Below are 57,671 nucleotides of genomic sequence, written 5' to 3' on the forward strand. Positions count from 1 at the left end.
GCACAAGTTCCGGCTCGACAACAGCAACGCCGTGGAACTCTTCGAGCAGTACGACCTGATCCTCGACGGCACCGACAACTTCGCCACCCGCTACCTCGTCAACGACGCCGCGGTGCTCGCGCACAAGCCGTACGTGTGGGGCTCGATCTATCGCTTCGAGGGTCAGGCGTCGGTCTTCTGGGAGGATGCGCCGGACGGGCTCGGTCTCAACTACCGCGACCTGTACCCGGAGCCGCCGCCCCCGGGCATGGTGCCGTCCTGCGCCGAAGGTGGCGTGCTGGGCATCCTGTGCGCCTCGATCGGGTCGATCATGGGTACCGAGGCGATCAAGCTGATCACCGGTATCGGCGAGACCCTGCTCGGCAGGCTGATGGTGTACGACGCCCTCGACATGCGCTACCGGACCATCAACCTGCGCAAGGACCCCGAGGCGCCGAAGATCACCGAGCTGATCGACTACGACGCCTTCTGCGGCGTGGTCTCCGATGAGGGTGTCTCGGCGGCGAAGGACTCGACCCTGACCGCAGTCGAACTCAAGCAGCGGCTGGATTCCGGCGAGAAGATCGCCCTGATCGACGTCCGGGAGCCGGTGGAGTGGGAGATCGTCAAGATCGAGGGCGCCACCCTTATCCCCAAGGGCGACATCGAATCGGGCGAGGGCCTGGCGAAGCTCCCACAGGACCGGCCCGCGGTCCTGTACTGCAAGACCGGCATCCGGTCCGCCGAGGCGCTGGCCGCGGTCAAGAAAGCGGGTTTCGCCGACGCCACCCATCTGCAGGGCGGTATCACCGCCTGGGCCAAACAGGTGGACACGGCCCTGCCCGTCTACTGATTTCCGGGCTCCCCGAGGGGTCGCGGCGTTCCGGCGCCGCGACACCGGGATGTCGTGCAGTGATTCTCGCGGTCACGCCGGTAACCTTGGCCACGTGATCTCTGACTTGACCTCCGTCGAGCCGCCCGAGCATGTCCTCAAGACCTTCGGGTTGACGGAACAGCCCGTGGTGGCATTGGGCGACGGGTGGGAGGGCGGCTGGCGGATCGGTGAAACGGTCCTGTCGCTGGTACCCGATCACGCCAGGGCGGCGTGGTCCGCGAAGGTCCGCGAGACGCTCTATGTCGATGGTGTCCGGGTGGCCCGCCCGATCCGCTCGTCCGACGGCCGGTACGTCGTGTCGGGGTGGCGGGCCGACACCTATATCGCCGGAACCCCCGAACCCCGCTTCGACGAGGTCGTCTCACTGGCCGACCGTCTCCATGAGGCCACCGCCGAATTGGAGCGTCCCCGCTTCCTGATGCAGCCGCCTGCGGCGCCGTTCAGCGATGTCGACGTGTTCACCGCTTCCGATCGCGCTGCCTGGGATGACGTCCCGATGCGATCGGCCCGGGCCGCCGGAATGGGCGACCCGACCTCCCCGGACGGTGTGACCAGCCTGGCAATGCTCCAGACGCTGTCCACACTTCGTAAGACAGTGGAATCACCGTCGCAACTCGTCCACGGTGACCTGTTCGGCACGGTCCTGTTCGCCGGCGCCGCGGCACCTGGGATCACCGACATCACCCCGTACTGGCGTCCGGCCGGGTGGGCCGCGGCGGTGGTCGTGGTCGATGCCCTGGCCTGGGGTGGGGCCGACGACGGTCTGATCGACCGCTGGGCCGATACGCCCGAATGGCCGCAGATGATGTTGCGGGCCGTCATGTTCAGGTTGGCCGTTCACGCGCTGCACCCACGGTCGACGTCGGGCGCACTGCCCGGTCTCAAGCGGGTCTCCGACATGGTCAGATTCCTCGTTTAACGCTACTGATCAGGCCTTTCGGCGCACATGAGTGCGCTGTTCGATCTTGTGGTCGAACACTTCTCACGATCTGGTGGCGTGAGTTGTGAGAACACTGTGATTGTTCGGTCACTGGTTGCAAAACTGCGGCAACACCAATTTTCTACGGTCTCTCCAAGTCATCCGGTAATTGACCCGGACATACGAGGAGGGGCTCGACGTGACTGCCAAGGCCACCAAGCGTAAGCACTACATCACCGACTGGGATCCGGAGGACGTGCAGGCGTGGGACAAGGGCAACGCCGCCATCGCCAAGCGAAACCTTGTCTGGTCCATCATCTGTGAACACGTCGGCTTCTCGATCTGGTCGATGTTCTCCGCCCTCGCCCTGCTGATGGGCCCCGAATACGGCATCTCCCTCGACCAGAAGTTCGTCATCGGCGCCACCGCCACGTTTGTCGGTTCGTGCCTGCGCATCCCGTACACCCAGGCGACCGCCATCTTCGGTGGCCGCAACTGGGCGATCTTCTCGGCGTTCGTCCTGATGATCCCCACCGGACTCACCCTCATGCTGATGATGAACCCCGGCGACTTCGGGTTCGGCTGGTTCCTCTTCGTGGCCGCACTCACCGGTTTCGGTGGCGGTAACTTCGCGTCCTCCATGACCAACATCAATGCCTTCTACCCGCAGCGACTCAAGGGCTGGGCGCTCGGACTCAACGCGGGCGGTGGCAACATCGGTGTCCCGGCGATCCAGCTCATCGGCCTGCTGGTGATCTGGCTCGCCGCCGATCGACCCGAGATCGTCTGTGCGATCTATCTCGTGCTGCTGGCGATCGCCGGCATCGGCGCTGCGATCTACATGGACAACCTCGACCACCAGACCTCCAGTGGCAAGGCGATGCTGGAAACCCTCAAATACCGTGACACCTGGATCATCTCGATCCTGTACGTCGGCACCTTCGGCTCGTTCATCGGCTTCGGATTCGCGTTCAGTCAGGTCCTCAACATCTCCTTCACCTCCTCCGGTGCTGCCAAGCCGGCCCTCGCCGCAGCACAGATCGCCTGGATCGGACCGCTTCTCGGGTCGATCAGCCGGCCGTACGGTGGCAAGCTCGCCGACAAGATCGGTGGCGGCAAGATCACCATGTACTGCTTTGCCGCCATGGTCGCCGCGTCGTCGATCCTGGTCGCCGCGAGTGCGTTGTCGGACGCCAACGACAAGAAGATCACCGGTGGCACCCTGACCGCCTTCGTGATCGGATTCGTGTTGCTGTTCGTCATCTCGGGTATCGCGAACGGTTCTGTCTACAAGATCATCCCGGCCATCTGGGAGCACAAGTCCAAGATCAACCCCGGACTCAACGCGGTGGGTCAGGCCAACTGGTCCCGGTCGATGTCGGGGGCGCTGATCGGTATCGCCGGCGCGTTCGGCGGCCTCGGCGGGGTGGCCATCAACCTGGTGCTGCGGGACAGCTACAAGTCCAATCAGTCTGCTACGCAGGCCTTTGTGATATTCCTGGCGTTCTACATCATCGCCGGAATCATGACGTACTGGTTCTATGTCCGCCGTTCGATCGAGATCCCGGCAACCGTCGCCGCCGCACCGGCCGAATCGGCACCGCAACCCGGACCGGCGCCGGCCGCATCGGCCGCGCCGGTGGTGCAGCCGTGAGTACGCAGACGATCCCGCTGCGCCGCAACGCCGATGGGTCGGTCGGAACCCGGACCCATTGCCCGTACTGCGGACTGCAGTGTGCGATGGCCATCACCGGTGCCGACGCCTCAGATGCCGAGATCACGCCCCGGCAGTTCCCCACCAACAAGGGTGGTCTGTGCCAAAAGGGCTGGACGGCAGCCGAAGTACTCCGCAACCCGAACCGGCTCACCGAGCCACTGGTGCGGGTCGACGGCGAGCTGGTGCCGACGACCTGGGACAACGCTCTGGACATCGTGGCGCGGGGGTTCGCCCGAACCCGGCGTGAGCACGGTGCCGACGCGGTGGGGATCTTCGGTGGTGGCGGGCTGACGAATGAGAAGGCATACCAGCTGGGCAAGTTCGCGCGGGTGGCCCTGCAGACCTCGAACATCGACTACAACGGCCGGTTCTGCATGAGTTCGGCGGCCGCCGCCGGGATCAAGTCCTTCGGACTCGATCGGGGCCTGCCGTTCCCGTTGGCCGACATCGGATCTGCGGAGTGCATCGTGATGCTCGGCGGCAATGTGGCCGAGACGATGCCGCCGATGGTCGCCCACCTGATGACGGCAGCGCGCGCCGGCGGACTCGTCGTCGCCGATCCGCGCCGGACGGCAACGGTGGAACGGGCGGTCGCCGATGGCGGCGTCCATCTGCAGCTCTCGCCCGGAACAGACCTCCCGCTGGTCTTGGGCATGGTTCATATCGCGGTGACCGAGGGGTACGCCGATCTGGACTACATCGCCGACCGCACCAGCGGATTCGACGAGTTCTGGCGGATCGCCGGGCAGTGGTGGCCCGAACGCGCAGAACGGACCAGTGGCGTCCCGGTGAGCGCGATGCGGCGTACGGTCGCGTTGCTGGCCGCGTCCCGCGATCGCGGGTCCGGCGCGTACGTGCTCACCGCCCGTGGTGCCGAACAGCATTCGACCGGCACCGACACCGTCAGTGCCGTGATCGGACTGGCGCTGGTGCTCGGCTTGTGTGGCCGCAAGGGCAGTGGCTACGGCTGCATCACCGGGCAGGGCAACGGTCAGGGCGGTCGCGAGCACGGGCAGAAGGCCGACCAGCTGCCGGGCTACCGGAAGATCACCGACCCGGCGGCCCGTGAGCATGTCGCCGGGGTCTGGGGCATCGACCCCGACGACCTGCCCGGCCCCGGTCGCAGCGCGTACGAACTGCTCGAATCACTGGGCCGGCCCGATGGTCCGAAGATGCTGATGGTCCATGGTGCCAATCTCGCGGTGTCGGCGCCGCGCGCGGGGCACGTCGTCGAGCGGTTGCAGTCGCTGGACATGCTGGTGGTCAACGACTTCCTGCTGTCCGAGACCGCGGCGATGGCCGATGTTGTTCTGCCCGTGCTGCAGTGGGCAGAGGAAGAGGGAACGATGACCTCCCTCGAAGGGCGGTTGCTGCGCAGGCGTCAGGCGGTGTCGATTCCCGATGGACCCCGCAGTGAACTGGAGGTGCTCTCGGAGTTGGCGATCCGCCTCGGTCAGCCCGCCGAGCGTTTCAAGACCGATCCGCGCGAGGTCTTCGACGAGTTGCGCCGGGCCTCTGCCGGAGGTCCCGCCGACTACACCGGGATCACCTACGAACGGCTCGACAACGATGAGGCGATCCATTGGCCCTGCCCGCAGCCCGGTCACCCCGGGACGCCGCGGATGTTCCTGGACCGCTTCGCCACCGACGACGGACGGGCCGAGTTCGTGGCCGTCGATCATCACGGACCCACCGAACCGGTGTCCGCCGATTACCCGCTGATCTGCACCACCGGACGGGTCCTCACGCACTACCAGTCGGGAGCGCAGACCCGCCATGTGGAGGCCTTGTCCGAGGCCGCCGGTCCGATGTTCGTCGAGGTCAACTCCGATACCGCCGAGCGGCTGGGGATTGCGAACGGGGACGAGGTGCGAGTGACCTCGCGCCGCGGCTGCGTGGTTGCCGCGGCCCGGTGCATCGACTCGCTGCGGCCCGACACCGTGTTCCTGCCGTTCCACTATGCCGGCGAGGGACGCGCCAACCTGTTGACCAACCCCGCGCTCGATCCGACCAGCCGCATGCCCGAGTTCAAGATCTGCGCCGTGCGGATGGAACCGACGGAGTCCACATGACCAAGCGTGTGGTGATCATCGGCAACGGTATGGCCGGTGCGCGCCTGCAGGAAGAACTGCACCGGCGCGACCCCGACGGCAGCCGCATCACCAGTGTCGTCATCGGTGAGGAACCGACCTCGGCGTACAACCGGATCCTGATGTCGAATGTGGTCGCCGGCCGGATCAGCCCGGCCGACACCATGATCCGCGGGACGAATTGGTACAGCGAACGGAACCTGCAGACCCACACCGGCGTGCGGGTCGAGCGCGTCGACCGCACCGATCAGACGGTGCACTGCAGCGACGGAACCGTCCACCGCTACGACAAGCTCGTATTCGCCACCGGTAGCCGGGCGTTCATCCCGCCGATCGCCGGCGCCCTCGACGACGAGGGCCGGACACTGCCCGGTGTGGTCGCCTTCCGCAACCTGCGCGACTGCGAGACGATCGTCTCGGCGCTGGGGGAATCGGCGTCCGGCAGGAGTATTCGGGTGGTGGTGGTCGGCGGCGGTCTGCTCGGCCTCGAGGCGGCCCGCGGCGCACTCCTGCAGGGTGCCGCCGTGACGGTTGTGCATCCGCGCTCGCACCCGATGGAAAAGCAGCTCGACAGTGCAGGCGGGGCGGTGCTGACCCGGATCCTGCGTGAGATCGGGATGGACGTGGTGCTCGGCGGACGGGTCAGCGCCATCCGCGATGACCCGCGGACCGGTCGTGAGGTGGTCCTGACCGACGGCTCGACCCTGGGCGCCGACCTGATCATCGTGACCGCCGGGATCGCCCCCAACGTCGACGTCGCCGCCGACGCCGGGCTGGCGGTGGAGCGCGGAATCGTGGTCGACGACGAACTCCGCACCAGCGACCGGTCGGTGTACGCGATCGGCGAATGCGCCCAGCACCGGGACATCGTCTACGGACTGGTGCAGCCGGGTTGGGAGATGGCAGAGACCTTGGCGCAGAACCTGATCGGCGACACCCAGGTCGGATACGAAGGCACTCAACAGATCCTGCGCCTCAAGGCACATGACATCGACCTGGCGTCCATGGGTGAGGTCGACACCGATCCGAATGACCTCGAGGCCGAGGTGCTGACGTTGTCCGATCCCCACCGCGGCCGATACGCGAAGGTGGTCGTCCGCAAGGATCGGGTGGCCGGGGCGGTGCTCCTGGGCAACCCCGAGGTGGTCGGGACCATCTCGCAACTGTTCGACTCGGGGGCGCCGGTGCCGAGCGACCGGATGCGGTTGCTGCTCGGTCATCTCACCGGGGGTGCCACCGAATCGGCGAGTCCGGCGCAGATGCCCGGCGACGCGATCATCTGCCGGTGCAACACGGTGTCGAAGAAGAACCTGACCGACGCCTGGCGTAAAGGTGCCCGCAGCACGGGCGCGATGGCCGAGGCAACGCGCGCGACAACCGGTTGTGGCAGTTGCGAATCCGTGGTCGAAGGCCTGTGTGACTGGCTCAAGACGGCGGACGCATGACAGAGACAACAGATGTGAGAGGGAGGGCCCACGTGTCCGCTAAAACCGTTGTGGTGGTTGGTCATGGGATGGTCGGCCATCGCTTTGTGCAAGAACTGCGTCAGCGCGACGTCACAGATCAGTGGCGGGTCGTGGTGGTCTGTGAGGAACCCACCGCGGCCTACGATCGCGTGGGATTGTCGTCCTACGTGAACAAGTGGGACCCACAGGCGTTGGCACTGGACGGCAACACCTATCCGGGAGACCCGCTGGTGTCCCTGCTCCTGGGCCGATCGGTGAAGCGGATCGATCGGGTCGCCCGCACCGCCGTCCTGGACGACGATTCCAGTGTGGTCTTCGACGCGCTGGTCCTGGCCACGGGTTCGTATCCCTTTGTACCACCGGTCCCCGGCAAGGACTCCGAGAACTGCTTCGTCTATCGAACACTGACCGACCTCGACCGGATCCGGGCCGCCGCCGAGGCCGCCCCGGCCGGAGCGACGGCCGTTGTGGTCGGTGGCGGACTGCTCGGCCTCGAGGCGGCGAACGCGCTCAAACTCCTCGGACTCAGGCCTCATGTCGTCGAGTTCGCGCCGCGGCTGATGCCGCTGCAGGTCGACGTCGGTGGCGGGGCGCTGCTGGCGAACCTGGTCGAAGAACTCGGGGTCACCGTCCACACGGGGGTGGGGACCGCGGCCATCGAACAGGTCGACGGTGGTCGCCTGAACATCACACTCTCCGACGAGAGCACCATCGACGACGCTGCGCTGCTGGTCTTTTCGGCCGGAGTGCGACCACGCGACCAGCTCGCCCGGGACGCCGATCTCGCGGTCGGGGAGCGGGGCGGGGTTCTCGTCGACAGCAGTTGCCGCACCGATGATCCGGACATCTACGCGATCGGTGAGGTCGCGGCGGTGGACGGTCGCTGCTACGGGCTGGTGGCGCCGGGCTACAGCACCGCCGAGGTGGTCGCGGATCGGCTGCTCGGGGGCCGGTCGGAGTTCGCCGGCGCGGACATGTCGACCAAGCTCAAGCTCCTCGGGGTCGACGTCGCGAGTTTCGGTGACGCGATGGGTGCCACGCCGGGCTGCCTGGAGGTCGTCTTCAACGACCCGGTGGCCGGAACCTATTCCAAAGTTGTTGTCAGCGACGACGCGAAGACCCTCCTCGGTGGTGTGCTCGTCGGTGACGCCACGCAGTACGCCTTGCTCAAGCCGATGGTCGGGAGTCCGTTACCCGGCGACCCGGCGGCGCTGATCACCCCGGCGGCCGGTGAGGGCGTGGGCCTGTCCGCCTTGCCCGACAGTGCTGAGATCTGTTCGTGCAACGGGGTCGACAAGGGGACCATCTGCGGCGCGATCGCACATGGTGCGCAAGACGTCGAGGCGGTCAAGGCCTGCACGAAGGCCGGCACCACCTGCGGCGGATGTGTGCCGTCGATCACCCGGTTGCTGGCCGATTCGGGTGTCGCGATCTCGAAGTCGCTGTGCGCGCACTTCTCACATTCGCGGGCCGAGCTCTTCGAGATCGTGCAGGCGACCGGCATCCGCACGTTCAGTGAACTCGTCGCCAAGCACGGGTCCGGGCTGGGTTGTGAGATCTGCAAACCCACCGTCGCATCCATCCTGGCATCGACCTCGAGCGACCACATCCTCTCGGATGAGCAGGTGGCGCTCCAGGATACAAACGACCGATTCCTGGCGAACATGCAGAAGAACGGCACCTACTCGGTCGTCCCGCGGATGCCCGGCGGCGAGGTGACAGCCGATCAGCTGATCGTGATCGGACAGGTCGCCAAGGACTTCGATCTCTACACCAAGGTCACCGGCGGTCAGCGGATCGACCTGTTCGGTGCCCGGGTCGAACAGTTGCCGCTCATCTGGAAACGGCTGGTCGATGCCGGGATGGAATCCGGACATGCCTACGGGAAGAGTCTGCGGACGGTGAAGAGTTGTGTCGGCACCAGTTGGTGCCGGTATGGCGTCCAGAATTCGGTGGGGATGGCCGTCGACCTCGAAAACCGTTATCGCGGACTGCGATCGCCGCACAAGCTGAAGTTCGGCGTCTCCGGTTGCGCCCGGGAGTGTGCCGAGGCCCGCGGCAAGGACGTCGGCATCATCGCCACCGAGCACGGCTGGAACCTCTATGTCGGTGGCAACGGCGGCCAGAGTCCGGTGCACGCGCAATTGCTGGCCTCGGGGATCGATGATCAGACGCTGGTCAAGTACATCGATCGGTACCTGATGTTCTACATCCGTACCGCCGATCGGCTGCAACGCACGGCGCCGTGGCTCGCGTCGCTCGAAGGTGGCCTGGAACATCTCAAAGAGGTTGTGTGTCAAGACAGTCTCGGTATCGCCGCCGAGCTGGAGGCGGCGATGGCAGCACACGTGGCCGGATACAAGGACGAGTGGGCGGGTGTGCTCGAGGACGAGGACAAACTGGCGCGCTTCGTGTCCTTTGTGAACGCGCCCGAACAGCCCGATCCCACCATTGATTTCTCGGAGAGTGGCGGACGCAAGGTGCCGGTACTCTTGGGGACACCGCAGCCCGGCGCAGTCCGCCGGGGAACGGAGGAAGCACACGATGAGTCTCGTCGATGACACCCGCGTTGATGCGCTCGACACAACCTGGACCGCGGCCTGCCCCTTCGACCGGCTCGTCCCGGGCTTCGGGGTCGCGGTCCTGCTTCCGGGCGGCGCGCAGGTGGCGCTGTTCCGGATGGTCGACGGCACGCTCTACGCCGTGGACAACATCGACCCGTTCGGGCATGCGGCAGTGATGTCGCGCGGACTGGTCGGTGACCGCGACGGTGAACCCACCGTCGCTTCACCCCTGCTCAAGCAGGTGTTCTCCCTGGTCGACGGACGCTGCTTGGGTGATGAGAATGTATGGTTGCCCGTCTATGAAGTACGGCAACACGCCGGCCTGGTACAGGTTCGGCCGCGATAGCGTGACACATGGAGGCGTTGTGAGTTCGGGTCGTCGCACGCAGGGTGAAACAGGCCCGTTGACCGGCTTCACCATCGGGATCACGGCGGCGCGCCGGGCCGATGAGTTCGCGGCTCTGCTGGAGCGACGTGGTGCGGTGATCGAGCGGGCGCCGGCCATTCAGATCATTCCACTCGCCGACGACGCGGAATTGCGGGCGGCGACCGAGAATGTTGTTGCCGATCCACCCGAGATCGTCGTCGCCACAACGGGTATCGGGTTCCGGGGGTGGCTGGAGGCAGCAGAGGACTGGGGGATGGCCGAGACGCTCGTCGAGGCATTGGGCCGATCCCGGGTCCTGGCCCGAGGTCCGAAGGCCAAGGGCGCGATCCGGGCCGGTGGCCTGCACGAGGAATGGTCGCCGCCGAGCGAATCTTCGAGCGAGGTACTCGAGCACCTGCTCGCCGAAGGGGTCGACGGCGTTCGCGTCGGTGTCCAGTTGCATGGCGCAACCACCGAGTGGGAACCGTTGCCCGACTTCTGTGAGGTGCTCCGGGAGGCCGGGGCCGAAGTGCTCGCGATTCCGGTGTACCGGTGGTTGCCACCGAACGACACGACGGATCTCGATCAGATGATCTCGCAGATCATCAACTTCGACATCGATGCCGTCTCGTTCACCAGTGCACCTGCGGCGGCCTCGATGCTCGGCCGGGCGCACGACACCGGTCGCCTCGACGATCTACTCGCAGCACTGCGCTCGGATGTCGCGGTGATGTGCGTCGGGCCGGTTACCGCGGGACCGCTTGCCGCACTGAAGGTTCCGACGTCGAGGCCGGGGCGGTTCCGGTTGGGAGCGTTGGCCCGGCACATCGCCGAGGAGATGCCGCGCCGGGTGCCCACCATGCGGGTTGCCGGGCATGACATGAGTATTCGGAGCCGGGCGGTCCTGGTCGACGGTGAGCTGCGGCCGCTGTCGCCTGCCGGGCTGACCTTGCTCAAGGCGCTGGCGCAGAACCCGGGCCGGGTGGTCTCGCGGCAGGCACTGTTGACGCAGTTGCCCGGTGGGGGCGGGGACACCCATGCGGTCGAGACCGCGATGGCCAGGCTGCGGGCCGGGCTGGGCGACTCACGCATGATCCAAACCGTGGTGAAACGCGGATACCGGTTGTCGATCGATCTCGAATACGAGGAGGGCGAGAACGCATGACGATCAATCGTCTTGGTGCGCAGCCCATCCTGGTTGCCCATGGAACACGATCCGAACACGGGGTGGCGATGATCGCGGATCTGGCCGACAAGGTCTCGGCGCAGATCGGCCGGACCCGGGTGGCATTCGTGGACGTGCTCGGACCGTCGCCGTCGGAAGTGTTGTCCGGCGTCGACGGACCGGCGGTGGTCGTCCCGGCATTCCTCGCGGAGGGCTATCACGTCCGGCAGGATCTTCCCGAACACGTCGTGGCCAGCGGCCATCGCGCCACCACGGTGTCCCGGGCATTGGGGCCCGATCCCGAACTCGCCCGGGTGCTGGCCCAGCGCCTGGCCGAATGTGGTTGGAGGCGTGGTGATTCGGTGGTGATCGCGGCTGCGGGATCATCCGATGCCTATGCGCTCGGCCAGGTGCGCCGGGAGGCGAACCTCCTCGGTTCGATGCTCGGCGAGCAGGTGCCGGTGGGTTATGTCGCCACTGCGCAGCCCTCGATCGCCGACGTCGTCGCGCAGACCCGGGCAAAGACCGGCCGCCGGGTCTTCATTGCCTCATATCTGTTGGCGCATGGGCTTTTTCATGATCGACTGGCCGGGGCCGGGGCTGATGGTGTCGGCGCGCCACTGGGCGCCGACCCCCGAGTCGTCGACCTCGTCGTCCGCCGCATGCGCTCGGTCCGGATCCCTGTCGCCCCCCGATGATGTGCCCTTTTGGCGGAGCTGACCTGGGCTTTTGTTCGCCAAAAGGGCACATTATCGGGTTAGGGGAGCGGTTGTCGGGCGGTTTTCATGTCGACTCGGCCATCGAAGACTCGAACGCCTTCGGCCTGAAGGCGTTCGAGTTGACCGGTCCGTAGATGGGGCGCGGGACGACCGCTGACCGCGATGACGCGGTGCCAGGGCAGATCCGCCGAATCGGTGCGCATGATCCATCCGACGATGCGGGCGCTGGACAATCCGGCAGCCGCGGCCACATCGCCATAGGTGGCCACCTTGCCCGCCGGCACCGCGGCCACGATCTCGCGAACCCGTTCGACCTGTTCTTCCGTCACCGCCGCCATGTCAGTCGCGGGCGAGCGCGCGGGCGACCAGGTCGGCGGTCAGCTCGGCTCTGGAAAACGGGACCATGTGGTCGCAGTCCTCTTCGAACACGGTCAGCAGATCACCCTGCTGCTCGGCGAGCGCCGCCCGGAACTCGGCGGTGACATAGGGCGGCTGCACGCGCATCGCCTGCACCAGGTCGACGGGTATGCCCGTGGGAGGAAGCACAAACGGGAGGCTCAGCTCGCCCCAGGTGGCGACGACCATCGCCGGGTTGATGCGCCAGTTCACCCGATCGCCGACCGGGATCAGGTGATCGGCGATCTCTCGATCGAGGATCTCCGGAGCGAGTTCGGACCACGATCCGCCGAGTTTCTCCTCACGGGCCGCGGCCTCGTCGGGGTAGTCGTAGTGCGACAGGTAACTCTCGGCCACCTCCTGCAGCCATTGCGGATCGAGCCCGATGGCCGGATCCAGCAACACCATCGACCGGATCCGGTCTTCGAGCGCCTGTGACAGATGCAACGCCAGCGCCCCGCCGTAGGAATGGGCCACGACCACCATCGGTCCGTCGATGTACTCGTCGGCGACCTCGCGCAGCGCCGAGACCTGGGCCTGGATCGACCACGGCGGGGTCCACGGCGAGAAACCGTGGCCCAGGAGGTCCGGTGCCACGATCCGGGCGTTCGGCAGGGCGTCGGCGAGATCGGCCCAGCGCTTGCCGTGGCCGGTCAGGCCGTGCAGTGCCAGCACGGGCGGGCCGTCGACGGGTCCGAACAGTTCCACATTGAGTGCAGACATGGCCGCAATCTTGCCTGACGGCCCGGTGTTCTGCCTGCGGGCCTTCGCCGGCTGTCGGAGGCACATGACACCATCGACCACAGTCGAGAGAAAGGACGTGTGCGTGCCCGCATTGACCACGCGATTGGTATCCGCGCCGATCGCCGCTGCGCTCCCACGCACCTGGCCTTCTCACGTACAGGCGCTCATCGACGGTGACTTCACCGCCACCGGGCAGTTCCGCCCCTACCGGGTTCATGGTGGTCCGGGCACCGGCAAGACGTCCCTGATCGTCGACATCGCGGTGGCGCGACTGTCCGACCCGGACACCGACCCCGAATCGATCCTGGTACTCGCCTCGAGTCGGCGGGCGGCCACCGAACTGCGTGAGCAGATCACCTCCCGATTGCTGTCGACGGGCACGGGTCCGGCGCGGACGCCGCGGGCCACTCGTGAGCCGATCGTCCGTACCCTGCACTCCTACGCGTTCGCTGTCTTGCGTCTGCAGGCCGCCGCACACGACAACCCGCCGCCGCGGCTGATCACCGGAGCCGAACAGGATGCCGTGCTGCGCGAACTGCTCGCCGGCGACATCGAGGACGGCGCCGAGTACTGGCCTGATCGGTTGCGGCCGGCGTTGGGCACCAACGGTTTTGCCCAGGCCCTGCGCGACATGATGATGCGCGCCGCCGAACGGGGCGTCGGTCCCGAAGATCTGATCGCGCTGGGTCGCACCCATCGCCGCCCGGAATGGCAGGCGGTGGGCAGGGCGTACCGCCAGTACGAGCAGAGTGGTCTGCTGCGCGGCGCGGTCGGGCTGGAGGCCCCGCAGGCCACGGCCCCCGCGGTGGATGCGGCCGAGCTGGTCGGGTCGGCGTTGACCGCGTTCGCCACCGACCCGGAACTGCTGCGCAGCGAGCGCGCCCGGGTGCGGTACCTGTTGATCGACGACGCCCAGCACCTCGACCCGCAGGCGGCCACCCTGATCAAGCTGGTGGGCGCCGGGACCCGGCAGGCCGTGGTCGCCGGCGACGGCGACCAGTCGATCTACGGTTTCCGCGGTGCCAGCGCGCGGTTTCTCGACGAACTCGACGACCCCGAGCGGGACATCCTGCTGGACAACAACTTCCGGTCGACCGCGCCGATCAGCTATCTGGGCGGTTCCATCGCGGCCCGGCTGCCGGGCCGCCGCCGGCGTAAGTCGGAAGCCGATCATCCCGACGCCCCGCCCCCGGTGGTCCGCATCTACGGCTCGGCCGCGAAGGAAGCCACCGCGATCGCCGACATGATGCGCCGCGCCCACCTCTACGACGACGTGCCGTGGTCGCAGATGGCGGTGATCGTGCGGTCGGTTCCCCGGGCGATGGCACCGCTGCGCCGGGCCCTGCGGTCGGCCGGTGTGCCGGTGATGACCCCGGCCAGTGAGATACCGCTGGCCCTGGCCCGTTCGGTGTCGGCCATGTTGCTGGCGCTGCGTGCGGTGGAGACGCCCCTGGACCCCGACGCGGCACTGGAGTTGCTGTCCGGTCCGATCGGCGGTGCCGATCCGGCGGCGTTGCGGCGCCTGCGACGCGGCGTGCGACGGGTCGAGACCGAGTCCTCCCGGGACCGCGATTCGGCCACCGTGATCGCCGAACTGGTCAGCGCCCGCCCCGCAGCCCCGGGTTCGGATTCCGATGGCGACCAGCCCGCCATCGACGTCGAGCACTACCTCGGCGGATTGACCGACGCCGAAAAGCAGCCGCTGGTGCGGGTGCTGACGGTCATCCGGGCGGCGCGTACGGCGGCGGCGAGCCGTCGCAGCATCGAGGAGATCCTGTGGGAGGCCTGGCAGGCAAGCGGATTGGGGCCGCGCTGGGCCAATCAGGTGATGCGCCGCGACCACGGTCCCGGCGGTGCACAGGCGGACCGGGACCTCGATGCGATGGTGGCGCTGTTCGACGCCGCCGCCAACTTCGCCGACAGCCTGCCCGCGGCCACCCTCGGCGGATTCATCGACTACCTCAGCGCCCTGCAGATCCCCACCGAATCGCGGATGGCCCAGACCTCGTCCGATTCGGTGACGGTGCTCTCGGCGCATGCCGCCGCCGGTCGTGAATGGGATGTGGTCGCGGTGGCCGGCGTGCAGGACGGCCTGTGGCCCAGTCTGCGCAGCCGCGGCAGCATCCTCGGTACCGGTCAGCTCGTCGACCTGCTCGACGGAGTGTCGGCCGATGCGATCGACACCATCTCGCGTACCGCGGTCGCGTTGGCCGAGGAGCGGCGGCTGTTGCTGGTCGCCTGCAGCCGGGCCCGTCGCCGGTTGATGGTCAGCGCGGTCGACGACGGCAGTGGTGACGCGGCGCCGTCCCGGTTCATCGGTGAACTGGCGGCGGTCGTGGCCGGCGCCGACGAGGACGAACCCGAACTGGAGCTTCCCGTCGAACCGGGTCTGCGACGGGTGCTTTCGTTGTCGTCGCTGGTCGCCGAACTGCGGGCCCAGGTCTGCGACAGCAGCGACCAGGACGATCCGCGGACGCAGGCCGCCGCCGAGATGCTGGCCGAACTGGCCGACGCGGGTGTGCCCGGCGCGCATCCCGACCAGTGGTACGGGCTGGCCGGACCGAGCACCACCGAGCCGCTCTGGTCGGAGTCGTCGGGTCCGCTGACCCTGTCACCCTCGAGCGTCGAATCACTGGGGACCTGTTCGCTGCGCTGGATGCTCGAGCGCTACGGCGGTCGCGACGGGGACTCGCGTCCGGCGGTCGCCGGAACGCTGGTGCACACCCTCGTGCAGGCCGTGGCAGGCAAGATCCCGCCGGAAGACGTCACCGCGTCCCTGCGGCGGGTCTGGGATCAGGTCGACGTCGGCGCGCCCTGGTTCTCGCGCCGTGAACTCGAGCGCACCGAGGAGATGCTGACCAACTTCCGGCAGTGGCTGAAGATGTCCCGAGAGGGATTGACCGAGGTGGCCGTGGAGATAGACGTCGATGCCCGGGTGGAACCGGCGAAGGTGACCGGTGCCGACGGTGAGGTGATCGACGTCCCGGAAGTGCGCCTGCGTGGGCGCATCGACCGGCTCGAGGCCGACAGCAAGGGCCGCCCGGTGGTCGTCGACGTCAAGACCGGCAAGAACACGATCTCGGTGGCAGCCGGACAGGACCATGCGCAGCTGGCCACCTACCAACTGGCGCTGGCACTGGGCGGGGTCCCCGAGCTCGGCAACGTCGAACCGGGCGGCGGGACACTGGTCTACGTCAACAACGCCAACGGCAAGACCGGTGCGGCCCAACGCAATCAGGACCCGCTGACCGAGGAGCAGATCGATCAGTGGCTGGCCGTGGTCCGGTCGGCGGCCTACCGCAGCATCGGGCCCAGCTTCGAGGCGACGATCAACGACGGCTGCGGGCACTGTCCGCTGACCGCGAGCTGTCCCGCCCAACTCGACGGACGAATGGTGACCGATGGCTGAAACAGCCGTGCACACAAGGATTTCCGCGCGGGTGCTGGCCGGTGCGCTGGATCAGCCGCCCCCGACCGATGAGCAGGTCGAGGTCATCGAGGCACCGCTGGAACCGGTGCTGGTGGTGGCCGGTGCCGGGGCGGGCAAGACCGAGACGATGGCCTCCCGCGTGGTCTGGCTGGTCGCCAACCGCCTGGTCGAGCCCGACGCGGTCCTGGGCCTGACCTTCACCCGAAAGGCCGCACAGGAGCTGGCCGCGCGGATCCGGCGCCGGTTGTCGATGCTGGCCGGTTCGTCGGCGATGTCACGCTGGGATCCCGACGGTGAGCTGCGCGTCAAATTGCGCTCGGCCGATCCGCAGGTCAGCACCTATCACGCGTATGCGGGCCGGTTGATCGCCGACTACGGTCTGCTCCTGCCGGTGGAACCGTCCGCGAGATTGCTCAGCGAAACGGAGCTGTGGCAACTCGCGTTCTCGGTGGTCGGCGGCTGGTCCGAGGATCTCGACACCCCCAAAACGCCGGGCGGAGTGACGGAATCGGTACTCAAGCTGTACGGAGAGCTGGCCGAGCACCTGGTCGACCTCGAACAACTCGCGGCCGCAGGCGACGACCTCTACCGGTTGATCGACACACTGCCACCGGTCGGGCGGCAGAAACCGACACCGCCGGCGAAGTTGCGCGACATCCAGGCCGCGATCGATGAACGCCGGCAGTTGGTGCCACTGGTGGCGGCGCTCGGTCAGGCGATGATGGACGCGAACGTGCTCGACTTCGGCAGTCAGATGTCGCTGGCGGCCAAGCTTGTCACCGCGCATCCGGAAGTCGCCCCGGCGGAACGGGCCGCGATCGGGGCCGTGCTCCTCGACGAGTACCAGGACACCGGGCATTCGCAGCGGGTGTTGCTCTCGCAACTGTTCGGAACGCCGCGCGGGGTTCTCGCCGGCGCCGGGATCGCGGTCACCGCAGTCGGTGACCCGATCCAGTCCATCTACGGGTGGCGTGGTGCCTCGGCCGCCAATCTGCCCCGGTTCACCACGGACTTCCGGTGCAGTGACGGCACCCAGGCGCCGCGCCTGGAACTGCTCACCAGCTGGCGCAACGCGCGCCACGCCCTCGACATGGCCAACGCCGCCTCCGAAGAACTGCGTCGACGGGGTGTTCCGGTGAGCATCCTGCGGCCCCGCGTCGACGCCCCGCGCGGAACCATCGACATGGCGCTCACCGACACCGTTGCCGATGAACGCACCTGGATCGTCGATCAGATCGAGCGCGAGTACAACCAGGCCGACGGCAAACCGCCGACCGTGGCGATCCTGGTGCGGCGCAACCAGGATTCGGCACCGTTGGCCGCGCAGCTCGCCGATCGAGGGATCGCCGCCGAGGTCGTCGGCATCGGCGGGTTGCTCGGCGTGCCCGAGGTCCAGGACGTCGTCGCGATGCTCCGGCTGATGTCCGACCCGATGGCGGGTACCGCCGCGGTCCGGTTGCTCACCGGACCCCGCTGGCGCATCGGCGCCCGGGATCTCGCCGCGCTCTGGGCGCGGGCGCGGGATCTGGCCGCCGGCGCAAATGCCGTGTCGGGCACCATGACCAGTCTCGAAGAGCTCGACCGCGCGCTCGACTCGGCGGTCCCCTCGGAGACGGTGGATCAGGCGGGGTTGGGCGATGCCCTCGCCGATCCCGGTCCGGCGGCGCGCTATTCGCCGGACGGCTACCGCCGGATCAAACTGCTCGGACACCAATTGTCGGTGCTGCGGGCACGGATGGGCGGGCCACTGCCCGAACTGGTCGCCGAGGTCGAGCGGGTCACCGGCGTCGATGTCGAGGCGCAGATCCGGGCACGGGGACTGCGCGGCAACATCACCGGGCGCGAACATCTCGACGCCTTCGCCGAATATGTCGCGAACTATGCGGAGCGTTCCGCGGCCACCCTGCCCGGGCTGCTGGCGTTCCTGGCATCGGCGGCCGACATCGAGAAGGGGCTCGAGCCCGGCAAGGTCGAGATCGCCGAGGACCGGGTGCAGATCCTGACCGTGCATGCGGCCAAGGGGCTCGAGTGGGACGTCGTGGTGATCGCACACCTGTGTACCAACATCTTCCCCGGCGGCAAGGCCGAGGGCACCTGGCTCAAGAGCGCCCGGGAACTGCCCGCCGAATTGCGCGGTGACCTCGCGGATTCGTCTGAAGGTGAAGGCTTTCCGCCGCTGGTGCTCGACGGGCTGGAGAACCGCAAGGAACTCGAGGAGTTGATCGAAGCGCACCAAGAAGCGTTGCGCGGACGCAAGCTCGAAGAGGACCGCCGGCTCCTGTACGTGGCACTGACCAGAACCAAACGGGCGCTGATCATCAGCGGGCACCACTGGTCGGCCGCCGGTGACAAACCCAAGGGTCCGTCGGTGTTCCTGACCGAACTCCATGACATCGCGCAGCAATTGATCGAGACGTCGCCGGACGGTGCACCGGGACTGACCATCGCGCAGTGGGCCGCCGAGCCCGAAGAGGGGGCCGAGAATCCGCTGGCGATGCTGGCGGCCGGGGCGCCCTGGCCCGCTGATCCGCTGGGGCCGCGGCGACCGGGCACCGAGCGCGGAGCCGACCTGGTCCGGGCGGCGTTGCGTGCGCGCGGCGAACCCGCGCTGTTCGACATGGGGGAGGAGATCGACACCGAATCGGGCTCCGAGGTCGACGAGGGTGATCCGCAGATCCGGGAATGGGCCAACGATCTGGCGGTGCTGTTGACCGAACGGTCCGAAGGCCTGGGTTCCGACATCGAAGTGACCATGCCGCAGCACCTTTCGGTGAGCCAGTTGGTCGAGCTCGACAAGGACGAAGATGCGTTCGCCCGACGCCTTCGCCGACCACTGCCGTTCAAACCGAACCCGCTGGCGCGCCGGGGTACGGCCTTCCATGCGTGGGTGGAACGTCGATACGGTGCCACCCGGCTTCTCGACATCGACGAGTTGCCGGGCGCAGCCGACGCCGAGGGCGGGTCCGATGCCGACCTCGAGGTCTTGCGAGAGGCGTTCCTGCGATCGGATTGGGCGGCCCGTAACCCGATCGAGGTCGAAGTGCCGTTCGAGACGGTCATCGCCGACACCATCATCCGCGGACGCATCGACGCGGTCTTCGCCGAACCCGACGGCGGGTACACGGTGGTCGACTGGAAGACCGGTGCGAAGCCGACACCGGCGCAGGAGCATTCGGTCTTCGTGCAGCTGGCCGCGTATCGGGTGGCATGGGCGGAGCTGACCGGCACCGACCTCGAGAAGGTCCGGGCCGCATTCCACTATGTCCGGTCGAACTCGACCCTGCGCCCGCGCGACCTACCGGACCGGGCCCGGCTCGCCGCGCTGATCCGCCGGGAGAAGGGTGCGTCCTGAGGAACTCATCGCTTCGGCGCGGACTTCCAGACCCGCCACCCGGCCCAGATCATCGGAAGCTGAAGCGGCAACCGGCCCCACGCGACGGCGCGCTGCGGCAACGGCTTGTTCTTGTACAGCCGGACCATGTTGATGTTGCCCGGATACACACCGACGAACAACGCCACGGCTGCCAGGCCGCCGTACCGGCGCGTCTTGGGAGCGAGCAGCGCCGCGCCCACCGCGAGCTCGACCACCCCGGAGCCATACGTGTAAGCGCGTGCGCTGCCCGGCAACTCAGCGGGAATCAGCTGGTCGAAGGGTTTCGGGGCGACGAAATGCAGAGTCCCCATACCCAGCAGTCCGAGGCCCATGCGGGTGGCCAGCTTCTGCGAGTCCGGAAACGCCAACTGCGGCAAGCTCTGTCTGGTTGCTGTCATCCCTCCACCATGCCTGATGATGTCCCGTCCTGTCCGTCGTTATGACCGCCGGCGGCTGATAGGACTACAGTCCCACTTTGTGCGTACGCAAACTCTGCAACCGGTAGGTCGCGGCGAGAGGTGGGTCGGATAGATGGCTGCGGGTCGGCTACGCCGGCGGTTCAAAGACGATGAGCTGACAGATATGCCCGACCACGCCCTGGTCGGTGTGGTCCGCATCCCGGAGATGCAGTCGAGCCCGGGCCGGGCGATCAGTCGCCGCGTCGTCTTTGCTCTGGCCGCGTTGTTTGCCGCGGTGTTCATCGTCTATCTCGACCGGGACGGCTACCGCGATGTGCAGGACAGCCCACTGTCGTTCCTGGACTGCCTCTACTACGCGACGGTGTCCCTGTCCACGACGGGATACGGTGACATCACGCCGTACACGCCATCGGCCAGGCTGATCAACGTGCTCGTCATCACGCCGTTGCGGGTGATGTTCCTGATCGTGTTGGTCGGTACCACCCTCGAGGTCTTGACCGAACGGTCGCGGCAGGCGCTCAAGATCCAGCGATGGAGGAACAAGGTGCGGAACCATACCGTGGTCATCGGCTACGGAACCAAAGGCAAGACCGCTGTGAAGGCGATGATCGCGGACGGACAGAAGCCCGCCGAGATCGTCGTTGTCGACGGTGATCAGGCCGTACTCGACAACGCCGCGGCCAAGGGGCTGGTCACCGTGCGCGGCGATGCCACCCGCTCGGATGTCCTCCGGCTGGCCGGTACCCAGCATGCGTCGGCGATCATCGTGGCGACGAACCGCGACGACACCGCGGTGTTGGCGACCTTGACGGCACGGGAACTGGCCCCCAAGGCGAAGATCGTCGCCTCGATCAGGGAGGCGGAGAACACCCACCTGATGAAGCAGTCGGGCGCCGATTCGGTGGTGGTCAGTTCGGAGACCGCGGGCCGTCTGCTCGGGCTGGCGACGATCACCCCGACGGTGGTCGAGGTGATCGAGGATCTCCTCACGCCCGACCAGGGATTCGCCATCGCCGAACGGGATGTCGAACCCGATGAATACGGCGGGTCACCGCGGCACCTGCCGCAGATCGTGCTCGGTGTGGTGCGGGACGGCAAGCTGCACCGCGTCGACGACAGCAAGGTCGATGCGATCGAGCAGGGCGACAGATTGCTGTACGTCCGGCAGGGCAGCGCGGACTAGCTGTTCGACGCCAACGGGGTGGGCGGCATGGATTCGGTGGCCTGTTCGACGAGGCGCAGTGGCAGGCTGAAGCGTTGTCCGCCCGCCAGTGGCTGCACCTCGGCAAACGAAACCGGATGGTGCCGTACGGCGATGACTTGCATGAGGACCGACAGCCCCGATGGTGAGGGCCAATGAAAGTGTTGTCCTGCGGTGACGGCCATATCGGATTCCCCTTGAACGTCAAGCACTGCTGTGGGGCCAGGTTTCTGCGGCGTTCGGCTGGATTAACCCAAGCTTTGGCATATTAAACCTCTGGGCAACATTTTTGGTGTCCACGCGGTTCGTCAACCCTCGGCGGTATTCGACATCGACTGGAAGACTTGGGACATCCGAGTGCACTGTGATCTCCTCTGGCGAACCCGGGTCGAGCCCAGCGGCCCACCGGTGTCGGTACGCAACCCTCCGCTCGGCCTCTGACGCCGGCGTTCAACGGAGACGTGGTCCGCATCGTAGGGAGATTGCGCATGCCGGCAAATGTTGCTCAGAAGTTGATCGAGTCGCATCTGGTGTCGGGGTCCACGAAGCCCGGTGAAGAGGTCGCCCTGCGCATCGACCAGACCCTGACCCAGGACGCCACCGGGACCCTGGTGATGCAAGAACTCGAGGCGCTCGGTCTCGATCGTGCCCGCACCGAGGTCAGCGTGCAGTACGTCGATCACAATCTGCTGCAGACCGATGAGAAGAACGCCGAGGACCACGAATACCTGCGGACGGCGTGCGAACGGTTCGGTCTGTGGTTTTCCAAGCCGGGCAACGGCGTTTCCCACCCGACGCACATGCAACGGTTCGGGGCACCGGGCAAGTCGATGGTGGGATCTGATTCGCACACACCGGCCGCGGGGTCGCTGGGAATGCTCGCCATCGGTGTCGGCGGTCTGGAGGTCGCGTTGGCGATTGCCGGTCATCCCCTCAACATTCGGATGCCGCAGATCTGGGGCGTGCGGCTCGACGGTGAGCTGCCACCCTGGTGCTCGGCGAAAGACGTCATCCTGGAGATCCTTCGACGCCACGACGTCAATGGCGGCGTGAACAAGATCATCGAGTACCACGGTCCGGGGCTGGCGGGCCTGACCGCGATGGATCGCCACGTCATCGCGAACATGGGTGCCGAACTCGGCGCCACCACCAGTGTTTTCCCGAGCGACGACGTGGTTCGGGAGTTCTTGCGGGCTGAGGGCAGAGCCGATGACTGGGTTGAACTGGTCGCCGACGGCAACGCCGGGTACGACGTGGAGGAGACCGTAGATCTCTCGCAGATCGTGCCGCTGATCGCGAAGCCGTCCTCCCCGGGAAACGTGGTGCCGGTCCGTGAGGTCGCGGGTGAGGATGTCTCGCAGGTGGTGATCGGGTCGAGCGCGAACCCGGGGCTTCGGGATTTCGCGATCGCCGCCGCGATGGTCGCCGGCCGGCAGACCGGGCCCCAGGTCAGCTTCGACATCAACCCGACATCGCGCGAGATCCTCACCGATCTGACGAAGATGGGTGCGACCACCGAACTCATCGTCGCCGGTGCCCGCATCCATCAGGCCGGCTGTATGGGCTGCATCGGGATGGGACAGGCGCCGGCGACCGGACGCAACTCCCTGCGGACGATGCCGCGTAACTTTCCCGGACGCTCGGGCACCACGGAAGATGCGGTGTGGTTGTGTTCGCCCGAAACGGCGGCTGCCTCCGCGTTGACCGGCACCATCACCGACCCGCGTGACTGGGCCGCCGATGTCGGGATGGACCATCCGGCACTGGATCTGCCCCGGCAACATTCGATCAACACCGACATGCTGGTGCCGCCGCTCGACGCCGATGAGGCGGCACAGGTCGAACCCGTGAAGGGGCCGAACATCTCGAGCCTGCCCGAACTCGATGATCTTCCCGACGAACTCGAGGCCCCGGTCCTGTTGAAGGTCGGCGACAACATATCGACGGACGAGATCTCGCCGGCCGGCGCAAAAGCCCTCCCGTACCGCTCCAATATCCCCAAGCTGGCGATGTTCACCTTCACCCGCATCGACGAGACCTACCCCGAGCGCGCGCAGCAGGCCGGCGAGGCCGGGCACATCATCGTCGGTGGCGAGAACTACGGGCAGGGGTCATCCCGCGAACATGCCGCCATCGCCCCTCGATACCTGGGGGTGCGCATGGTCATCGCGAAGTCCTTTGCCCGTATCCATTGGCAGAACCTCGCCAATTTTGGTGTCCTGGCAGTCGAATTCGACGATCCGGCCGACTACGAGAAGGTCGAACAGACCGATGTCCTGCGGGTCGACGAACTGCGGAGGACGCTCGAAACCGGCGACACCTTCACCATCGACAACGTCACCAAGGGAGCCCCGATCACGGTGCGCCACCGGTTGTCCGAGCGGCAGGTCGCCGATGTCCTGGCCGGCGGCCTGATCCCACGTCTGGCGCGGGACGGGGAATCGGATGTGCAGGAGGCGAAGGAGACCGTCCTGCAGGACAGCGGCGAGATCAGCTAGCCCGGACAGTGCCGGCGCGGAGGCGGTCAGCCGTCGACACCGTCCGGCGACGGCGGATGAGGCCTTATGGTGGGGTGTGGTCCTCACGGTGGGCCGGTGCCGAACGGTCTGCCACGTCCCTCGTCACCGAGGTCGGCGGGGTGATGGCCGAACAGTGGGATTCGAGAAGGGAAACCAGTGCGGCGCTTTGAATTCGAACAGCCCCCGATGCTGTCGCAGGCGGTCTACGACCGTGCCGACGAGATCCGCGAGGACCATCAGCGACTCAAGGACGGCTGGGCGCGGGCACTTCTGCTGCAGATCGACCCCTCCGGACGTTATCCGGTGGGGGAGGACGGCCTCGGCTGGATCATGGCGGTCGACGTCGACGACGAACCTCCGCCGGAAGCGGTGTTCCTCGGACTGCATCCCGATGAGGGCCACGACATGTGGGCGATGCGGTTCGATGTCATCGACGGACCGAAGGACGATCCGCGGCGCGGTGCCCAGTTGCTCGGACCGAATGAGGCCGGGATCCTCTCGACCGCGCTCGGGGTACTGAATTGGCATGACACGGCCCGGTTCTCGCCGGTCGACGGTGCCCACACCGAGCCGGTCAAAGGTGGCTGGGCCCGCCGCAACGTCATCAGCGGTCGCGAGGAGTTCCCCCGCACCGATCCGGCGATCATCACCGTGGTCCATGATGGCGGCGATCAGATCCTGCTCGGCAGGCAGAAGCAATGGCCGGAGCGGTGGTTCTCGACGCTGGCCGGATTCGTCGAACCCGGGGAGTCGCTCGAACAGTGTGTGCTTCGCGAGGTCCACGAAGAAGTCGGTCTGGACTCCTGGAATCCGCAGTACATCGGGTCACAGCCGTGGCCGTTCCCACGGTCGCTGATGGTGGGTTTCGAGGTCACCGCAGACCCGGACCAACCACTCGACTTCATCGATGGTGAGATCGCGGCAGCCGAGTGGTTCGGCCGGGCGGAGGTGATCGAAGCGGTTGAGGCCCAGCAGGACTGGATGAGTCCGGACGGCGATCCGATCGTCGACAACGCGCGGTTGCGGTTGCCCGGATCGATCTCGATCGCCAGCGCGCTGATCCGGGCCTGGGCCTACACGCCGGCGACCGGGGTGCGCTGACTCACCGCGGGTGGGCGGTGGTCAGACGCCCAGCTTCTTGCGGACGTCGGCCACCGTCGGGTTGGTGGCGGTGCTGCCGTCGGCGAACTTGACGGTCGGAACCACGTGGTTGCCACCGTTGACACTGCCGACGAACTCGGCGGCCGACGGGTCCTGCTCGATATCGATCTCCACCCACTCGATTCCGGCGGACTTCAGGCCCATCTTGAGGCGTTTGCAGTATCCACACCAGTTGGTGGTGTACATGGTCAGAGCAGCGTTGTCGGTAGTCACGCTTACATAACATCACGGGGGCCGACGGTGTTCCCGTCGTGCCTCGATGTCCCGCGCCGGCGGGGCGGGGTCCGGTGCGGGACCGTCCGGCCGCACGTCTGTCGGTGGACGTTGGGATACTGATCGCCATGGATGCCTCACTTGACCCGCAGCAGCAGGCCGCTGTGCTCGCACCCCGTGGGCCCGTCTGTGTCCTGGCCGGCGCAGGCACCGGCAAGACCCGCACCATCACGCGTCGCATCGCGCATCTGGTGGGTGACGGCCATGTCCGGGCAAGTCAGGTCCTGGCCGTGACGTTCACCTCCCGCGCTGCCGGTGAGATGCGCACCCGACTCCGTTCGCTGGGTATCTCCGGGCAGGGAAATGCGGTGCAGGCGTTGACGTTCCACGCCGCAGCGATGCGTCAGCTGCGGTACTTCTGGCCACAGGCGATCGGTGAGAACCAGTGGGAGTTGCTCGACAACAAGTTTCCGGTGGTCTCCCGCGCGGCCCGCGCTGCCGGAGCGCCGACCACCACCGAGTCGTTGCGTGACCTCATCTCGGAGATCGAGTGGGCCAAGGGCTCGTTGATCGGGCCCGCGGACTACCCGGCCGCGGTGGCCAAGAGCCGTCGCGAGTCACCCATCCCGCCCGAGCAGGTGGCGCTGGTCTACGAACGTTACGAGCAGGCCAAGGTGTCGCCGGCGGGCGATCAGCTCCTGGACTTCGACGACCTGCTGCTGATGACGCGCGCCATCCTCGACGATCATCCGCTGATCGCCGAGGAGTTCCGGGATCGCTATCGCTGCTTCGTCGTCGACGAATACCAGGACGTCACCCCGGCGCAGCAGGCACTGCTCAACGCCTGGGTGGGGCCGCGCGACGACCTGACCGTCGTCGGTGACGCCAACCAGACCATCTATTCGTTCACCGGGGCCACACCCCGCTATCTCCTGGATTTCTCGCGGCGGTTCCCCGACGCGACGGTGGTCCGTCTCGAGCGGGACTACCGGTCGACACCCCAGGTGGTGCAGCTGGCGAACAGCGTCATCGGGGCCGCTCGCGGGCGTATCGCCGGCACGCGCCTGCAGTTGATCGGGCAGCGAGATCCCGGCCCCGAGCCCGACTTCGCCGAGTACGACGACGAACCGGCCGAGGCGAAGGCCGTCGCCCGTTCGATCAAGCGACTGATGAACTCCGGTGTGCCCGGGTCGGAGATCGCGATCCTCTACCGGATCAACGCCCAGTCCGAAGCCCATGAGCAGGCGCTGACCGCGGCCGGGATCCCGTATCAGGTGCGCGGTGGGGAGGCGTTCTTCTCGCGGTCCGAGATCAGGCAGGCGATGCGAGCGGTCAGCCAGACCGCCCAGCGCGACGATCTGCCCGCCGAGGCGCAGACGCTGACGCTCCTGCGCGCGATCCTGGTCCCGCTGGGCCTGACCGACGAGCCGCCGGCCGGTGCACAGGCCCGCGAGCGGTGGGAGTCCCTGCGGGCGCTGGTGACGATGACCGAGGACATGCTGGCCGAGAATGCCGACCTGACCCTGACCGAACTGTCCCGTGAGCTCGCGGCGCGCGCCGAGGCCAGGCACCCACCGACGGTGCAGGGCGTGACGTTGTCGTCCCTGCACGCGGCCAAGGGCCTGGAGTGGGATGCGGTTTTCCTGGTCGGGCTCGTCGACGGCTCGATGCCGATCAGCCAGGCCATCAAAGCCGGCGAAGACGCCATCGAAGAAGAACGCCGGCTGCTCTACGTCGGCGTCACCCGCGCGCGCGAACACCTGCAGCTGTCGTGGGCGCTGTCGCGGAACGAGGGTGGCCGGGCCTCGCGGCGCCGGTCGCGTTTCGTGATCAACCTGGTACCCGACGACTCGCCGGCATCCAAGATCGCCGAGCCCAAACGAACCCGCTCCGGACCGAAGTGTCGCGTCTGCGGAAAGCCGTTGCTGGGCAAGACCGCAGTGCTGCTGGGTCGTTGCGAGCGGTGTCCATCCGACCTCGACGAGGGATTGCTGCTCGCGCTCAAGGAGTGGCGCAGCGGGCGCGCGAAGGAACAAAAGGTCCCCGCCTACGTGGTGTTCACCGACAACACGCTGATCGCGATCGCCGAACAGCAGCCCGGGGATGTCTCGGCGTTGGTCGGCATCCAGGGGATCGGTCAGAAGAAGCTCGATCAGTACGGCGAGGACATACTCACACTCGTCCGAGGCGGGAAAACCGCAGGTCAAAAATAGCTTGTGCGTTTTCTGGGCAGCCCCTACTGTGGACAACAACATTGTGTGGCACGGAGAACAAAACGGTGTCACAACCAGGTGCACGAGCCAACCGAGCGGGAGAGGAGAGGTCCGATGATTGATTTGTGCAGCGCCGAGCGCGCAGTCGACCATGCCGTCACGGCATGTGCCTCATGGCATCACGAACAGCCCCTCGCCCCTCGCCCCAAGGCCGTTCACACTGCGCACACCGCCGCCATCAAGCCGGGATTCCTGGCTATGACAGCAGCGATTCCGGCGTTCCTGCCGCCGACGGTGGTATCCGTCCGTCGCCGAACCCGCCAGGCGTTTCCCGTGTTCTCTCCACGAATAGAGATCTGACACAGTTCAGACTCCATGTGAGGCCACGGCGAATCGCGACAGCGAAACCGTGGCCTCTTTTGTGATCTGAGAACAATTTTTGTTCCACCACAGTCGAGGCCCGGTCCCAAATCAATCCGAGCAGCACATTCGACAGTGGAGGAAGACCCAATGACCGAGTTACTCGAGTCGTACCGCGACAGCAGGTCCGGCGACAACGGTTTCGGGGTCGGCGGACTCGCACTGGATGCATCCAAAACGGAGCTCCCGTGCCAGATGGTGGACAGCGACCTGTGGTTCTCCGAGAACCCCGGTCAACTCGAGCAGGCCAAGGCGCTGTGTAGCGATTGCCCACTGCGGCGCGAATGCCTGGCCGAAGCGCTCGAACGCGCTGAGCCATGGGGCGTCTGGGGCGGTGAGATCTTCGATCAGGGGGTCGTCATCGCACGCAAGCGTCCTCGCGGCCGGCCACGCAAGAACCCGACCGCGGCATGATGTTCCACCGATCCCCAGCGAAAAGCGGGCGGACACAAGAACTTCTGTGTCCGCCCGCTCTTTGTTGTCCGAACCCTACTCGGCCAGGCCCGGGACCCACTTCTCCATGATGGCGCGGTAGGGCGCTTCGGCATCGAGTTGTGCTGCGATACCGACACATCCACCGAGCACCCGGAACACCATCACATACTCCTTGGGGCAATTGAGGTTTCGCGAGGTCCGGTAGACATCTCCACGCGGGTCGGAGGCGGCACCCGCGGCGCGCTGCAGCCATTTCCTGGTGAAGTGGAACGACTCGCTGTAGAGCGGGTCGACGTAGGGACGCAGATACGCCTCGAGGTCGGCCGGGGTGACCTTGTCCTGGTGTGAACGCTGAATGAAGTTGGCCCGCACCATTTCTTCTTTGAGCTCGTCGTACTTCCGGTCCCGGCACAGACGCAGGATCGGACCGGTGGCCGCCGGCAGACCGTTCGGGTAATGGCCGACGGCGCCGAAGTCGAGGATGGCCATCCGGCCGTCCGCGAGGAATTGGAAGTTACCCGGATGCGGATCGCCGTGGACCAAACCGACCCGGGTGGGCGAGCTGACCTCGAACTCGGTCATCTTGGCGGCGGCGTCATTGCGTTCGTCGACCGTGCCGTTCTTGATCACCTTCGACATCGGAATGCCGTCGATCCACTCGGACACAACAACTTTGGGTGCAGATGCGACGATGCGCGGAACCACGAAGTTCGGGTCGCCGGCGAATGCCTTGGCAAAGGCGCGCTGGTTGTTCGCCTCGAGGGTGTAGTTCAGTTCGTCCTCGGTGCGCTCGATCAGCTCGTCCATCATCGACTTCACGTCGGTGCCGGGGGACAGGCGCTTGAGCAGGCCGGTCATCCGGGACAGCGTTTTCAGGTCGGCTTTGAGCGCGTGATCGGCGCCCGGGTACTGGACCTTGACGGCCACTTCGCGTCCGTCATGCCAGACCGCCTTGTGTACCTGGCCGATCGACGCCGAAGCCGCCGGCTCGTCGGAGAACTCCTTGAACCGTTCACGCCACTTGGTACCGAGCTGATTGTCGAGCACCGCGTGCACCTTGGCGGTCGGCAACGGCGGTGCCTCGGCCTGCAGCTTGGTCAGCGCATCCCGGAAGGGCTCGCCGAACTCCTCGGGAATGGCGGCCTCCATGATGGAGAGCGCCTGCCCGACCTTCATCGCCCCGCCCTTGAGCTCACCGAGAACCGCGAACAGCTGCTGCGCTGCCTTCTCCATCATGTCCGCGGTGATCTCGTCCTTGTCCCCACCTGCGAGCCGCTTACCGAAGCCCGATGCGGCCCGCCCCGCCACCCCTAGCGGAAGCGCGGCGAGCTTGGCGTTTCGCCGTGCCCCGCCGCGTGTGATCTCAGCCATTGAGTTTCCCCTTTCCGATGGACCCGAGCTTAGTGGACGACGCCTGGTTCATTGCGGTAGACGACAGCCGCACAACGGATGTGGTGACCAGCCCCGGATGAGCAGCGATGACGGGTCCGCGCGAAACTCGATCGTGGCATCGAGGCTGGTCGGCGCCGCAGGCGTGCCGGTGCGGCGGTCGGGCCGGGTCGCCGCTGCCACGTGCTCGACTTCCGCCTGCACGATCGCGGCCGTTCCGGCAATGGTCGCCGACCCGGCCCAGCCACTGAGCCCCAGCAGCTGGGCACTGACGATCGGCCAGTCCCGGTCCCGGTCCCGGCGGTGATGGTCGGCGCAGTGCAGACAACTCGACAGCCCGGGCAACACCATCGGGCCGATCACACCGGTGCCGTCACGGAGACGGACCATCAGATGCGGAATCCGGTGCCGCATGAGGCTCGACACCAACCAGGGATCGTGCGCCAGGAAGTCGGTGAGGATCACCAGATCCGTGGCCCAGGTGACCATCCGGTCCTCGTGGGTGATCGGATCGACCTCGCCGTCGAACAGTCGTGGCCGCCGGACCGACTGTAGGACCGAGAACTCCGGCCGGGAAAGCGCCGAGGCCGTTGCGTCGGCGAGCGGCCCGGCACCATGGATCCGGATCTGCATCGGTGTGATCGCAGATCTGCCGTGGTGGGCGGTGCCGGCCTCGACCAGCGCGTCGAGCAACTCGCGGACCTCGTCGGTCGTCAGGCCCGCCGCCGCTGCCCGGGCGGCGGTGTCCTGCAGAGGCTGCGGCCCGGTCAGTGACCGCAGCAGTGCGGCGAGCCGATCGGGGACGACATGGGCGGGCGGTTCGATGATCACCGCCCGGTCAGGGTCATGTCCGACCTGGATCCGGCCGCCGGGCCGGAGCAGGATCACTGCTCCGGCACGGAGCATCGGCAAAGGCGCGAGTGTCATGGCAACACCGAACCAGAACCGGTCACGCCCCAGGTGCCCTCAGCCGCCGGTTATCCACAGGTCGTCGTGACTGTGACCAGCGAGAACGCGGCGAGACGGCGTTGGTGCGAGGGATGGCTGATCAGACGGTCGGGGTGTCGCCGCCGGCGGGTCCCTTGCCCTCTTCTTCGCGCTTGCGGGCCTCGTCGGCCAGGGTCTTCTCGAGTTGCGCCATCGGATCGTCGAAAGCGTCGCTGCCGCCACCGATCACCCGGTCGATGAACGCGGCCGGATGATCGAGGTCGTCGGCGTCGGGCATCAGATCGGGATGTGCCCAGACTCCGTCGCGGGCCTCGATGTCGGAGGACTCGGCGAGCTTCCGCCACAGGTCGGCGGCTTCGCGTAGCTTGCGCGGACGCAACTCCAGTCCGATCAGCGTGGCAAAGGTCTCCTCGGCCGGTCCGCCGGTGGCGCGCCGGCGGCGCATGGTCTCGGTCAATGCGGCGACCGACGGGATCCGGTCGGACAGTGCTTGTGTGACAACGGTTTCGACCCAGCCCTCGATCAGTGCGAGGAGCGTCTCGAGGCGGGTGAGCGCATGTTGCTGCTGCGGCGTGGTCTTCGGTTCGAATGCCGCGCCTCCTGACATCAGCTCTTCGAGCTTGCTCGGATCCGACAGCAGAGTGGCCGGATCGATGCCGGCGGCCGCGTCCTGGATACCGGAGAAATCGATGCTGATCCCGCGGGCGTATTCCTCGACAGTTGCGAGTAGTCGCTGACGCAGCCACGGAACGTGGGCGAACAGCCGGATGTGCGCGGCCTCCCGGGCAGCGAGGAAGACGAGGATCTCCTGGCTCGGCTGTTCGAGTCCCTCGCTGAAGGTGCTGATCGCCTCCGGCAGCAGGACCGCAGTTCCGGTGGGCGCCAACGGCAGACCGATGTCGGTGGAGGTGAGCACCTCCTGGGCGAGCTGGCCCAGGCCCTGGCCCAGCTGGGTACCGAAAGCCATGCTGCCCATCTGGCTGACCATGCCCATCATCGGACCGGCGAACTGCCGGGCCTCCTCAGGAAGGTTGGTCGACCAGCTGCCCGCGATCTGCTCGGCCACCGGGTTGCACAGCTGCTTCCACATCGGCAGCGTCTTCTCGAGCCAATCTACCGACGTCCACGCCTCGGTCGTGGTGACACCGGCGGGCAGCGTCGTCACGGTGTCGAGCCACACCTCGGCCAGGCGGACGGAATCGGTGATCGCCGACAGCTCACCCTGGCTGACCGGGGAGTGCTTGCCGATCTGCTGGCGGGCCAGGCTTGTGGCGACCTGGTAGTTGACCGGTTCGCCGGTGCCGCCCGAACCCATGCCTGCGCCCATGCCCGAGAGCATCTGGCCGAGCTGCGAGAGCATCTGGCCGAGCTGGTTGGGATCGAAGTCTCCGGGCTTCTTGCCAGGATCACCATCCCCGTCGTCGCCGGACGAAGCGGAGAAACCAAAGGGCAAGTCATTCATGCCTCCACGGTACCGGCGAATGGGGCAGTACCCCGAACGTCACAGATCCGCTCTGCGCGAAACCCGGGGCGCCGCCGGTCAACGCGCGGTTCGAGTGCATGGCGGGCACCGTGATGCCGACCCTCTACGCTGGGCCTGGTGAAACTGCAGTCCCTCAGAATCGGTCCGGGATACCGGCGGATTGTCACCCTCCTGGTCGCGCTCGCGTTCCTGATCGTGTTCGTGTTGATCGGAACCCTCGTGAAGGTGCCCTTCGTGGCACTCGGCCCGGGACCGACCGTCAACACCCTGGGGTCCGTGGATGGTCGCGAGGTGGTCTCGATCACCGGTGCCGATGTGGACCGGACCAACGGCAACCTCAACCTCACGACGGTGTCGGTGACCGACGGCCTGACCCTTTTCCAGGCGATCGGGCTGTGGGTGTCGGGCGATGACCAACTCGAGCCGCGGGATCGGGTCTATCCGCCCGGGAAATCCAACGATGAGGTCGACCAGGAGAACCGCCAGCAGATGACGGGTTCGGAGAATTCGGCCACCATCGCCGCGCTGGATTATCTCGACCGCCCCGTCGATCTCGAGGTCGCCGCAGTCGACGACGAGGGCCCGTCCACCGGCAAGCTGCAGGACGGCGACGAGATCGTCGCGCTGAACGGCACAGCGGTCGCGACGTCCGTCGCGCTTCGTGAGGCTCTCGCCGAGATCCCGCCGGGAACGCCGGTCACCCTCGACCTCATCCGCGACGGTCAGCCCGTGACCGAGACGGTGACGCTGGGGGCAGATCCCGACGACCAGACCAGAGGGATCCTGGGGATCGCGCTGTCGGAACAGAACGGCGACCCCAACCTGGACATCAACTTCGATGTCGGTGACATCGGGGGACCGTCGGCAGGACTGATGCTGGCGCTGGCCATCATCGACAAGCTCAGTCCCGGTGAGCTCAACGGTGGGGAGTTCATCGCCGGGACCGGAACGATCGACTCATCGGGCGACGTCGGTGAGATCGGCGGCATCCTTCACAAGATGCGCGCGGCCCGGGAGGCCGGCGCCACCGCATTCCTGGTCCCGGCCGGAAACTGCGCCGAGGCCAAGACCGACGCCCCGGATGGATTGACCCTGGTCAAGGTCGACACACTGCCCGACGCGATCAACGCGATGGCCGACATCGAGGCCGGCCGGACGCCGCCGACCTGCTGATCGCCGGTGCGCGGTCGCTCAGTCGTCGAACGGGACGTTCTCGAGCGTCGCGGCCAGTGCGGCCACCAGGTTCGGGGCCAGGTCCGGATGTTGCAGCAGCTCTATCGGACCATCTGATTCCTCGTCGTCGTCCGGTGCCAGTTGCAGCAGGCACAGCGACCGGCCATCACGGAGGACCGCGGCAGCCAGTCGGGCGGTCCGGCTGTCCGGGAGTGCTTCGGCGGCGCTCCGCGCGACGTGGTCGGCGGAATCGGGGTCGGATACCAGCGGCCCGACGGCTTCGTCGAGGTCGTGTTGTGCCTCGGGCGGCAGCACGATGATCTCCTGGACCAGCGCGCAACCTTCCACCTCGGACGGCCAGCTGGTGGTGGCCAGGACGTGTTCGAGCTCGGCCATCCCGCTTTCGGGGGAGACCGGCAGCGGCTCCTGCTCGATGAGCGTCAACTCGGAGGTGTCGTGGTCATCGACCCAGTCGGGCTGGGTGTCGGCGAGCAGCGCGGTGGGCACGAGGGCGAACAGCTGTGGGGGTTGCCCCCACCCGGCGGCGTCGACGAACTCGATCACTTCGCGGATCGCGCTGCCCAGGGCATCGGGGGAGAGTAGGGGTGGCTGCGGGTCGGTCACGTGTCCATAGTCGCATTGCCGACCGGGCTTTTATGCAACGCCCGGGAACCGGTGTCGCCGATCGACCGTTGGCAGTGACAAGCGGCACAGAAGCCCTCGCGAGTTCGCAGTCGAGGTCGGTCTGCTCGGGGATGGGTAGTGTTCTAAGCGAATGCACAGTACTTGCGCGCCGCCCGCCAGCTCCCCGGCTCTCACCACCTGCCGACTGCGGCTTTTCGCAAAGTAAAGTGTTCGTCAAGGACCGGCCGCGGTGCGTCCGGCATGAAACTGGGAGTAGTTCACGTGGGAATCCGGGGTCCGGCATCGATGCCAACGCTGTCGCGACGTAGCAAGGCGCTCATTGGAGTCGCTGTCGCAGTCTTGCTGATCTTGCTGGTGGGCCCGAGGTTCATCTCGATCTACACCGACTGGCTGTGGTTCGACGACATCGGCTATCGGTCGGTCTTCTCCAAGATCATCTGGACGCGGGTGGCCGTGTTCGGGATCAGTGCCGTCATCGCCGGCCTGATCGTCTTCGGAGCGCTCTGGCTCGCGTACCGCAGTCGGCCGGTGTTCGTGCCGACCAGCGGTCCGGGTGATCCGATCGCCCGTTACCGCACGGTCGTGATGAGCCGGATCCGCTGGTTCGCGATCATCCCGTCGGTGCTCGTCGGTCTTCTCGCCGGCCTGGTGGCACAGGGTTCGTGGGCGACGATCCAGGTGTTCCTGCACGGTGAGTCGTTCGGGATCAAGGACCCGGAGTTCGGACTCGACGTCGGCTTCTACGCCTTCGATCTGCCGTTCTACCGCTTTGTGCTGAACTTCCTGTTCGTCGTCGTGGTGATCGCATTCATCGTGAACCTGGTGACCCACTACATCTTCGGTGGGATCCGTCTGGCCGGACGTGGGGGATCGCTGACGAACGCGGCCCGCATCCAGCTCGCGGTCATCGCCGGAACCTTCCTGCTGCTCAAGGCGGTGGCCTACTGGCTCGATCGCTACACCCTGCTCAGCAGCACCCGAAAGCAAGAGATCTTCACCGGCGCCAGCTTCACCGACATCAATGCGGTGTTGCCGTCCAAGCTGATCCTGATGGCCATCGCCATCATCTGTGCGTTGGCCTTCTTCGCCGGCGTGGTGTTGCGGGATCTGCGTATCCCGGCACTGGCGACCGCGATGATGCTGCTCTCGGCGCTGGTCATCGGCGTCGGCTGGCCGGCTGCGATGGAACAGTTCTCGGTCAAGCCGAACGCGGCGGAGAAAGAAGCCGAGTTCATCAGCCGGAACATCACGGCCACCGAGCAGGCATACGGCATCGGTGCGGACAAGATCAATTACCAACAGAATTGGACCGGCCAGCCGGTCAACCAGGCCCAGGTCGATGCGGACGAACCAACCCTGTCCAACATTCGAATCCTTGATCCGAATATCGTCTCGCCGGCATTCACCCAGCTCAAGCGCCAGCAGAACTTTTACGGATTCCCCAGCCAACTGGCCCTGGACCGGTACACCGTCGACGGGCAGCTGCGCGATTTCGTGGTCGCGGCGCGCGAGCTCGATCCCAGCAAGTTCGAGGCCAACCAGCAGAACTGGCTCAACAAGCACACCGTGTACACGCACGGCAACGGATTCATCGCGGCACCGGCAAACACTGTCAATGAAGCCGTCTCGAACGAGAACGACGTCACCAGCGGTGGTGGCGAGCCGGTGTTCTACGTCAGCGACCTGAGCAACTACCAGACCGAGGAATACAAGGAGACCGCTCCGATCAAGGTCGCGCAGCCGCGGATCTACTTCGGTGAGCTGATCGCCAAGGTCAATCCCGACTACGCGATCGTCGGTTCGGACAACGGCCAGTCCCGGGAGTTCGACACGGCTGATTCGACTTACACCTATCAGGGCGCTGCCGGTGTGCCGCTGTCGAATTGGTTCAATCGGATGGCGTATTCGATCAAGTACACCGAGCGCAACATCTTGCTGTCCGGTGCGATCAACAAGAACTCGAAGATCATCTACAACCGTGACCCCCGCGACCGCGTGAAGAAGGCGGCGCCGTGGCTCACCGTCGATTCCAAGACCTATCCCGCGGTGATGGACGACGGATCGGTCAAGTGGATCGTGGACGGCTACACCACCCTCGACGCGTACCCGTACGCCCAGAAGATGTCGCTGGACGATGCGACTTCTGATGCGCAGGAACTGAATCAGGGCCAGACCGGCCGATCCCAGGTCAACAAGCAGGTCTCCTACGTACGCAACTCCGTCAAGGCGACGGTGGACGCGTACTCCGGCGAGGTCAAGCTCTACCAATTCGACGAACAGGATCCGGTCCTCAAGACCTGGATGAAGGTCTTCCCCGACTCGGTCGAGTCGCGGGCGGAGTTCGACAAGAACGTGAGCTTGAGCGAGCACGTGCGGTACCCGGAGGATCTGTTCAAGATCCAGCGGTCGCTGCTGACCAAGTACCACGTGGACAATCCGCAGACCTTCTTCCAGGGTGACGCATTCTGGTCGGTCCCGGCGGATCCCACCGACAGTGCTGCCGTCACGCAGGGCCTCGATCAGCCGCCGTACTACTTCGTCGCCGCCGATCCGGAGTCGAAGGAGCCGTCGTTCCAGTTGACCTCGGTGTTCAACGTGCTCAAGCAGGAGTTCCTGTCGGCCTATCTGACCGTGTCGTCCGATCCCAAGAACTACGGGCAGATGACGATAAAGACGTTGCCGGCGAATACCCAGCGCGAGGGTCCGAAACAGGTGTTCAGCGCGATGGAGACCGACGGCCGCGTTGCCGAGAGTCGAAAGAACCTCGAGAACACCGCGAATGTCACGTTCGGCAACCTGCTGACGTTGCCGGTGGGCGACAACGGGATCCTGAGCGTGGTCCCGATGTACGCACAGGCCAAGAGCACCGCGGGTACCTTCCCGCGATTGTTCCGGGTGATCGTCCGGTACAACAACAAGATCGGGTACGCACCGACGGTCGCCGGTGCCCTGCGGGGTGTCGGGATCGATCCGTCGTCGGTGGCCGATATATCCGAGGCCGACGTCGAACCGACCACGCCTGCACCGGACGGCCAGACGCCGACACCCGAGCAGGCGCAGGCGCAGACGCCGGAGAGCACACAGGGCGCTGTCCCGGCCTCGCCGGAGCGCGACGCGGTCATCGATCGGATGAACACGGCCATCGAGGCGATGGAGCAGGCCATGCGGTCGGGCGATTTCACCGCCTACGGCAAGGCGCAGTCTGATCTGCAGACGGCCATCGCGGAATACGAGGCATTGCCCACGAGTTAGCGTCCGCGCAGCTCAGGGCAGGTGATGCGCGTTACAGGCCGGCGATTTGGAACTGAATGGGTCGGCCTGTAACGTTGTATTCACACCGCGGGGTGGAGCAGCTCGGTAGCTCGCTGGGCTCATAACCCAGAGGTCGCAGGTTCAAATCCTGTCCCCGCTACGAAGGTCAAGAGGCCCTCGAGACAATGTCTCGGGGGCCTCTTGCGTTGTCCGGTGACCAGGTAGCAAATCCCCGGCGTGCGGTCCGGGCGGGTGATGGTTTCTGTCCCGACGATGACTGTCTCCGGCGGCGGCCGGAAGCCGTTTTACGTTGTCAGATAAGGCGATTTGGTTTCAGATGCCCTGCCCTGTAACGTTGTATTCACACCGCGGGGTGGAGCAGCTCGGTAGCTCGCTGGGCTCATAACCCAGAGGTCGCAGGTTCAAATCCTGTCCCCGCTACGAAGGTCAAGAGGCCCTCGAGACAATGTCTCGGGGGCCTTTTGCGTTGCTCTGCCGGTTGTTCTGTTTCGCAGCTGCGGGGTGTCTGCAGAATCCGCATCGGCAAGAGGGGTGCGCGGGGCCGGTCCTGGTGGCATCGTGAGAAGGATGACGAAGGAACTTCCCGACCACACGCCGGAGGGTTCGACCGGCGAATACAGCCTGGACGAGGACGATCAGCTCCAGCCCGGTGACACCCTCGATGACCGCGGCGTCGACGACGTCCTCGATGAGGGCTACTCGCCGCCGGAACGACCGTTGGGTACCGACAAGTTCGGTCTGACCCCCGCGGAGCAGGCCGCAGGGGAGAGCCTCGACCAGTACCTGGCGGAGGAAGAAGCGGATCCCGCTGCGCAGGCGTATCAGCCAGAGCCACCGAAAGACGATTGGCGCAGCGACGATTCCGACTACGATCCCGAGTTTCCACTCGATGACGAGGTCGGCAACCGGCGGGCCGGGCGACTGGTCGCGCCCGACGAGGGGACCGCGGTCCACGACGTCCAGGAACGGGTGGCGACCGACGCCGGAATCGACGGCGGCGCGGCCTCGGCCGAAGAAGCCGCCGTGCACGTCATCGACGACGAGGACTGACCTCGGCCGCAACAAGCGTCTGGGGGTGCCCTCGGGTCCGGGGCACCCTGCCACCTCGCGGACGGGCCGATAGGCCGGTGTGGAGCCGGAGAAGGCCGGCAGTCGTGCATCGCGTGGTGGCCACCGCCGGAGCCAGGCGTTCGGCGCCGGCGGCGACCACTGATGGGTCTGGTCAGGCGTAGAGATTCTGCCCGCAGACCGGCCACGCGCCGACACCCTGTGTGGCGAGGACATTCTCGGCCACCCGGATCTGCTCTTCGCGGCTCGCATCGGATGCGACGCCGGCGCCACCATTGGATTCCCAGGTCGACTGGCTGAACTGCAAGCCGCCGTAGTACCCGTTGCCGGTGTTGATCGCCCAGTCGCCGCCACTCTCGCACTGGGCGACTGCGTCCCAGTTGTGAGTCCCCTCTGCGGAGGCATTGGCGGCAAAAGCACCCAGTGGTGCCAGGGTCAGTGCACCGGCCACAGCGGTCCGCACGGCAAGTTTACGAATATCGGTCATTGGTTTCCTCCTCGCACCGCACCGCCCGAATATCGGGCAGCAGGGGGATCGGTGATCTTCCGTTGACGTACCCAGGTCCCTGAGCACGTTGGCGACAGTACGGGCGGATCGCAGAAAGATCACGGCGGAGGTGTTTCAGTGCTAAAAGAACAGTGCTGCTTGTGTTTTCGTTCGACGCAGGTCAGCGGGGAGAAATCCGCTGGAGTTCAAATGCGTGCTTGAACACCGATTGTGGCGGGGAACACAATGGCGGCACCGGTTATGTCGGCTTTGTTCTGCCGTCGAAAACCGTTGGGCCGCAGGGTTGAACTCGCCGGTCTATTGGTGCTGCTGCGGTCAGTAGTAGACCTCGTGCCGGACGATATGTGAAAGCCGGCGGGCCTCGCGTTCACCGACTTTGTCCCAGAGGCTGAACGCAATTGGATTCAGTGGCAGGTCATAGGCGCCGAGGTGGTCGGTGATATCGCCGAAGCTCCGTTTGAACTCGCCGACGCCGTGCAGTGGGTGCGTCCGGTCGCGGGCCTGCGCGAACTTCATCGCGAAGGCTCCGGCGATGACCCCGCCGCCGCTGCTCCCACTGCGTGCAAAGAACAGTTGTCCGTCGCCCAGGGATTCGTATCCCGTCCAGCAGGAGGAGTAGTACTCGAAATCGCGGATCCGATACCGCTTGCCGGCCGTTGCCGTCATGAGGTCGTACAGGACGCGGCAGCCTCATCGAATCGGATTCTGGGCTCGACCTTGGCCTGACGTGCACTCGGATCGACACTGAGGAATCTCCTGGCCGGGACAACGCAGAGAGTCCCGTCGGCAACCCCTCGATGCCGCGGGACTCTCTGCGATGGCGGTGCCCAATCGCCGCAATGCCTACTTGAGTTCGGCGCTGCTCTTGCCGAGAACCCGTCGGGCGATGATCAGGTTCTGGATCTGCTGTGTGCCTTCGAAGATGTCGAGGATCTTCGAGTCACGGGCCCACTTCTCGAGCAGGAGACGCTCTGAATAGCCCAGCGTGCCGGCGAGCTCCACGGTCTTGGTCGTCACGTCGGTCACGGTGCGACCTGCCTTCGCCTTCGACATCGAAGCCTCTTTCGAGTTCGGCTCCTTGTTGTCGGCCATCCATGCCGCCCGCAGCGAATGCAGGTATGCCGCTTCGTAATCCGATTCCATGCGGATGAACTCGGCCGCCGCGGCATGTTGGTTGTTGACCGGTTTGTCGTAGTCGATCTCGACGCCGGCTTCCTCGAGCAGTCTGCGTAGCTCTTCCAGTGCAGCGCGCGTGACACCGACAGCCATCGCGGCGACCAGCGGGCGGGTGTTGTCGAAGGTCTGCATGACCCCGCCGAAACCCTTCTTGACGTCGACGTCCGGGGAGCCGAGCAGGTTTTCGGCCGGGACCCGGACATTTTCGAAGCGCAGGACGGCGGTATCGGAGACCTTGATTCCGAGCTTGTGCTCGAGGCGTACGACCGTGAGGCCTTCGCTGTCGCGGGGCACCACGAAACTCTTGATCGCCGCGCGGCCCAGGCTCTTGTCGACCGTTGCCCAGACCACGATGTGGCTCGCGCGCGAACCGGCGGTGACGAAGATCTTCTCGCCGTTGATGAGGTAGTCGTCGCCGTCGCGGGTGGCCGTGGTCGACACGGCGGCCGAATCGGATCCGAAGCTCGGTTCGGTGATGGCCATCGCGGCCCACACCTTGCCGAACTTGGCGATCTGCTCATCGGTTGCGACCGCGGCGATGGCGGCGTTGCCCAGGCCCTGGTACGGAATGGTCAACATCATTCCGGCGTCGCCCCAACAGGTTTCGAGTGCGTTGAGCACCGACTGCATGTTGCCGCCGTTGACCACCGCGCCGGCGGGGAGTTCTTTCTTGTTCTTCTGCTGGCTGCGGCCACCATCGGCCCCGGCGCCGGCAGCACCGGCCTCGGTCAGCCCGTCGTACAGGCTCGCCAGGGTGTCGAGCTCGACCGGGTAGTCGTGCTCACGCAGGTCGTACTTGCGGGAGATGGGCCGGAAGATCTGGGCAGCGGCCTGGTGGGCCTGGTCGACCGTCGCGTTCAGCTTCCGGGGAAGCTCGAGATTGATAGCCATATCTGTTGTCTTTCAGATAGAGAGTGACGTCAGGGCGAATGGGGGAGCCGTGGGCGGGTGTCCGCTAGAGGACAACGATGCCCTCGCCGATGGCGGCGCCGCGCAGGTCGCGGAACCAGCGCTCCACCGGATGCTCCTTGGTGAATCCGTGTCCGCCGAGCAGTTGGACACCGTCCGAGCCGATCTGCATGCCCTTGTCGGCGGTGAGCTTGCGGGCCAGGGCGGCCTCGCGGGCGAACGACAGCCCCTGCTCGGCGCGGGCGGCACCGCGGAGGGTGACCAGACGAATCGAGTCGAGCTCGGTTGCCATGTTGGCCACCATGAATGCCACCGCCTGGCGATTGGAGATCGGTTCGCCGAAGGCTTCGCGTTCGTTGACGTAGGGGATGACGTAGTCGAGGACTGCGTGGGCGGTACCCACGGCCAGTGACGACCAGCCCAGGCGCGAGAGCCGGACGACGTCGCGGTAGGCCGCGGCTGCGGCCTCACCCTCTTCTTCGCCGAGCAGCGCCCCGGTGGGTACGACGACATCGGTCAGCAGCAGTCGGCCCATTCCGGCTGCGCGAACACCCATCCCCGGATCGGCTTCTACGACAAGGCCCTTGGTGCCGGACTCGACGATGAACAGTGCGGGACGACCGTCGAGCTGCGCACCGATGATGAACAACTCCGACGAAGCCGCGGCCGGGACGAACGACTTGACGCCGCTGAGCCGGTATCCGCTCGGGACGCGAGTTGCCTTGGTCTGCAATGACATTGCGTCGAACAAAGGCCTCGGCTCGGCGACGACAACTGCTGACTGTGGCACGTTCTCACTGGCGAAGGCGGGCAGGTAGGTCTTCTGCTGCGCGTCGCTGCCGAACTGGGTCAGGGTGGTGGCCACGCCGCTCGGGGCGAGCAGAGGCAGGGCCAGGCCCATGTCGCCGTATGCCATCGCCTCGGCGACCAGGGAATTGGTGGCCACGCCGCGCTCGCCGGCGGCCCCGTCGAACTCCTCGGGGACGTTCACCATGGTGATGCCCAATTCCGCGCTGCGGGTGAGGATCTCAGGTGGCGTGGCAGCGGCGGCATCGGCGTCGTAGGCGGCCGGGCGCAGGATCTCGACCGCGAACTCCTTGACGGTGTCCGCGATCATCTTCTGCTCGTCGTCCGGATAGAGGTTGAAGTAATCCTTGGGGGCGGTGGTCAGCCGCTTGGCCTTGCCGCCACCCTGTGCTGCGGCGAACGCGCGGTTGGCGGCGCCGATCGTCTTGAATCCGGTCTTGGTGCCCTCGTATGCAATCCGGTTGAGTGGTTCGCGAATCTTGTACTTGTCGGCGAACTCGGAACCCGTCACCGTGGTCAGCACCCGCATTGCGGTACCGATCGCGGAGCGTCGACGGGGGTTCTTGCCAACAGCGGACGTGTCGCGGGGCTCGGTATGAGTACTCATTCTCACCAGCTTGTCTCGTGCGTGTACGGGCTGACTGCCGTCCGGACGGTGCCCGGACAGGGGCTGATCTTACTCAGCAGTAAGAACGACCTTACTCCGGAGTAAGGTGCTTTGTCACGCAGGCGGGAAGGGTACCGCGGCGGTGGAGTCTCGTGGACAAATAATGGGTCGGCGATAATCTCCATCGACGCTGGTCAGGCTAGTGATCCGTCGGCGTCATTCAATCAATGACATTTTTGGTCGCCGGGTGTCCAAGACCACCTTTGTGGCTTATCGTTCCTCCCATGACGCAACCTCCTCCCGGCTTCCCGCCGCCGCCGCCCCAGCCGATGGGCGGCCCCCAGAACGACACCTTCATCGTCTCGCTGTTCGGTCAGGAACAGGGCCCGATGGGCTACCAGGATCTGGCCGGGTTGGTCCGATCCGGTCAGGTCAAGCCCGAGACGCAGATTCGTACCCAGACCAGTAGCTGGTTCCCGGTTTCCCAGGTCCCCGGTCTGTTCTCCTCGAAGGAGTGGCTGACCGCCCTGTTGATCTCCGTGTTCGTCGGTGGCTTCGGTATCGACCGCTTTTACCTCGGATACACCGGCCTGGGTATCGCCAAGCTCCTCACCTGTGGTGGGCTGGGCATATGGACGCTCATCGACATCGTGCTCATCGCGATGCGCAAGGTCCCCGACTCGGACGGCCTGCCGCTGAAGTGACGGCCCTGCCGACGTTGCCGCACCGGCGACGACCCGAACGAACTGTTCGGGTCGCGGCCGGTGTCGGTGCCGCGGCGATCGTCACGGCGTTCGCCGTCACGCCGGCGATGAGTACCTCCGGTCCCACGATGTGTCCGATGCGTCTGGTGACCGGTCTTCCCTGTCCCGGTTGTGGTTTGACCCGCAGTTGGACCGCTGCGGCCCACGGGCATTTTGCCGACGCCTTCTCGTACAACCTCTTCGGTCCGATCAGCCTGCTTGCCGTCGCCGCGTTCGTGATCGCGGTGGCCGTGTTGCAGGTGCGCAAGCGGCCGATGACGCCGGTTGTCCGCGTTCTGCGGGATCCCCTCGTCATCGCTGTCGTGGCGCTGTGGGTGCTCTATGGGATCGCCCGCGTGATCGATCAACTCGCCGGTACCGGGATCTTCCCCGACATCGCATAACCCCCCTCGTCCACCTGAATACGCACTGTCCAGGCGCAATTACGCTTGGACAGTGCAAATTTGGGTGGAGCAGCGGCGGCTTGGCCTAGGTGAGAGTCAGTGCGTCCTGATCGGGGAGGACGATGAATTCGGTTGCCGGATCACTCATCTCGGACAGGCGGGCATAGTGCATGTTCAGCCCTGAGTTGTTGAGCAGACCCTGATGGATCGGGAAACTCAGGCGTGGGCTCACCGCGCGGAGGTAATCGATGGCCTCGCTGATCTTCATCCACGGCGCCATCGTCGGCATCGCGAGCACGTCGACCGTCTCGTCCGGGACGAACAATGAATCGCCCGGATGCATGAGTTGCGCCGGATTCTTGTTGTCGCCCAGCAGATATGCCACGTTGTCGATGGTGGGGATGTCCGGGTGGATCACCGCGTGGGTGCCGCCGGCGATGCGTGCGGTGAGCGCGCCGATGGCGAACTGCTGACCCGGGTGGGCGGCGGTCCAGGTGCCGGCGACGTCGTCGCCGTTGAGTTGTGCGGTCGTCTGTGGGTCGGCGTACAGCACCGCATCGGGATTGCCGGCCACCAGATCCGGCAATGCCGCCACATCGACGTGGTCGGGATGCTGATGGGTGATCAAGATGGCGTCGAGGCCGGTGACACCGGTGAATCCGTGCGAGAAGTTGCCCGGATCGAACAGCACCTTGGTTCCGTCGAGTTCGACGAGGATGCAGGAATGCCCAAAATGTGTGATCTGCATGAGATCAAGTATGCGCCCGGGCAGGCCTCACTTCGAAGTCAGTGCTGCCAGAACCGGCTCGTGCAGGAGCCCGTTGGAGGCCACCGCGCTGCCCTGATGTGGCCCGGTGATTCCGTCGAGACCGGTGAACGCGCCGCCGGCCTCCCGCACCAGGATGTCGAGCGCGGCCAGATCCCACAGCGACACCTCGGGTTCGGCGGCGACGTCCACGGCGCCCTCGGCAACGAGACAGTAGTTGTAGAAGTCGCCGTAACCCCGGACCCGCCAGACGGCGTCGGTCAGGTCGATGAACTGATCGCGGATGCCGCGGTCGCGCCAGCCCGACAGGCTCGAGAAGGCCAGGCTCGCCGAGGCGACGTCGGACACCCGGGACACCTGGATAGGCCGAACCGAGCCGTCGGGGGACTGGGCGAAGGCCCCGTCCCCGGCGCTGGCCCACCATCGACGGCCCAGCGCGGGTGCGCTGACGACACCGACCTGGGGAACGCCGTCGGTGAGCAGCGAGATCAGGGTCGCCCATACCGGGACGCCGCGGACGAAGTTCTTGGTGCCGTCGATCGGATCGATCACCCATTGGCGTCCGGTCAGCGCCACGTCGCCACCGAACTCCTCGCCGAGGACCGCGTCGTCGGGCCGAATCTGCTGGAGCTCGTTTCGTACGCCCGTCTCGACCGCCAGATCGGCGTCGGATACCGGCGTGAGATCGGGCTTGGAATCAACGTGCAGGTCGATGGCGCCGAACCGGTCCATGGTGATGATGTCCGCGAGTTCGGCCAGCGACAACGCGAGCTCCAGATCGCTCGAAGCGTTCGGCAGGCCACTTGAGTCGGTCACGGTTTGCCACGCTACCCGGCACTAACCTGGTAGCCACCGACCCCACCACTTGAGGAGCCGACCGGCCATGTTCGAGATCATCATCATCCTCATGTTTGCGGCGATGCTCGGCGCCGTCCTCGTCCAGTGGCGGCGCTCGCGGCCGGGACAACCTGCCGCCGGTGCGGCGGGGGACCGCCGTTTCGTCGACCGCGTACCCGGCACGTTGACGGTGACGGGGGTTTCCGACAAGCCCGTCGAAGGGGACAGGAACAACCAGGTCTTCTGCACGGTCTCCGGCACCATCACCGGTCCGGACACGGCTCCGACCGAGGTCTACGGCCGTTTCGTGGTCACCATGGCGATGAGCTGGCCGTCGGTCGGGGACGAGATCCCGGTGACCTACAAACCCGGCAAGGCCGAGACGACGTGGGAGATCGCCGGGCCGATCGGGGACGAACCGGGCGGCGCCGGTCCCAACTTGCGCAAAGATTAGAAGTGCGCAGATAGGACTCTGTCCCCGCGACCGGTAACCTGAGTGACCGTGCATCCAGACGTTTCAGCAGACCTCGACGCCCTCGATTCGACCCTGACCACAGTGGAGAAGGTTCTCGACCTCGAGGAGCTCCGCCGACGGATCGACGAACTCGAGCATCAGGCCGCCGATCCGGAGCTGTGGAACAACCAGGAGCACGCCCAGAAGGTGACCAGCGAGCTCTCGCATGCGCAGACCGAACTGCGCCGGGTCTCCGAGCTGCGCCAGCGTGTCGAGGACATGCCGCTGCTCTACGAACTCGCCGAATCCGAAGAGGGTGACTCCCGGGCCGAGGCGCTCGCCGACGCCGACGCAGAGCGTGCCTCCCTGCGCACCGACATCGAGGCGATGGAGGTCAAGACCATGCTCGCCGGTGAGTACGACCACCGTGACGCACTGGTCAACATCCGTTCCGGCGCCGGGGGCGTGGACGCCGCCGACTGGGCGGAGATGCTGATGCGCATGTACATCCGCTGGGCCGAGAAACACGATCACAAGGTCGAGGTCTACGACACCTCCTACGCCGAAGAGGCCGGCCTCAAGTCCGCGACGTTCGCCGTGAAGGGGCCGTACATGTACGGCACGCTCTCCATCGAAATGGGCACCCACCGGCTCGTGCGCATCAGCCCATTCGACAACCAGGGTCGCCGGCAAACGTCCTTCGCAGAGGTCGAGGTGCTCCCTGTGGTCGAAACCACAGACCACATCGACATCCCGGAAACCGAACTGCGCGTTGATGTTTACCGATCGTCGGGCCCGGGTGGACAGTCTGTGAACACCACCGACTCCGCTGTGCGGCTCACACACATCCCGACCGGTATCGTGGTGACTTGTCAGAACGAGAAGAGCCAATTGCAGAACAAGGCAGCCGCCCTGCGGGTGCTGCAGGCAAAGCTTCTCGAACGTAAACGCAAAGAAGAGCGCGCCGAAATGGACGCTCTCAAGGGCGACGGCGGGTCCAGCTGGGGCAACCAGATGCGGTCATATGTGCTGCATCCGTACCAGATGGTCAAAGACCTGCGGACCGAATACGAGGTCAACAATCCGACCGCGGTGCTCGATGGTGACATCGACGGATTCATCGAGTCGGGCATCCGGTGGAGGATGGCTCAGAGCGCCTGATCGGCTGAGGCCGGCCGGGCGCATACGTGAGCGGCCCGCAGTCACGCACGACGCGAAGGAGCAATTGAGTGGTGCATGACGTCAGCGCATTGACGACGACGGCCGCAAGTGGCGGTGTGGCCGGATCCGACCGGCTCATCGAATGGTTGTCGCTGCAGGGCCTGTCGATCCTGCTGTGGGTGGTCGGCGCGTTGTTGGCGACCCGGTTCATCCAGTGGATGGTCAACAAGATCACCACCCGGATCGACGCCGCTTTCACCGAATCCGACGCCCTGGTGCGATCGGAGGCCATCAAACATCGTCATTCGGTCGCGCAGGTGCTGGCATGGGGAGCCATCGCGGTCGTCTACATCATCGCCGGTTTCAGCATCGTCCGTGAGCTCGGCGTACCCATCACCGGGTTCGTGGCGCCGGCGACAGTGCTCGGTGCGGCCCTGGGTTTCGGTGCACAGCGCATCGTGCAGGACCTGCTCTCGGGTTTCTTCATCATCACCGAGAAGCAGTACGGCTTCGGCGACGTCGTCAGTCTGGCGATCGTGGGTTCGGCCGAACCGGCAGAGGGCACCGTCGAGGACGTCACCTTGCGGATCACCAAATTGCGCTCCGCCGACGGCGAGATGATCACCATCCCGAATGGGCAGATCGTGAAGGCCATCAACCTGTCGAAGGACTGGGCGCGGTCGGTGGTCGACATCCCGTTGCCGATCGGGGTGGACATGGGCCGGGTCAACGACCTGATCGCCCAGATCGGTCATCAGGCGTTCAACGACACCCGCATGCGCAAGCTGCTGCTCGACGAACCGACCGCGATGGGCGTCATCGACATCGAGGTCGACACCATGACCGTGCGGATCGTGGCGCGAACCCTGCCCGGCCGCCAGTTCGAGGTCAGCCGTGATCTGCGATCGCGACTCGTCCGCGCATTCGGCCGGGCCGGGATCGCGCTGGCCCCCGGGTCCGCCATCGAAACCGATGCGGTTGATCCCGCCGTTGCGGAGGAGGCACGTCGATGAGCGACCACACGCCGACGAACCCGACCCCGACCAACCCGACCCCCGCCCACTCGGCCCCGCCGAGGAAATCGCTGTGGGATCGGATCCCGCGGCGGTTGTTCCGCGGGAAGGTCCGGACCACCACGGTCGTCTTGGTGGTGCTGTTCCTCGGGGCCCTGGCCCTGTACGGCCAGCGGTCCGAGCACTACGAAAAGATTGACGAGCAGAACCGGCAGGCCCAGTCCGAGCAGGTGCAGCAGCGCAGAACCCCCACTCCGGTCCCCGAGACGTCCACGCCGGAGCCGGAGTACAGCGAGACCCCGGAGACCACCTGGACGCCGTCGACCACCACGACGATCCCCGAGACCGACCAGCCCGTCGAGACGACGGAGCAGGAGCGAAACGGAAACGCGCCGCAGACCGGGACGATACCGCCGCCGACATCGACCTCTCAGTCGACGCGGGGATTGCTGCCCGGACTGGAACTGCCGACTATGAGCATCGCTCCGTGAATCGCGTCACCGGGAACTGCGCCCGGCCCGCCCGGGCCCGCCTGAGCGGGTTGTCGCAAATCCGTGGTTACACTGGCAGACCGTGATCAGCGTCAAGAATGTGACGATGCAGTACAAGGCATCGACCCGGCCCGCACTGCGGGATCTGTCCCTCGACGTCGACAAAGGCGATTTCACGTTCCTCATCGGGCCTTCGGGCTCGGGTAAGTCGACATTCTTTCGTCTGCTCCTGAAAGAGGACAAACCCACCACGGGTGATGTCTACGTCGGCGACTTCCACGTCAACAAGCTGCCCAGCCGCAAGGTGCCGAAGCTGCGCCAGTCGGTGGGATGTGTCTTCCAGGACTTCCGGCTGTTGCAACAGAAGTCGGTGGCCGAAAACGTGGCGTTCGCCCTCGAGGTCATCGGCAAGCCGCGCAGCACCGTCGACAAGGTCGTGCCCGAGGTGCTCGAGTACGTCGGACTGTCCGGCAAGGCCGACCGCATGCCGTACGAGCTCTCCGGCGGTGAGATGCAGCGGGTGGCGATCGCCCGCGCCATTGCGAACCGGCCCCTGCTCCTACTCGCCGACGAGCCGACCGGAAACCTCGATCCCGACACCAGTCGCGAGATCGTCGAGGTCCTCGACCGGGTGAACCGCCGCGGGACCACCGTGGTGATGGCCACCCATGACCGGGCGATCGTCGATTCCATGCGCCGCCGGGTCCTCGAGTTCAGCAACGGCCGCCTCGCCCGCGACGACGAGCACGGTGTCTACGGCCTCGGCGGCTGACCCCGCGGCTCAGACGCAGCGCAGCAGAGCTCGACCCGTGTAACGACCCTCACGACTTCACTTCTGCAGTCCCGACCGGGAGGACACCCCAACTCACATGCGTGCGAGTTTCATATTGAGCGAGGTCCTCAACGGACTGCGCCGCAACATCACCATGACCATGGCCATGATCATCACCACCGCCATCACCCTGGGCATGTTCGGCGCGGGTCTGCTGGTGGTCCAGATGGCCGACAAGACGCAGGACATCTTCCTCGACCGGGTGGAGATGCAGATCTTCATCTCCGATGAGGTGACCGATGCCGACCCGAATTGTCAGACCGCTCCCTGCCTGACGTTGCGCGAACAGATCGAGGCGGCGGACGGGGTCGATTCGGTGCAGTACATCGACCGGGCCGCGGCTTTCCGTGACGCCACGACGAAGACCTTCGCCAACAACCCCGATATCGCGGCGTTGGTCCGCGAGGACACGTTGCCGGCATCGTTCAAGGTCCGGATGGCCGACCCGGATCAGTTCGGGGCCGTGCTCGACGAGTTCCGCGATGCCGAAGGCGTCGACAGTGTCCTGGATCAGCGAGAACTGGTGAGCCGGATCTTCAGCGTCCTCGACGGTGCGCGCAACGCCGCGTTCACCATCGCCCTGGTGCAGGCGATCGCGGCGATCCTGTTGATCGCGAACACGGTCCAGGTGGCCGCCTACACCCGGCGGACCGAGGTGGGCATCATGCGGTTGGTCGGTGCCACCCGCTGGTACACCCAGCTGCCGTTCCTGTTGGAGGCGGTGATCGCGACCCTGGTCGGTTCGTTGCTGGCGATCGCCGGACTCTTCGGGGCCAAGGCGCTGTTCTTCGATCGCGCCCTGCAGGACCTGTACGGGGTCAACATCCTGGCCAAGATCGAGATCTCGGACGTGCTGTTCGTCGCGCCGTGGCTGGTCATCATCGGTGTGGTGATGTCGAGCCTGACCGCCTACGCGACGCTGCGTTTCTACGTCCGAGAATAAGGATGCGACACCCCCGCCTGCTGCTGTGTATTGTTGCGGGGCCATCGATGACGCCGCCGCGACCCGGACGGGACCGCGGCCGATCGGCGAACTGAGAGTAGGTGACGAGGATGAAGGAAAAGGGCCGCAAGGCAATTGCCACGAACCGTAAGGCGCGGCACAACTACGCCATCCTCGACACCTATGAGGCCGGGGTCGCGTTGCTGGGCACCGAGGTGAAGAGCCTGCGCGAAGGCAAGGCCTCGTTGGTGGACGCGTTCGCGACCGTCGACAACGGTGAGGTCTGGCTCCGCGGCTTGCACATCCCGGAATACGGCAACGGCTCCTGGACCAACCACGCGCCGCGGCGCAGTCGCAAACTGTTGTTGCACCGCAAGGAGATCGACGGCCTGGTCGGCAAGATCCGGGACGGCAACCTGACCCTGGTGCCGCTGTCGATGTATTTCAACGACGGCAAGGTCAAGGTCGAATTGGCGCTCGCGCGAGGCAAACAGGCCCACGACAAGCGTCACGATCTGGCCAAACGCGACGCCGAACGCGAGGTCACCCGGGAGTTGGGTCGTCGCGTGAAGGGTATGCGCTGACCGACTGTCGGGACCTTCTGTCCTCGGCCCGATCTCAGCCCGGCACTGATTCGTTTCCCGCGCACGTCTGGCGGTAAGGGATGTCGGGCAGCAGATCTCGCCATTTGCTCTCGGTCATCCCGCCGGCCGTGGCCTGGCAGAGTCCGGTGTCTGCCTTGACCTGGTGAGTCCACCAGCGCAGTGCACCGTTCTCGCCCGCGCCTGCCAGATGTTTGCCGTCGGGGCTGAAGGTGACCTTCCAGCGCACCGTGCCCGGGGGCGTAACCGTCCGTCCGATCGCGGTGGGGTGGGTCATCTCGCGCAGGTCCCACATGCGCACGGTCTGGTCGTCGCTGCCCGTGGCGAGCATGGCGCCACTGGGGTCGAAGCCCACCGATCGCACTGTCGACTCGTGTCCGGTCACCTTCACCGGACTCGAGTCGAGCGCATCGAGCTTCCACAGTCGTACGGTCTGGTCGTCGCTGCCGGTTGCCACCCACCGGGAGTCCGGGCTGATCGCCACCGCGTTGATCGGTCCACCGTGTCCGGGGTAGACCTGGGACAAGGGCGCCCCCCGCTGCAGGTCCCACAGGTGCAGGTTCTTGTCACTGCTCGCCGCGGCCAGATACCGGCCGTCGGGGGAGAAGGTCACATCGTTGATCCAGCCCTGGGGTCCGGTCAGGGGTGCCCCCGAGGTGACCGGCTCACGCCGATCGGTCAGGTTCCAGATCTGCACACTCTGGTCGTCGAAGGCTGTTGCCAGCGACCGGGAGTCGGGGGAGAAGGCCAGTCCGTGCGTGTATCGGGCGCGGGTGATCAGCGGAGCACCGAGCGGTCGGGGGGAGGCCGGGTCGGAGACGTCCCACAGTCGCACCTGCCCGGTGCCCAGGCTGCTGTACGCCAGCGTTCGACCGTCGCCGGACAATGCGATGGTCTCGATTTCCTGTGGTCCGGCCGGGTCCTCGAGCAGCGCCACCGGGCGCGGGGCGGAGCCTTCGGTGGTGTCCCACATCCGCACCGTGCCATCGCGTGAACCGGTTGCCATCAGGGACCCGGACGCGTTGAAGGCGGGTTGCGCGACCCGCCCGGTGTGGCCGAGGACCGTTCCGGCGGGCAGCGTCCAGAACCGGATGGCACCGTCCTGACCGCCGGTGATCAGTCGTCCTCCCGGACCGCCGAATGCGACGGTGGTCAGTCCACCGCTGCTGCCGGTCAACGGCTGCCCGAGCAGCACCGGACGCGACGGGTCGGTCAGGCTCCAGACCTTGGCAGTGCCGTCCCAACTGGCCGTGGCCAGCAGCGAGCCGTCGTGGTTGAACTCGAGTGACCAGATCGCCGCGGTGTGGGCTTCGGCGGGAGCGCCCATCGCCCGGGGTGCCGCCCGGTCGGCCATCGACCACATCCGGATGGTCTGGTCGTCGCTCGCGGTGGCCAGCAGTGATCCGTCCGGGCTGAATCTGACGGCGTGCACGGTCGCGTCGTACCCGGTGAGGGGCGTGCCGAGCTGTTGCGCAGCCGACGGGTCGCCGGTGTCCCAGACGATCGCGGTGCGGTCATCGCTGCCGGTGACCAGGGTGTTGCCGTCGGGGGAGAAGGCCAGGGTCCGAAGTGCGTCACCATGCGCGGCCAGGACCCGGGTCTGCCCGGTCTGAAGGTTCCACAGTCGTGCGGTGTGGTCGTCGCCCGCGGTGGCGATCCAGCGCGTCACGCCGTCGGCTTCGGGACGTACGGCTATCTGGTAGACGGCCCCGCTGTGTCCGGTGAGTGGTGTGGCCGCGCGCAGGTGCGCCTGGGCCGGGTCCGTGACATCCCAGGCCTGGACGACGCCGTCACCGTCGCCGGAGAACAGGGTGTCACCGTCGGTGGAGTATTCGACGCTGGTGATCCACGACTGGTGTCCGGCCAGCGGCTGACCGATCGGGGTCGGCAGACCGGTTCCCGACTCCTGCCACAAACGGACGGTGCGGTCGTAGCTTGCGGTCGCGACCAGATCGCGATTGCTGATGGCGACGTCGTAGACGGCGCCTTGATGTCCGTCGACCACACTGGCCAGCGCGGATGTCTGGGTGCCCATCAGCAGTGCACTGGGCCGCGGGTCGTCGGGGCGTTGTTCGGCGGCGGCCAGGGACAGCCGCGCCGAGATCGTCGGATCGACCGACTGCGTCAGTGCGGCCTGCGCCAGCAATGCGTTGAACTGTGCGTCGGAGCGATCGGCGTCGGCCTGACGTTGTTGCTGCACCGCGAGCAGTGCCGCCATCGCGGTGGTGAGCAGCAGGATCACCAGCAGCAGGACCAGGCCGCGGCGCAGCCGGGAGACGCGGCGGGACGATTCCCGGGCGGCGCGCAGGAACTCGACGGTGGTCGGGGAGATCGGACTGCGGGCGTTCTTCTGCCACTCGGTCGCCGCTGCCAGCCGGGTGCCGCTGTAGAGCAGCGACCGATCGTTGTCGCCCGCTTGCCATTCGCGGGCGTCCGCGTCGACCCGTTGCCGGCGCAGGACGTCTTCGCGGTCGTCGTCGAGCCATTGCGACAGCCGTGGCCATGCTTCGATCACGGCCTCGTGGGCCAACGTGGTCCCGCGCTCGTCATGGACGATGATGCGTGCCTGGCCGAGCGCGTCGAGGATCGCCGGGGCCTGCGGATGCCGGTTGCGCAGTTCGAGCGTCGGGACGTGCCGCCGGGTTCCGCGCCCGTCCTCCCCGATGTGGATCATGTGCAGCAGCAGGTCGCGGGCGACCTCACGCTGGATGTCGGTGAACTGTGCCCAGCGCTCTTCGGCGCTCAGGGTGATGGCGCCATGGACACCGCCGGTCTCGCGGTAACCGGCCAGGGTGAGGACGTTGCCCGATCTGGCCTCCCAGGTGCGATGCAGCGCATGCGCCAGCAGGGGGAGTACCCCCGGATCGGACGGGACCGCGGTTGCGCTCCGCGAGGCGACACCGAGATCGGACAGGATGACGTCGACGAGTCCGTCGGCCACGGAGAGCCCGACCGCGGCCGCGGGCCCGACGATGGCCGAGGTGAGATCGGCGCGCGACATCCGGCCGAGCACCATCTGGTTGTGCACCAGCGAATCGGTGAGTGCGGGTAGTTCGACACACTGCTGGTAGAAGTCCGAACGCACCGCGACGACCACGCCTGCGCAACTGCCCGGCGTGCCCGATTCGTTGCCCGGCAGTTCGGTCAGCATGGAGATGAATGCCGAGCGCTCGACATCGTCGCAGTTGGTGAAGACCTCTTCGAACTGGTCGACGACCAGTACCCGCGGAGTGGGGGGAGCCTCCGAACCCAAAGCCTCGGTGAGCGCCTGGGTGGGTCGGGTGCCCGGGGTCATGGAGGTGACCGTGTAGTCGGCGCCGATCGCGACGGCGAAGCCGGCCTGCAGGAGTGAGGATTTGCCCGAACCCGACGCGCCGACCACAAAGGTCAGTCGTCGGGATCCGAGGTTGGCGGTGAATCGCTCGACCAGGATCGAGACCGCCTTCGTCCGCCCGAAGTAGAAGGCGGTGTCCGAATCGGACAGGGCGGTCAGCCCGGGGTACGGGCAGGTGTCCGGGCGCGGGCCGGCAGGCCCCTCCGCCACTTTCGGACGGGTCTCCTTGGCCCGTTCCGCGATCGCCGGGGAGGCCAACGCCTCGTTCCACAGGTTGTGCCATTCGACCATCGAGTACAGGCCGCGGGACGGCGGTTCGGGCCGTCGCTTCCGGGCGGCTGCGATGAGCACGCGGAGTGTGGCCGCGAGCCCGTCGAACCTGGCGGGGACGTTCCGGCCGGTTCGCCAATCCGACAGTCGTTGCGGGGAGACGGCACCGGCACGGGGTGAGTCCCCGATGAGCAGCGACGTGGACGCCCGGGAGGCGAGGGATTTGAGTGCCGGCGAACCGGCGGTCTCGTGCAACAGACGGAAGCGTGCCGCGAACTCCAGGCGAGCGTCGCGTGTGGCGATGCTCGGTGTGACGTCGTCCAACCCCGGTTCTGCCGATCTGTTCGAAGAGCTAAATGATTGTTGATCCTGCCAACTGCTTGCACAACCAAACGAGAGCCAGGTCACACGATTTCCCCGCCCGGGCGGGCGCCGGTCTGGCTCGTACAGGATCCGGACCGGACAGGGATTCATGCCACGTGAACAGTACCTTTTCGGTCCGGCGAGTTCCCACAGGAGCCAGACAGCGCTTTCACATAGAGGATTAGGTCTGCCTAACCAACTGCGAACTGGCCGTGGGTCCGGCCGGTCTCTGAGTTGGGGGCAATGCACAAGTCCCACGCTCGGTGTCCACATGGACATGAGCCTCAACAGGAGCATTCGAAATGACCCGAAAACGATCTAGGGCCGGGGGTGGTGCCACGATTGAGGCGGATCGTCGGCACCGTCGATGGCGCCCGGTGGCGGCGATGATGTTCGCCTCCGTCGCGGCGACCATGACAATGGGTGTGGTGCCGGCGCTGGTTCAGTCGAACGTGTCGGCACGACCGATCAGTGATTGCCCTGACCTCCACGTGGTGGCGGTCCCGGGAACGCTGGATTCGAGTGTCAACAGGGACCCGCATGATCAACGGAGCGTTCTGGCCCCGGTGATCGCGGACGCCGAGCGGGATGCGCCCGCCGGCTCGATGCAGACGACGTACGTGCCCTATCCGGCTGACTTCGGTTACTCGTCGGACGGCACGCCATATGCACAATCGGTCGACGCCGGTGTGGCGGCGACCGAGGCGCAGATCGCGCAGATCGCACAGCGGTGTGGTGCGGACACCGAGATCGCGATCGTGGGATACAGCCAGGGTGCCGATATCGCCAACCGGGTGGCGGCCGATATCGGTTCGGGCGATGGGCCGGTACCCGCATCGCGGGTGCGCGGCGTCTACCTGATCTCCGACCCCAACCGGGGTGTGGGCGCAGATCTGGTTCCCGGCGCGCCGGGACTGTCGGCACCGTTGAACGGTGCGCGGACCAGTGCGGCGAGTTCGGAGGCGGCTCTCGGTGCCGGTATCGGATCGGCACGTGGTGCCGAGTTCGGTCAGTTGACCGGCCGCGTTGTGTCGCTGTGTATGACCGGTGATTTCGCCTGTGCGATCCCGGACAATGCCCAGGTGGTCCGGATCGGGGCCAATGTGGCCGAGCAGATCCACATCGACACCACCGATCCGGCTCTGATCACGACTGACCTGGGGTCGGTCGTGCTGCGGTCGGCGCTGCTGACCGGACTCCATGTGGTGACGACCCCGCACTGGATGTTGTCGTCGGAGACGTTGGGCGATGTGGTCGCCACGACGACGAATCCGTATTACACGGCGCCGAACCATCGGGACCCGCTTGTGGTGCTGCGGTCGGCATACGGTGTGGCGACGTTCGCCTCGGAGTTCTCGAACGCCTGGGAAGCCAAGGTGGGGCAGGAGTTGGTCCTCGGTATCCACAACAACATCGGGGTGCTGCTCATGGCGGCGCATCCGGAGTACTGGTACCCGGGGCTCTCTCACACCAGCTACTTCACCGACCCTGACCAGTCAGGTATGACCGGCTCGAACTACGTCAGTTCGTGGCTCCGGGAGTCTGCGGTCAGCACCGCGCCGTCGGGGAGCGTCGAACCTGTTGCGGCTCCGGCCGCGACGACGTCATCGATGTCCGATCCGACCGCCAACCGGGTGGCCACGGCCATTGCGGTTGCCGAGGTCAACCGGGTTATGGCCAGGCAGCTGCCCAAGGTCGCCGACGCACTCACCGACGAGGTCGACAATGTTGCTCGCGGTTCGGCGATCGAAGCCCAGGTCACCGATGTGACGGGGACGATCGATCAGGGCGCGGCCGCGGTGGATCGGGTGATCGACGGTGTTGATCGGACGGTCGCGCCGCTCGTCGGGAAGGTCCAGCCTGTCATCGACGCCGTCGAGAAGGTCACCGAAATCGTCGACGCCGGGGTCGACAACTGAGAGAAGAGATCGATCGGGACACCTCCCGATGAACTCTCGAAAAGGGCCTCATCTCCGCCAGGTCGGCGGAGATGAGGCCCTTTTCATATGGGCTGCCCACTCGGCGTCCGACGTGGCCGGCGGTAAGGGAATGACAAGGGCGAGGGTCTTGTTACAATGGATTGTCCGGTCGCTGCCAGCGGCTGGATCCTGCCAGAGATTCACCGACCAGGGGCTGAACGGTTTCGACTTGGTGCGTTGAGGTAGGGGAAGCGTGTCGGTGCAGGCTAGAGACCACCGTAAGCGTCGTAGCAACCAATTAAGCGCCGACAAAAATCAGCGCGACTACGCCCTCGCTGCCTAAGCGATTGCGTGTCTGTCGGCCCGGGTGTGTTCCCGCCCCGGGTACCGGCATCATTTAGGGAACTCACCACTGCGGTTGGTCGCGGACCACAGTGGGACACCCAACAGCGACTGGGATCGTCATCTCGGCTTGTTCGCGTGACCGAGAGATCCGAGTAGAGACTCAGCGAACTGCACACGGAGAAGCCCTACTGACACGGCGAAGGACCCGGGTTCGATTCCCGGCAGCTCCACCGTTGGAAACAGGCCAGAGCCCACAGCTCTGGCCTGTTTCTTTTTGCCAGGAGTCCATCGCGGAATCAGGAGCTGTTGGAATATCGGTGAGCCGCCGTCGTGTTGGACTCTCGAGGAACGACGACATGCCACTGTGAAGCCTTTCGCTTTGGCGCAGGCGAGATCAGACGAAGGATGACGATGACCCAGGTTCCGAACATCACTCTCAATGACGGCAACACCATCCCGCAGCTCGGATTCGGTGTGTTCCAGATCAAGCCGGAAGACACCGCCGACGCCGTGAAGACCGCACTCGAGGTCGGCTACCGGCACATCGACACCGCGGAGATGTACGGCAACGAGAGAGAGGTCGGCGAAGGGATCCGGGCGTCCGGGATCGCCCGTGACGAGATCTTCGTGACCAGCAAACTGAACAACACGTTCCACGAGCCCGATGCGGCCCGCAAGGCTTTCGACACCACGCTCAAGGAGCTCGGGTTGGAGCAGATCGACCTGTTCCTGATCCACTGGCCGCTGCCGACGCAGTACGGCGGCGACTACGTATCGACGTGGAACACCCTGATCGAGTTCGC

The 57,671-nt window shown here is 66.2% G+C and carries 46 protein-coding genes, 2 tRNA genes and 1 other RNA gene (2 of these 49 only partly in view); 33 read left to right on the top strand and 16 right to left on the bottom strand.

Going from position 1 to position 57,671, the window contains the following annotated elements; all coding sequences use genetic code 11:
- The 9 genes from moeZ to AC51GT_RS00340 form a co-directional block, all read left to right on the top strand.
- On the top strand, window positions 1-832 hold the 3' portion of the coding sequence (gene moeZ / locus AC51GT_RS00300) for an adenylyltransferase/sulfurtransferase MoeZ (RefSeq protein ID WP_496327986.1). 335 nt of this gene lie to the left of the window's left edge; only the last 832 of its 1,167 coding nucleotides appear in the window; its start codon lies beyond the left edge, outside the window; the stop codon is at window positions 830-832.
- A 106-nt stretch (window positions 833-938) separates the two neighbouring features.
- Window positions 939-1,793 carry a TIGR02569 family protein gene (locus AC51GT_RS00305; RefSeq protein WP_496327987.1) on the top strand — a complete coding sequence of 285 codons (855 nt, stop codon included), beginning with the start codon at window positions 939-941 and terminating at the stop codon, window positions 1,791-1,793.
- A 199-nt stretch (window positions 1,794-1,992) separates the two neighbouring features.
- A complete protein-coding gene (locus tag AC51GT_RS00310; protein ID WP_496327499.1) occupies window positions 1,993-3,447 on the top strand; it encodes a nitrate/nitrite transporter in 1,455 nt (484 codons plus the stop codon).
- The gene (locus tag AC51GT_RS00315; RefSeq protein WP_496327500.1) at window positions 3,444-5,582 is read left to right on the top strand and encodes a molybdopterin oxidoreductase family protein; all 2,139 of its coding nucleotides are present in this window, start codon (window positions 3,444-3,446) and stop codon (window positions 5,580-5,582) included. Before AC51GT_RS00310 ends, AC51GT_RS00315 begins: the two co-directional genes overlap by 4 nt.
- Entirely contained in the window at window positions 5,579-7,045 is a 1,467-nt protein-coding gene (locus tag AC51GT_RS00320) for an FAD-dependent oxidoreductase (protein ID WP_496327501.1), read from the top strand. The genes AC51GT_RS00315 and AC51GT_RS00320 overlap by 4 nt, the downstream gene beginning before the upstream one ends.
- Window positions 7,046-7,113: 68 nt before the next feature.
- Complete coding sequence (gene nirB / locus AC51GT_RS00325) at window positions 7,114-9,627, top strand: nitrite reductase large subunit NirB (protein WP_496327988.1); 2,514 nt, start codon at window positions 7,114-7,116, stop codon at window positions 9,625-9,627.
- Window positions 9,611-9,976 (top strand): nitrite reductase small subunit NirD, encoded by a 366-nt coding sequence (gene nirD / locus AC51GT_RS00330; RefSeq protein WP_496323405.1) that lies wholly within the window; start codon window positions 9,611-9,613, stop codon window positions 9,974-9,976. Before nirB ends, nirD begins: the two co-directional genes overlap by 17 nt.
- A gap of 19 nt (window positions 9,977-9,995) precedes the next feature.
- Window positions 9,996-11,162: a uroporphyrinogen-III synthase gene (locus AC51GT_RS00335; RefSeq protein WP_496327502.1), complete on the top strand. Its 1,167-nt coding sequence runs from the start codon at window positions 9,996-9,998 to the stop codon at window positions 11,160-11,162.
- The gene (locus tag AC51GT_RS00340) at window positions 11,159-11,860 is read left to right on the top strand and encodes a sirohydrochlorin chelatase (protein ID WP_496327503.1); all 702 of its coding nucleotides are present in this window, start codon (window positions 11,159-11,161) and stop codon (window positions 11,858-11,860) included. The genes AC51GT_RS00335 and AC51GT_RS00340 overlap by 4 nt, the downstream gene beginning before the upstream one ends.
- Window positions 11,861-11,919: 59 nt before the next feature.
- Here AC51GT_RS00340 and AC51GT_RS00345 read toward each other — a convergent pair whose 3' ends face one another.
- Window positions 11,920-12,219: an MGMT family protein gene (locus tag AC51GT_RS00345; protein ID WP_496323408.1), complete on the bottom strand. Its 300-nt coding sequence runs from the start codon at window positions 12,217-12,219 to the stop codon at window positions 11,920-11,922.
- 1 nt (window position 12,220) lies between these two features.
- Window positions 12,221-13,000 (bottom strand): alpha/beta fold hydrolase, encoded by a 780-nt coding sequence (locus AC51GT_RS00350; protein WP_496323409.1) that lies wholly within the window; start codon window positions 12,998-13,000, stop codon window positions 12,221-12,223.
- Between the two features lie 64 nt (window positions 13,001-13,064).
- Between AC51GT_RS00350 and AC51GT_RS00355 the strand changes: the two genes are divergently transcribed.
- Both AC51GT_RS00355 and AC51GT_RS00360 read left to right on the top strand, forming a co-directional pair.
- Window positions 13,065-16,430 carry an ATP-dependent helicase gene (locus AC51GT_RS00355; RefSeq protein ID WP_496327504.1) on the top strand — a complete coding sequence of 1,122 codons (3,366 nt, stop codon included), beginning with the start codon at window positions 13,065-13,067 and terminating at the stop codon, window positions 16,428-16,430.
- Window positions 16,423-19,803: an ATP-dependent helicase gene (locus AC51GT_RS00360; RefSeq protein ID WP_496327505.1), complete on the top strand. Its 3,381-nt coding sequence runs from the start codon at window positions 16,423-16,425 to the stop codon at window positions 19,801-19,803. Before AC51GT_RS00355 ends, AC51GT_RS00360 begins: the two co-directional genes overlap by 8 nt.
- Window positions 19,804-19,808: 5 nt before the next feature.
- On the opposite strand, the gene AC51GT_RS00365 is transcribed toward AC51GT_RS00360, so the two are convergent.
- Window positions 19,809-20,222 carry a DoxX family protein gene (locus AC51GT_RS00365; protein ID WP_496327506.1) on the bottom strand — a complete coding sequence of 138 codons (414 nt, stop codon included), beginning with the start codon at window positions 20,220-20,222 and terminating at the stop codon, window positions 19,809-19,811.
- 133 nt (window positions 20,223-20,355) lie between these two features.
- Between AC51GT_RS00365 and AC51GT_RS00370 the strand changes: the two genes are divergently transcribed.
- On the top strand, window positions 20,356-21,426 hold the full coding sequence (locus tag AC51GT_RS00370) for a potassium channel family protein (RefSeq protein WP_496323413.1): 1,071 nt from the start codon (window positions 20,356-20,358) through the stop codon (window positions 21,424-21,426).
- On the opposite strand, the gene AC51GT_RS00375 is transcribed toward AC51GT_RS00370, so the two are convergent.
- Window positions 21,423-21,629: a hypothetical protein gene (locus AC51GT_RS00375; RefSeq protein ID WP_496323414.1), complete on the bottom strand. Its 207-nt coding sequence runs from the start codon at window positions 21,627-21,629 to the stop codon at window positions 21,423-21,425. The genes AC51GT_RS00370 and AC51GT_RS00375 overlap by 4 nt on opposite strands.
- Window positions 21,630-21,932: 303 nt before the next feature.
- Between AC51GT_RS00375 and AC51GT_RS00380 the strand changes: the two genes are divergently transcribed.
- Window positions 21,933-23,942, top strand: a complete 2,010-nt coding sequence (locus AC51GT_RS00380; protein ID WP_496327507.1) for an aconitate hydratase — start codon at window positions 21,933-21,935, stop codon at window positions 23,940-23,942.
- Between the two features lie 177 nt (window positions 23,943-24,119).
- On the top strand, window positions 24,120-25,064 hold the full coding sequence (gene nudC / locus AC51GT_RS00385) for an NAD(+) diphosphatase (RefSeq protein WP_496327508.1): 945 nt from the start codon (window positions 24,120-24,122) through the stop codon (window positions 25,062-25,064).
- Window positions 25,065-25,085: 21 nt separating this feature from the next.
- Here nudC and AC51GT_RS00390 read toward each other — a convergent pair whose 3' ends face one another.
- Window positions 25,086-25,310, bottom strand: coding sequence for a mycoredoxin (locus AC51GT_RS00390; protein ID WP_496324083.1), 225 nt, complete (start codon window positions 25,308-25,310; stop codon window positions 25,086-25,088).
- 155 nt (window positions 25,311-25,465) lie between these two features.
- On the opposite strand from AC51GT_RS00390, the gene AC51GT_RS00395 reads away from it, so the two are divergent.
- Together AC51GT_RS00395 and AC51GT_RS00400 are read left to right on the top strand one after the other, a co-directional pair.
- The gene (locus AC51GT_RS00395; RefSeq protein WP_496323417.1) at window positions 25,466-27,550 is read left to right on the top strand and encodes an ATP-dependent DNA helicase UvrD2; all 2,085 of its coding nucleotides are present in this window, start codon (window positions 25,466-25,468) and stop codon (window positions 27,548-27,550) included.
- A gap of 510 nt (window positions 27,551-28,060) precedes the next feature.
- Window positions 28,061-28,384, top strand: a complete 324-nt coding sequence (locus AC51GT_RS00400; protein ID WP_496327509.1) for a WhiB family transcriptional regulator — start codon at window positions 28,061-28,063, stop codon at window positions 28,382-28,384.
- Between the two features lie 75 nt (window positions 28,385-28,459).
- On the opposite strand, the gene AC51GT_RS00405 is transcribed toward AC51GT_RS00400, so the two are convergent.
- The 3 genes from AC51GT_RS00405 to AC51GT_RS00415 form a co-directional block, all read right to left on the bottom strand.
- Entirely contained in the window at window positions 28,460-29,776 is a 1,317-nt protein-coding gene (locus AC51GT_RS00405; RefSeq protein ID WP_496323419.1) for an ABC1 kinase family protein, read from the bottom strand.
- A 48-nt stretch (window positions 29,777-29,824) separates the two neighbouring features.
- The gene (locus tag AC51GT_RS00410) at window positions 29,825-30,721 is read right to left on the bottom strand and encodes a hypothetical protein (RefSeq protein ID WP_496323420.1); all 897 of its coding nucleotides are present in this window, start codon (window positions 30,719-30,721) and stop codon (window positions 29,825-29,827) included.
- A gap of 121 nt (window positions 30,722-30,842) precedes the next feature.
- Window positions 30,843-32,204, bottom strand: coding sequence for a zinc-dependent metalloprotease (locus tag AC51GT_RS00415; protein ID WP_496327510.1), 1,362 nt, complete (start codon window positions 32,202-32,204; stop codon window positions 30,843-30,845).
- A 138-nt stretch (window positions 32,205-32,342) separates the two neighbouring features.
- Between AC51GT_RS00415 and AC51GT_RS00420 the strand changes: the two genes are divergently transcribed.
- A complete protein-coding gene (locus AC51GT_RS00420) occupies window positions 32,343-33,398 on the top strand; it encodes a YlbL family protein (protein WP_496327511.1) in 1,056 nt (351 codons plus the stop codon).
- 18 nt (window positions 33,399-33,416) lie between these two features.
- Here AC51GT_RS00420 and AC51GT_RS00425 read toward each other — a convergent pair whose 3' ends face one another.
- Entirely contained in the window at window positions 33,417-34,022 is a 606-nt protein-coding gene (locus AC51GT_RS00425) for a PPA1309 family protein (RefSeq protein WP_496323423.1), read from the bottom strand.
- Between the two features lie 261 nt (window positions 34,023-34,283).
- Here AC51GT_RS00425 and AC51GT_RS00430 point away from each other — a divergent pair, with 261 nt between their 5' ends.
- The 4 genes from AC51GT_RS00430 to AC51GT_RS00445 all read left to right on the top strand — a co-directional run bounded on the left by AC51GT_RS00430 (window position 34,284) and on the right by AC51GT_RS00445 (window position 38,366).
- Window positions 34,284-37,295 carry a UPF0182 family protein gene (locus AC51GT_RS00430; RefSeq protein ID WP_496327512.1) on the top strand — a complete coding sequence of 1,004 codons (3,012 nt, stop codon included), beginning with the start codon at window positions 34,284-34,286 and terminating at the stop codon, window positions 37,293-37,295.
- A gap of 86 nt (window positions 37,296-37,381) precedes the next feature.
- A tRNA-Met gene (locus tag AC51GT_RS00435) sits at window positions 37,382-37,455 on the top strand.
- Window positions 37,456-37,662: 207 nt separating this feature from the next.
- Window positions 37,663-37,736 (top strand) — tRNA-Met (locus AC51GT_RS00440).
- Window positions 37,737-37,883: 147 nt separating this feature from the next.
- Window positions 37,884-38,366 (top strand): DUF5709 domain-containing protein, encoded by a 483-nt coding sequence (locus AC51GT_RS00445; RefSeq protein WP_496327513.1) that lies wholly within the window; start codon window positions 37,884-37,886, stop codon window positions 38,364-38,366.
- A 172-nt stretch (window positions 38,367-38,538) separates the two neighbouring features.
- Here the strand turns inward: AC51GT_RS00445 and AC51GT_RS00450 are convergent, their stop codons facing one another.
- The 4 genes from AC51GT_RS00450 to AC51GT_RS00465 all read right to left on the bottom strand — a co-directional run bounded on the left by AC51GT_RS00450 (window position 38,539) and on the right by AC51GT_RS00465 (window position 42,391).
- Entirely contained in the window at window positions 38,539-38,871 is a 333-nt protein-coding gene (locus AC51GT_RS00450) for a transglycosylase family protein (protein ID WP_496327514.1), read from the bottom strand.
- A 336-nt stretch (window positions 38,872-39,207) separates the two neighbouring features.
- Window positions 39,208-39,558 carry a hypothetical protein gene (locus tag AC51GT_RS00455; protein ID WP_496327515.1) on the bottom strand — a complete coding sequence of 117 codons (351 nt, stop codon included), beginning with the start codon at window positions 39,556-39,558 and terminating at the stop codon, window positions 39,208-39,210.
- Window positions 39,559-39,735: 177 nt separating this feature from the next.
- Window positions 39,736-40,959: an acyl-CoA dehydrogenase family protein gene (locus AC51GT_RS00460; protein WP_496323428.1), complete on the bottom strand. Its 1,224-nt coding sequence runs from the start codon at window positions 40,957-40,959 to the stop codon at window positions 39,736-39,738.
- A gap of 64 nt (window positions 40,960-41,023) precedes the next feature.
- Window positions 41,024-42,391, bottom strand: a complete 1,368-nt coding sequence (locus tag AC51GT_RS00465; protein ID WP_496327516.1) for an acyl-CoA dehydrogenase family protein — start codon at window positions 42,389-42,391, stop codon at window positions 41,024-41,026.
- Window positions 42,392-42,675: 284 nt separating this feature from the next.
- On the opposite strand from AC51GT_RS00465, the gene AC51GT_RS00470 reads away from it, so the two are divergent.
- The gene (locus tag AC51GT_RS00470) at window positions 42,676-43,095 is read left to right on the top strand and encodes an NINE protein (RefSeq protein WP_496323430.1); all 420 of its coding nucleotides are present in this window, start codon (window positions 42,676-42,678) and stop codon (window positions 43,093-43,095) included.
- Entirely contained in the window at window positions 43,092-43,538 is a 447-nt protein-coding gene (locus tag AC51GT_RS00475) for a DUF2752 domain-containing protein (RefSeq protein WP_496327517.1), read from the top strand. The genes AC51GT_RS00470 and AC51GT_RS00475 overlap by 4 nt, the downstream gene beginning before the upstream one ends.
- 85 nt (window positions 43,539-43,623) lie before the next feature.
- Here the strand turns inward: AC51GT_RS00475 and AC51GT_RS00480 are convergent, their stop codons facing one another.
- Both AC51GT_RS00480 and hisN read right to left on the bottom strand, forming a co-directional pair.
- The gene (locus AC51GT_RS00480; protein ID WP_496327518.1) at window positions 43,624-44,286 is read right to left on the bottom strand and encodes an MBL fold metallo-hydrolase; all 663 of its coding nucleotides are present in this window, start codon (window positions 44,284-44,286) and stop codon (window positions 43,624-43,626) included.
- A 27-nt stretch (window positions 44,287-44,313) separates the two neighbouring features.
- Window positions 44,314-45,120 carry a histidinol-phosphatase gene (gene hisN / locus AC51GT_RS00485; RefSeq protein WP_496327519.1) on the bottom strand — a complete coding sequence of 269 codons (807 nt, stop codon included), beginning with the start codon at window positions 45,118-45,120 and terminating at the stop codon, window positions 44,314-44,316.
- 67 nt (window positions 45,121-45,187) lie between these two features.
- Between hisN and AC51GT_RS00490 the strand changes: the two genes are divergently transcribed.
- From AC51GT_RS00490 to smpB, 7 genes are all read left to right on the top strand, one after another.
- A complete protein-coding gene (locus AC51GT_RS00490; protein ID WP_496323434.1) occupies window positions 45,188-45,595 on the top strand; it encodes a hypothetical protein in 408 nt (135 codons plus the stop codon).
- Window positions 45,596-45,643: 48 nt separating this feature from the next.
- Window positions 45,644-46,756 carry a peptide chain release factor 2 gene (prfB, locus tag AC51GT_RS00495; RefSeq protein ID WP_496327520.1) on the top strand — a complete coding sequence of 371 codons (1,113 nt, stop codon included), beginning with the start codon at window positions 45,644-45,646 and terminating at the stop codon, window positions 46,754-46,756.
- 68 nt (window positions 46,757-46,824) lie between these two features.
- Window positions 46,825-47,769 (top strand): mechanosensitive ion channel family protein, encoded by a 945-nt coding sequence (locus tag AC51GT_RS00500; RefSeq protein ID WP_496327521.1) that lies wholly within the window; start codon window positions 46,825-46,827, stop codon window positions 47,767-47,769.
- Window positions 47,766-48,260: an Rv3103c transmembrane domain-containing protein gene (locus AC51GT_RS00505; protein ID WP_496327522.1), complete on the top strand. Its 495-nt coding sequence runs from the start codon at window positions 47,766-47,768 to the stop codon at window positions 48,258-48,260. Before AC51GT_RS00500 ends, AC51GT_RS00505 begins: the two co-directional genes overlap by 4 nt.
- An 82-nt stretch (window positions 48,261-48,342) precedes the next feature.
- Window positions 48,343-49,032, top strand: coding sequence for a cell division ATP-binding protein FtsE (ftsE, locus tag AC51GT_RS00510; protein ID WP_482135295.1), 690 nt, complete (start codon window positions 48,343-48,345; stop codon window positions 49,030-49,032).
- A gap of 97 nt (window positions 49,033-49,129) precedes the next feature.
- Complete coding sequence (ftsX, locus tag AC51GT_RS00515) at window positions 49,130-50,035, top strand: permease-like cell division protein FtsX (protein WP_496323438.1); 906 nt, start codon at window positions 49,130-49,132, stop codon at window positions 50,033-50,035.
- 110 nt (window positions 50,036-50,145) lie between these two features.
- Window positions 50,146-50,619 (top strand): SsrA-binding protein SmpB, encoded by a 474-nt coding sequence (smpB, locus tag AC51GT_RS00520; protein WP_495515097.1) that lies wholly within the window; start codon window positions 50,146-50,148, stop codon window positions 50,617-50,619.
- A 34-nt stretch (window positions 50,620-50,653) separates the two neighbouring features.
- On the opposite strand, the gene AC51GT_RS00525 is transcribed toward smpB, so the two are convergent.
- Complete coding sequence (locus AC51GT_RS00525; RefSeq protein WP_496327523.1) at window positions 50,654-54,565, bottom strand: WD40 repeat domain-containing protein; 3,912 nt, start codon at window positions 54,563-54,565, stop codon at window positions 50,654-50,656.
- Window positions 54,566-54,990: 425 nt separating this feature from the next.
- Here AC51GT_RS00525 and AC51GT_RS00530 point away from each other — a divergent pair, with 425 nt between their 5' ends.
- The 3 genes from AC51GT_RS00530 to AC51GT_RS00540 all read left to right on the top strand — a co-directional run.
- Window positions 54,991-56,523, top strand: a complete 1,533-nt coding sequence (locus tag AC51GT_RS00530; RefSeq protein WP_496327524.1) for a cutinase family protein — start codon at window positions 54,991-54,993, stop codon at window positions 56,521-56,523.
- A 210-nt stretch (window positions 56,524-56,733) separates the two neighbouring features.
- Window positions 56,734-57,101: a transfer-messenger RNA gene (ssrA, locus tag AC51GT_RS00535) on the top strand.
- Window positions 57,102-57,279: 178 nt separating this feature from the next.
- Window positions 57,280-57,671, top strand: partial view of an aldo/keto reductase gene (locus AC51GT_RS00540; protein WP_496327525.1) — the beginning only. Its footprint extends 454 nt past the window's final position; 392 of the gene's 846 nt are visible here — the first part of the coding sequence; the start codon lies at window positions 57,280-57,282; its stop codon lies off the right edge, out of view.

This window comes from Williamsia sp. z34 (assembly GCF_059553395.1).

What these genes read in the sequence shown, in the direction of transcription:
- AC51GT_RS00320 (WP_496327501.1), top strand. Translation starts at nt 5,579, where the DNA reads ATGACCAAGCGTGTGGTGATCATCGGCAACGGTATGGCCGGTGCGCGC.
- nirB (WP_496327988.1), top strand. Translation starts at nt 7,114, where the DNA reads ATGGTCGGCCATCGCTTTGTGCAAGAACTGCGTCAGCGCGACGTCACA.
- nirD (WP_496323405.1), top strand. Translation starts at nt 9,611, where the DNA reads ATGAGTCTCGTCGATGACACCCGCGTTGATGCGCTCGACACAACCTGG.
- AC51GT_RS00340 (WP_496327503.1), top strand. Translation starts at nt 11,159, where the DNA reads ATGACGATCAATCGTCTTGGTGCGCAGCCCATCCTGGTTGCCCATGGA.
- AC51GT_RS00345 (WP_496323408.1), bottom strand. Translation starts at nt 12,219, where the DNA reads ATGGCGGCGGTGACGGAAGAACAGGTCGAACGGGTTCGCGAGATCGTG.
- AC51GT_RS00350 (WP_496323409.1), bottom strand. Translation starts at nt 13,000, where the DNA reads ATGTCTGCACTCAATGTGGAACTGTTCGGACCCGTCGACGGCCCGCCC.
- AC51GT_RS00355 (WP_496327504.1), top strand. Translation starts at nt 13,065, where the DNA reads ATGACACCATCGACCACAGTCGAGAGAAAGGACGTGTGCGTGCCCGCA.
- AC51GT_RS00360 (WP_496327505.1), top strand. Translation starts at nt 16,423, where the DNA reads ATGGCTGAAACAGCCGTGCACACAAGGATTTCCGCGCGGGTGCTGGCC.
- AC51GT_RS00365 (WP_496327506.1), bottom strand. Translation starts at nt 20,222, where the DNA reads ATGACAGCAACCAGACAGAGCTTGCCGCAGTTGGCGTTTCCGGACTCG.
- AC51GT_RS00370 (WP_496323413.1), top strand. Translation starts at nt 20,356, where the DNA reads ATGGCTGCGGGTCGGCTACGCCGGCGGTTCAAAGACGATGAGCTGACA.
- AC51GT_RS00375 (WP_496323414.1), bottom strand. Translation starts at nt 21,629, where the DNA reads ATGGCCGTCACCGCAGGACAACACTTTCATTGGCCCTCACCATCGGGG.
- AC51GT_RS00380 (WP_496327507.1), top strand. Translation starts at nt 21,933, where the DNA reads ATGCCGGCAAATGTTGCTCAGAAGTTGATCGAGTCGCATCTGGTGTCG.
- AC51GT_RS00390 (WP_496324083.1), bottom strand. Translation starts at nt 25,310, where the DNA reads ATGTACACCACCAACTGGTGTGGATACTGCAAACGCCTCAAGATGGGC.
- AC51GT_RS00395 (WP_496323417.1), top strand. Translation starts at nt 25,466, where the DNA reads ATGGATGCCTCACTTGACCCGCAGCAGCAGGCCGCTGTGCTCGCACCC.
- AC51GT_RS00400 (WP_496327509.1), top strand. Translation starts at nt 28,061, where the DNA reads ATGACCGAGTTACTCGAGTCGTACCGCGACAGCAGGTCCGGCGACAAC.
- AC51GT_RS00405 (WP_496323419.1), bottom strand. Translation starts at nt 29,776, where the DNA reads ATGGCTGAGATCACACGCGGCGGGGCACGGCGAAACGCCAAGCTCGCC.
- AC51GT_RS00410 (WP_496323420.1), bottom strand. Translation starts at nt 30,721, where the DNA reads ATGACACTCGCGCCTTTGCCGATGCTCCGTGCCGGAGCAGTGATCCTG.
- AC51GT_RS00415 (WP_496327510.1), bottom strand. Translation starts at nt 32,204, where the DNA reads ATGAATGACTTGCCCTTTGGTTTCTCCGCTTCGTCCGGCGACGACGGG.
- AC51GT_RS00430 (WP_496327512.1), top strand. Translation starts at nt 34,284, where the DNA reads ATGAAACTGGGAGTAGTTCACGTGGGAATCCGGGGTCCGGCATCGATG.
- AC51GT_RS00445 (WP_496327513.1), top strand. Translation starts at nt 37,884, where the DNA reads ATGACGAAGGAACTTCCCGACCACACGCCGGAGGGTTCGACCGGCGAA.
- AC51GT_RS00450 (WP_496327514.1), bottom strand. Translation starts at nt 38,871, where the DNA reads ATGACCGATATTCGTAAACTTGCCGTGCGGACCGCTGTGGCCGGTGCA.
- AC51GT_RS00455 (WP_496327515.1), bottom strand. Translation starts at nt 39,558, where the DNA reads ATGACGGCAACGGCCGGCAAGCGGTATCGGATCCGCGATTTCGAGTAC.
- AC51GT_RS00460 (WP_496323428.1), bottom strand. Translation starts at nt 40,959, where the DNA reads ATGGCTATCAATCTCGAGCTTCCCCGGAAGCTGAACGCGACGGTCGAC.
- AC51GT_RS00465 (WP_496327516.1), bottom strand. Translation starts at nt 42,391, where the DNA reads ATGAGTACTCATACCGAGCCCCGCGACACGTCCGCTGTTGGCAAGAAC.
- AC51GT_RS00470 (WP_496323430.1), top strand. Translation starts at nt 42,676, where the DNA reads ATGACGCAACCTCCTCCCGGCTTCCCGCCGCCGCCGCCCCAGCCGATG.
- AC51GT_RS00480 (WP_496327518.1), bottom strand. Translation starts at nt 44,286, where the DNA reads ATGCAGATCACACATTTTGGGCATTCCTGCATCCTCGTCGAACTCGAC.
- AC51GT_RS00490 (WP_496323434.1), top strand. Translation starts at nt 45,188, where the DNA reads ATGTTCGAGATCATCATCATCCTCATGTTTGCGGCGATGCTCGGCGCC.
- AC51GT_RS00505 (WP_496327522.1), top strand. Translation starts at nt 47,766, where the DNA reads ATGAGCGACCACACGCCGACGAACCCGACCCCGACCAACCCGACCCCC.
- ftsX (WP_496323438.1), top strand. Translation starts at nt 49,130, where the DNA reads ATGCGTGCGAGTTTCATATTGAGCGAGGTCCTCAACGGACTGCGCCGC.
- smpB (WP_495515097.1), top strand. Translation starts at nt 50,146, where the DNA reads ATGAAGGAAAAGGGCCGCAAGGCAATTGCCACGAACCGTAAGGCGCGG.
- AC51GT_RS00530 (WP_496327524.1), top strand. Translation starts at nt 54,991, where the DNA reads ATGATGTTCGCCTCCGTCGCGGCGACCATGACAATGGGTGTGGTGCCG.